Below are 55,688 nucleotides of genomic sequence, written 5' to 3'. Positions count from 1 at the left end.
CAGCAGGTTCAGTCGGGCGAGGGTGTCTTGCCGGTAAAACGCCTTCAGTTGTTCGTAGACTGCCGGGTAACTGTCGTGCAGCAGGTCGGGTGCGCTGAAGAAGTATTCGCTGGTCACGGCGAAAAACTCGGCAGGGTCTTCTGCAGCATAGGGATCGATAATGGTTTGCGCCTCAGGGTTCTCGTCGAGTTGCCGATTGAGGTCATCGAACGCGCGTTGCATGACCCTCGCCCATTCGGTCACCTGCATGTCGCCGTGCAGCGGCGGCAGCCCATTGGCGTCGCCGTTGAGCATGTCGAGCTTGTGCGCCAGTTCATGGATCACCAGGTTGTAGCCATCCCAGTCGCCGCTGCTCAACACGCCCGGCCAGGCCAGAATCACCGGGCCCTGCAGCCAGGCTTCGCCGCTGTGTTCGCCGTCCCACTCGTGCTCTACGCCACTGGCATCGCGGTGGCGCTGCGGGCTGACGAAGTCGTCGGGGTACAGCACGATCTCGTGAAAGCCCTGATACCAGTTCAGTTCGCCCAGATTCAGCAGAGGCAGTTGCGCCTGGGCGGCGAGAAACAATCGCTGCTCGTCATCCAGATCAACGCCTGGCAGGGCACTGAGGTGTTTGTCATTCAGAAACAGCACGCAGGCGTCACGCAATTGCGCATGCTGCCCGCTGCTCAGGCCATCGAGGATCGGCAGACGCTCGCGCACCTTCTGCCACAGCTCGTCAGCAACCGGGTGTCTGGCGAGCGTACGCTGCCTGCGCCAGTTGCTGAATGACCACATGATTCAGCGTGCGTCTGCCGGAGGCGCGCTACGGCTGCGAACCACACCAATGATCATCGGCACCAGCGACAGCAGGATGATTGCCAGTACCAGCAAGGTCAGGTTGTGCTTGATGAACGGCACGTTGCCGAAGAAGAAGCCCAGTGTCACCAGGCTGCCGACCCACATCACCGAGCCCAGTACGCTGAAACCCACGAAACGCGGATAGGACATTCTGCCTACACCGGCCACGAATGGCGCGAAGGTGCGGATAATCGGCAGGAAACGCGCCAGTGTTACGGTCTTGCCGCCGTGGCGCTCATAGAAATCCTGGGTGCGCAGCAGGTAGTCGCGGCGGAAGATGCGCGATTTTGGGTTGCTGAACAGTTTCTCGCCCGCAGTGCGGCCAATAACGTAGTTGGTGCTGTCGCCCAGAATCGCCGCCAGCATCAGCAGCCCGGCCAGCAGGACCGGGTCCATGCCGCCGCCGGCAGCCACGGCTCCGGCGATGAACAGCAGCGAGTCGCCCGGCAGGAAGGGCATGATCACCAGCCCGGTTTCGCAGAAAATCACCAGAAACAGAATCGCGTAGACCCACGTACCGTAGTTGGTCACCAACAGGTCAAGGTAGACGTCGAGATGCAGAATAAGGTCAAGCGGGTTGAAATCCATTAAGGCACCTGAGGCGAGAACCCTGTCCGGGGTCGCATGCGGAAGAAACGACTGTTCAGTATGCGCGGCATTATAGAAGCAGAATGCGCAGAAGGGGTTTGGGAATAAACGCTGGGTTTTTGATGTGTGACGACTGGAGCAGTATGTTGCGCGCTGACGCGGCTTGGCTTCCGATCAGCGCGAGCGGGTGATCAGTTCTGATTGATGGGCAGCACGTAGTTTTTGAACTGCGTATCTTCCTTGAAGCCGATGGATTCATAGACTTTTTGCGCCACCTCGTTATTGCTGCTGGTCGACACGCGCAGTCGCACCGCATGCGTTTCCTTGGCCATCTTTTTCGCCTGTTTCATCAAGTGATCGGCGACCAGTTGGCGGCGCGCGTCCTCGGCAACATAGATGTCGTTGAGAATCCATACCCGCTTGAGCGAAAGCGATGAGTAGCTGGGATACAGCTGGCAAAAGCCCAGCAGTTTGCTCTCGTCATCCTTGGCCAGCGCCAGATAGATCACTGACTCGTCACGACGCAGGCGTTTTTCGAGAAAGTCCCGTGAGGAGTCCGGGAACGGCGATTCACCGTAGAACTCGCGGTACTTGATGAACAATGGGCAGAGCAGGTCAAGGTGTTCGAGAGTCGCTTTGATGATCCGCATGGTTGGCCTCAACTTCCCTATGGGCTGATGCAGTGCGCCGGGATGATTACGCGATCCTGCCCGGCGACTTTAGAAAGCACAATCTAATGTGGCGCGGCCGGGCCGTCGAGCAGGAAATTGCCGATCGGCTTGTCTGAATGCTCGGCAGAGCCGTCTGACTCAAGGGTCTGCAGTTGCGCTTCGTCTTTAAGATTGACCCCCGATATCTGCCGCCTGCAGGCCTCGCGCATCAGGTACAGCAGCCGATGGGCTGCCATGCCATAGCTCAAGCCTTCCAGGCGCACGTTGGAAATACAGTTGCGGTGCGCATCATTCAGCCCGACCTTCGGCGCGTAGGTGAAATACAGCCCCAGACTGTCCGGTGAGCTTAGGCCCGGGCGCTCGCCAATAAGGATCACTACCATTTTCGCGCCAAGCAGTTCGCCCACCTCGTCAGCCACGGCGACGCGGCCCTGCTCGACCATTATCACTGGCGACAGGGACCAGCCCTCGGCGTTTGCCTGCTCCTCCAGGCGAGTGAGAAAAGGCACTGCATGTCGATGCACGGCCAGGGCTGACAGACCGTCGGCGACCACTACCGCCAGATCGAGACCGCCCGGATGAGCCGCCGCGTACTCGCGCAGTGCCTGCGCAGACTCTTCATTCAGGCGTCGGCCCAGGTCCGGGCGTTGCAGGTAGCTGTCGCGGTCGGCAGCAGCGCTGTGCAGCAAAATGGTTTCACGACCTTTCTCGGTCAGTTGCGCGCTGATCGCGGCATGATCGAAGGCCAGATGCACGGCATCGCGCGCCTGGGCATGCGCCGCTTGAAAGTCGAGCTGCGCGGAGGTGGGCAGGCTGGTGCCGGTTCGCCCCAGCGCGATGCGTGCGGAGGTCAGGCGGCGTAGCTCCAGCCAGGGATTGGCTGGTGCGGCGTTGTCTTGTATTTCGTTCATCGGCTGATCACTCATGCGAGGTGCGCCAGTGCCTGGCGGAACGCAGGCGGCAGGCTGTCACCGAAGCGGACGCGGCCGTCGGTCTGGGTGAAGATGCCCATTTTCTCCAGCCAGGCCTCGTACTCCGGTGCGGGACGCAGGCCCAGGCTTTGCCGGGCATACAGCGCGTCGTGGAACGAGGTGGTTTGATAATTGAGCATGATGTCGTCCGAGCCGGGAATACCCATGATGAAGTTGATCCCGGCGACCCCCAGCAGCGTCAGCAGGGTATCCATGTCGTCCTGATCGGCTTCTGCGTGGTTGGTGTAGCAGATGTCGCAGCCCATCGGCACACCCAGCAGCTTGCCGCAGAAGTGATCTTCCAGACCGGCGCGGATGATCTGCTTGCCGTTGTAGAGGTACTCGGGGCCGATGAAACCGACCACGGTGTTGACCAGGAACGGGTTGAAATGCCGGGCGACGGCATAGGCGCGGGTTTCGCAGGTCTGCTGGTCGACGCCGTGATGCGCGTTGGCCGACAGCGCGCTGCCTTGCCCGGTCTCGAAGTACATCAGGTTTTTTCCGAGGGTGCCGCGGTTCAGGCTCAGGCCCGCTTCGTAGCCTTCCTGCAACAGTTTGAGGCTGATGCCGAAGCTTGCGTTGGCGGCCTCGGTGCCGGTGATCGACTGGAACACCAGGTCCACCGGTACGCCACGGTTTATCACCTCGATAGATGTGGTGACGTGGGTCAGCACGCAGGATTGGGTCGGGATTTCATAGCGCTGGACGATGGCGTCGAGCATTTCCAGCAAGGCGACGATGGACGAGGTACTGTCGGTCGCCGGGTTGATACCGATCATGGCATCGCCATTGCCGTACAGCAGGCCGTCGAGCACGCTGGCGGCAATGCCGGACGGGTCATCGGTGGGGTGGTTGGGTTGCAGGCGTGTCGACAACCGCCCGCGCAGGCCCATGGTGTTGCGAAAGCGCGTCACCACCCGGATCTTCTGTGCCACCAGAACCAGGTCCTGCACGCGCATGATTTTCGACACGGCAGCGGCCATTTCCGGTGTCAGGCCGGGAGCCAAGGCGCGCAGGCTGGTTTCATCGGCCTGCTCGCTGAGCAGCCAGTCACGAAAGCCGCCGACCGTCAGATGGCTGACCGGGGCAAACGCCAGTTTGTCGTGGGTATCAATGATCAGCCGGGTGACTTCGTCCTGTTCGTACGGGATCAGGGCTTCTTCAAGAAAGTGCTTGAGCGGAATATTCGCCAGCGTCATCTGCGCTGCAACGCGCTCGCCGTCGCTTTGCGCCGCAACCTCGGCCAGATAATCACCGGAGCGCGCGGGGCTGGCCTTGGCCATTACTTCTTTGAGGCTGTCGAAGCGGTACGTCTGCGCACCGACAGAATGGGAAAAGCTCGCCATACAGATTCTCCATGACGTCGCGCTGTTTGCGTCGGACGTAGTCTTTCGGGTGAACCGGTGACGTCCCGGTTCAAACGACTGTGGGAAGCGATGCAAGCAATTAATACTCCATCCCGGCCGGGAGTGCGAGTTTGCAACCATGAACAGGGGATTCAGAGCAAAGATGCATCACGCCAAGGCGCGATGCCAAGGCGCGATGCACAGGGTTGGTGCGCGATGCTTTTTGAGACGGCTATGGTGCTGACCCCGCGCATTTGAGATTGGACGCAGAGCGTCCAGAAAGGCATTCCCACGCGGAGCATGGGAACGATGAACATCCTGAGACGACTATCGTGCCGATGCTCCGCGTCGGCATGCAGTTCGTGACGCTTTGCGTCACAAGCTCGTGCTGACCCCGCGTATTCAGGATTGGGCGCAGAGCGTCCAGAAAGGCATTCCCACGCGGAACATGGGAACGATGAACATCTTGAGGCGACTATCGTGCTGACCCCGTGCATTCAGGATCGGACGCAGAGCGTCCAGAACGGCGTTACCACGCTGGAGCGTGGTAACGATAGTCGGACAATCAACGGGCCTAGAAAAAACCCAACGGGTTGGTGTCGTAGCTCACCAGCAGGTTTTTGGTCTGTTGATAGTGCTCAAGCGCGATTTTGTGGGTTTCGCGGCCGACGCCGGACTTCTTGTAGCCACCGAATGCGGCGTGGGCCGGGTACAGGTGGTAGCAGTTGGTCCAGACTCGCCCGGCCTTGATCGCCCGGCCCACGCGGTAGGCGCGGTTGATGTCGCGGGTCCACAAGCCTGCGCCCAGGCCGAACTCGGTGTCGTTGGCGATGGCCACAGCCTCTGCTTCGTCCTTGAAGGTCGTGACGCTGACCACCGGGCCGAAGATTTCTTCCTGGAACACACGCATCTTGTTGTTGCCTTTGAGCAGCGTCGGCTGGATGTAGTAGCCGGTGGACAGGCTGCCTTCCAGCTTCTCGACCTTGCCGCCGGTCAGCAGCTCGGCGCCTTCGCCCTTGGCGATGTCCAGGTACGAAAGAATCTTGTCGAATTGTTGCTCGGATGCCTGAGCGCCGACCATTGTGTCGGTGTCCAGCGGGTCGCCGCGCTTGATCTTCTCGACCTTGCGCATCACCGCTTCCATGAACTGTGGATAGATCGACTCCTGCACCAGTGCGCGGGACGGGCATGTGCAGACTTCGCCCTGATTGAAGAACGCCAGCACCAGGCCTTCGGCAGCCTTGTCGATGAACTCTGGTTCGGCGCTCATGATGTCTTCGAAGAAAATGTTCGGCGACTTGCCGCCCAGTTCCACAGTGGACGGGATGATGTTATCCGCCGCCAGTTTCATGATGTGCGAGCCGACCGGGGTCGAGCCGGTGAAAGCGATTTTGGCGATGCGCTTGCTGCTGGCCAGCGCTTCGCCTGCCTCGCGACCATAACCCTGCACGATGTTCAGCACGCCGGGAGGCAGCAGATCGCCGATCAGTTCGATCAGCACGCTGATCCCCAGCGGGGTCTGCTCTGCAGGTTTGAGCACGATGCAGTTACCGGCAGCCAGCGCCGGTGCGAGTTTCCAGGCGGCCATCAGGAGCGGGAAGTTCCACGGGATGATCTGCCCGACCACGCCCAGCGGCTCATGAATGTGATAGGCAACAGTATTACCGTCGATTTCGGCAGCGCTGCCTTCCTGCGCACGCAGCACGCCAGCGAAGTAGCGGAAGTGATCGGCGGCCAGCGGAATATCAGCGTTGAGGGTTTCGCGGATCGCTTTGCCGTTGTCCCAGGTTTCGGTGATGGCCAGGACTTCGAGATTGGCTTCAATACGATCGGCAATCTTCAGCAGCACCAGCGAGCGGGCCTGTACTGAGGTCGAGCCCCAGGCTGCAGCGGCTGCGTGTGCAGCGTCGAGGGCCTTTTCGATGTCTTCGGCAGTGGAGCGCGGGAATTCGGCGATGGCCTTGCCGGTCACGGGTGAGGTGTTGGTGAAGTACTGGCCTTTGACCGGTGCGACGAACTCGCCGCCGATATAGTTACCGTAGCGTTCCTTGAAATTGACGATAGCGCCTTCGGTACCGGGATGAGCGTAACGCATGATATGTCTCCTGGTTCTTGTTGTGAGGGAGTCTGTGTCGATTCTGCTTTCGGGTATCTGGCAATAAGCGTTCAAGAATAGGCCAATTGCATCCGGCCGTGGCTAGGACTTTAGGCTTATCTGCCCGGCATTGAAATGGCTTGTGCAGGCAATGCAGCGGACAAACTCAGGGTGCCATTTCACCGTCCCTACGTTAACCTGCGCAGATGTTCTGAGAGGTTGGTCATGCATATTCATATCCTTGGTATCTGCGGCACGTTCATGGGTTCTCTGGCGGTGCTCGCCAAAGAGTCGGGGCACCGGGTCACCGGCTCCGACGCCAACGTCTATCCGCCGATGAGCACCCAACTGCAAGCCCAGGGCATCGAGCTGACCCAGGGTTACGATTCTGCGCAACTGGACCCGGCACCTGATCTTGTTGTGGTCGGCAATGCGCTGTCGCGTGGCAACCCGGCGGTTGAATACGTCCTGAATAAAGGCTTGCCGTATGTGTCCGGCCCGCAATGGCTGGCTGACCATGTGCTGCAAGACCGCTGGGTATTGGCGGTGGCCGGCACGCACGGCAAGACCACCACCAGCAGCATGCTGGCCTGGGTGCTGGAACATGCCGGCATGAGCCCTGGTTTCCTGATCGGCGGCATCCCGCAGAATTTCGCCGTGTCGGCGCGTCTGGGCGACACCCCGTTCTTCGTGGTCGAGGCCGATGAATACGACAGTGCGTTTTTCGACAAGCGCTCCAAGTTCGTTCATTACCGCCCGCGCACTGCGATCCTCAATAACCTTGAGTTCGATCATGCCGACATCTTCCCGGATCTACCGGCCATCGAACGCCAGTTCCACCATCTGGTGCGTACCATTCCGAGCGAAGGCCTGGTGATTCATCCGACCACCGAGCCTGCGTTGTCGCGGGTCATCGAGATGGGCTGCTGGACGCCGGTGCAAACCACTGGCGAAGGCGGTCAGTGGCAGGCGCGGCTGTTGAGTGAAGACGGTTCGCGTTTTGAAGTGCTGTTCGAAGGCGAGCTACAGGGCGCGGTCGAGTGGGACATGACCGGTCAGCACAACGTGGCCAATGCCCTGGCAACGCTGGCGGCTGCTCGCCACGTGGGCGTTGTGCCTTCGCTGGGCGTGCAGGCACTCAGCGCCTTCAAGAGCGTCAAGCGGCGCATGGAAAAGGTTGCCGAGGTGCGCGGCATCACTATTTATGATGACTTCGCTCACCACCCGACAGCCATTGCCACCACGCTGGATGGCCTGCGCAAGAAAATCGGTGATGCGCCGATCATTGCCGTTATCGAGCCGCGTTCCAATTCCATGAAGCTTGGCGCGCACCGCGACGGTCTGCCGGAAAGCGTGAGTCAGGCAGATCAGGTGGTCTGGTATGCCCCGCCCAATCTTGGCTGGGACCTGGCGGCTACGGTCGCAGGAGGCAGCGTACCCTCGACGGTATGTGATTCGCTTGAAGCAATCATCGCGCGAGTCCATAGCCAGGCGCAGCACGGCACGCATATCGTCATCATGAGCAACGGCGGCTTTGGCGGCCTGCACGGCAAACTGGCCGAGGCGCTGAAATGAGCGGCCCGGAGCGCGTTACGGTTGCGATGACCGGCGCTTCCGGCGCGCAATATGGCCTGCGCTTGCTGGATTGCCTGGTGCGTGAGGACCGGGAGGTGCACTTCCTGATTTCCAAGGCAGCACAGTTGGTGATGGCCACCGAGACTGATGTGCGTCTGCCACCCAAGGCGATGATGATGCAGGCGTTTCTGACTGAGTACACCGGCGCGTCTGCCGGTCAGATACGCGTTTATGGTCGTGACGACTGGATGTCGCCAGTGGCGTCAGGTTCTGGTTCGCCCAGCGCGATGGTGGTGGTGCCATGCTCCACCGGTTCGCTGTCGGCAATTGCCACCGGGGCCTGCAACAATTTGATCGAGCGCGCTGCCGACGTCACCTTGAAAGAGCGTCGGCAATTGATTCTGGTGCCCCGCGAGGCTCCGTATTCCAGCATTCATCTGGAGAACATGCTCAAGCTGTCGAACATGGGCGCGGTGATTCTGCCTGCATCTCCGGGCTTTTATCATCAGCCGCAGACCATCGACGACCTGGTGGACTTTGTCGTCGCGCGGATTCTCAATCTGCTGAATATCCCTCAGGACATGCTGCCGCGTTGGGGCGAGCACCACATTGGCGGCGATGAGTAAGCTGCTGCTGGTAGCGCTTGCGCTGACGCTGACCGGCTGCGCCACCGCGCGCACGCTCAATGCGGCCAAACCTGGCGCGCCGGTGGTGTATGCAGGCACGCGGTTGAATATGTATGCGCTGCAGGGTGGTTGCTGTGCTGCTGACCGTTTCGGTGCCGAAGCGCCGAGCTATCCGGGTCTCGATCTGCCGGGCAGTGCGCTGCTCGACACCCTGCTGCTGCCGCTGTCATTGCTGACGGCGGCCGGCTTCGGGGTTCAGGCTACGGGCGGGCTTTAGGGGGCCGGAGCGACACCTGGGCTATCGGGTAAGGCTCCCTTGGGTGACGCAGAGCGTCACGAACTGCATTCCCACGCGGAGCGCGGGAACGATCAGCGCTTGGCCCCGGCGACCATCATTTACTTGCCCAGCTTGCGCAGTTCATCCGACTCGACGATACGCTCGCCATTCTGCTCTTCCAGCGCCAGGCGCCACATGGCGCGGGCCAGTTGGCAGGCTTCGATAGCGCCATATTTACCGGGGATCAGTTTGGCGATGGGGGCTGCCAGTTGCTCGACCCAGCGGGTTTCGGTGCGGCTGCCTACCAGCAGGGAAGGGCGGGCGATAGTCAGTTGCGGCCAGTCCTGCGCGCGCAATGCCTGTTCCATCTCGCCTTTGATACGGTTGTAGAAGGTGCTGGACTTGGGGTCTGCACCAATCGCACTGATTACCAGCAAGTGGCGCGCACCCAGCTCTCGCGCACGTTTGGCGAACGCTGTGACCAGCTCCAGATCAACCGCCTTGAACGCATCCTGCGAGCCTGCCTGCTTGATCGTGGTGCCCAGGCAGCAGAACGCGATGTCTACACGGCCAGCCAGCGTTGGCAGCAGTGTGCTCAGCTCGCCAACCGGGTTTTCAAGGTGCGGGTGTTCTGCCAACGGCCTACGCGTTGGTGCCAGCACGCGGCTGACTGTCGGTTCGTTGAGCAGGCGGTCAAGCAAGTGCTCGCCCGTCAGGCCGGTGGCCCCTGCAAGCAGGATGTGTTGCGGCGTCAGATACATAATCGTTCTCCCTTCATACACTGATAGCCTAGTGGCTAGTCGAGGTCTTCGCTTCCGTGCGGTTCAACGCCGTATTCAAAGCGCGTTCGGCCTGGCTTTTGCGCAACTGCTGCCAGCGCGCCAGAACTCCTTTCGGTGCCCATATCTGCGGTTCGGAGGCGTCGAAATTGTCTTCGCTCTCACGTTGGGCAACATAGGCTTTTGCTTCGTTGAAAGCGTGTTGCAGGTCATCGGTTTCGACCAATGCCCTGGCGAATAGTGCATCGCCAAAGTAAGTGAAGTCAGCCTCTTCCGAGCAGCCGAATGAAACGCGGTCGGCGCGTGATGCGGTCATGATCAACGTGCGTTCATCTTTCAGGTCTGGAATGAAACCACCGGAATAGCAGGCCGAAATCACCACGATCTTGTCACGATTCTTCAGCGGCGCAAGGGCCGCGGCGAGGGCATCAGCGGGCAGGTCGGCCAGCGACAGGCGCGGCTGGTCCAGCACCAGTTCATGGTCCTGGGTGCCGTGGCTGGTCAGGTAAATGAAGATCAGGTCTTCCGGGCCGGTACGCTGCGCGAGTGTCTGGACTGCGCGGGAGATGGTCTCGCGGGTTGCCATTGGCCGGTCATCCATGTGGTCGCGATGATTGACCAGACTGACCTGCCCGACGGCTCCAAAGCGCGACTTCAGCAGGTTGCTGACATAGTCTGCCTCGCGCATGAACACGCTTTGCTTGCCGTCGCCGCCCACGACCAGGGTGTAAAGCTCGGTGGCGGGCGTTGACGCAGGGACTGCGGCCAGTGCTTTCTCCAGCAGGGTGCCTTGTACCAGCAGCCCTGCTTCAAGCGCGTCAGGCAGCAGTTTGCCTTTGGCGTCGCGCACCCGTTGGCCATTGGCCCAGATACCACGCTGCTCCTTACCGTCCGGGGAGATCAGCACGCCGTCGCCCTGATAGGTGTCATCGGCGAACTGGCCGACATAGCGGCTGCCGTCGGCCAGTTGCAGCTGGCCCTGACCCATGAAACGCCAGTTGTCGAAGTCGCCCTGATAACGGCTGCCGTCAGAACCGATCAATTCGCCTTTGCCGGTCAGCGCGCCTTCCTTGAAATCACCGCTCCAGACGTCGCCGTCGCTATTTTCATAGCGACCCTTGCCGTCGAGCTGGCTGTTGCGAAAGTTGCCGACGTATTGATCGCCATCAGCGCTGGTGAAGCTGCCGGTGCCCTGCAATTGACCGTCGACAAAATTACCGCTGTATTGATTACCGCTGGCGTCACTGCGCGAACCTTCGCCGTTGGCCTTGCCATTGGCGAACATGCCCTGGTGCTGGCTGCCGTCTTCCAGCTCAAGGCGACCGGGGCCGTCGTACAGGCCTGCCTTGAACTGACCGCGATAAAGCACGCCCTTGTCTTTCTGAGTGCCTTCGCCGTCGCGCAGCCCGAGTTTGAAGTTGCCGACATAACTTGCGCCATTGCGGGTCGTCAATCGACCCTGACCGTTGAACAGGCCTTGCTCGAAACCACCCTTGTAGACGTCGCCGTTGCTGGCGTGCCACTCACCCTGGCCTTGGCGCAGGCCGTTTTCGAACTGACCTGCGTACCAACTGCCGTTGGGGTAGTCGATACGCCCCTGGCCCTGTAATACGCCGTTGACCAGATCGCCGCGATAGCGCCCGCCATCGGACAGACGGCCGTCGGGTGGCAAAATTGATTCGCCATCACCGCAGCCTGCGATCAAGAGTGTCAAAGCCAGTGGAGCGAGCGCGCGCATGTGAGATCCCGGAAGAATGATTCAGGGGCGGGCCCGGCTCTGCTTGAGCAAATGTTATGGGGCACGACCGCAGGGGAGTATGCCGCAGCGAGTAAGCGGGATGAAACAGTCTGTTACGACTGTTTCATGTTTTAAACGTGTTACACGAAACACAGGGTTAAAGGTTCGGCCACAAAAGCGGGTTTTTCCTGACCTTCGATCTCCAGCGTGGCGGTTGCCTTGAGCAGCCATTGGCCCGGCTTTTTCTCGGTCACTTCAGTCAGCTGGACCTTGAGACGCACGCGAGAGTTGACCAGCACTGGCTGAACGAAGCGCACGCTGTCCATCCCGTAGTTGACCGCCATCTTCAAGCCTTCGGGCAGCACCATGATGCCCTCCATCAGCTTGGGAATCAGCGACAACGACAGGAAACCATGCGCAATAGTCGCGCCGAACGGGGTCTGCGCCGCTTTGACCGGGTCGACATGAATGAACTGGAAATCCCCTGTGGCTTCGGCGAACAGGTTGATGCGCTCCTGGTCGATGGTCAGCCAGTCTGAACATTCTGCTTCCTTGCCAATGTAATGCTTGAGCTCTGTGACGGGTACAGAAGGCATACCGCTCTCCTTGCCTGATGTGGTGTTGTGTTGAAGTGCCGCTGCCCGAATCAGCTAATGCCTGCGGGCGAATCACAAGATCAGCAGAGTGTTGCCGGTTGGTCAAGCAACTGCCTCAATACGAATACCCGCTCATGACCTGCAACGCGGCGTGTTTATAATGACGCCGATAATTCGCTGGATTCGTTTATTTGCCGGGGTCCTCATGTTGTTACGGGGTTTGACATGGCTGGTGCTGTTCCAATTGTTGGGAACCGCGCTCAACCATCTGTTTCTATCGATATTGCCGGGGCCGATCATCGGTCTTGTGCTGTTGATGGCCTATCTGGTGCTGCGCGGTGAAGTGAGCGAGCCGATCAGCATGGCCGCCAGCAGTCTGCTGCGTTATCTGCCGCTGCTGCTGGTGCCGCCTGCCGTTGGCGTGATGGTGTATGCGTCGGCCATCGCCAAGGACTTCTGGGCGATCTTCGGCACGCTGACCCTGTCGCTGATGATTTCCGTGACCTTTGTCGGCTGGCTGATGCAGGCACTCATCCGGCGTCAGGCCCGCCGCCAGGAGGGGCCATGAATATGGACTGGCACGGTGCATGGCTGTCGGTGATTCACCATCCGCTTTTTGGCATCGCGATCACCCTGGGCGCCTATCAGCTGGCGATGGCTGCGTACGAGCGAACCCGCTGGCTGTTTCTGCAGCCGGTGCTGGTTTCGATGGTGGTGGTAATCAGTGTTGTGCTGTTCTGCGATCTTGAATACACCGAGTACCGCAAAAGCACTGAAATTCTCAGCACGCTGCTGGGGCCTGCGACCGTGGCGCTGGCGGTGCCGCTTTACCTGAATATGCGGCGAATCCGCCAGTTGTTCTGGCCTGTCTTGACTACGCTGGTAGTCGGCGGGATGTTTGCCACCGGGTTGTGTGTCGGGTTTGGCGTGCTGTTCGGTGCCGACCATATGATTCTGATGACCATGGCACCCAAGTCGGTCACCTCGCCCATCGCCATGCTGGTTGCCGAGCAGATCGGCGGGGTCGCAGCCCTGGCGGCGGTTTTTGTGTTGATTACTGGCGTATTCGGTGCCATTTTCGGCCCCGGCCTGCTGTCGCTGGCCGGGGTCGACAACCCTGCGGCCCGCGGTATGGCACTGGGTCTTACGGCCCATGCGGTGGGGACTTCCGTGGCATTGCAGGAAGGAGAGGAATCGGGGGCTTTTGCTGCGTTGGCAATGAGTCTGATGGGCGTTGCAACGGCATTGTTCCTGCCGCTGGCAATGTCGCTGGCCATTTAAAGGAGGCTTTTCCATGACGTTGCCGTTGTTTCCGTTGAACGCTGTGCTGTTTCCAGGTTGCGTGCTTGATCTGCAGTTGTTTGAAGCGCGCTATCTGGACATGATCGGCCGCTGCATGAAGCAGGGTGAAGGGTTTGGTGTGGTGTGCATCACCGAAGGAAGTGAGGTGGGCAACGTGCCGGGCGGTTACTCGCCGATTGGCTGCGAAGCACTGGTCACGGATTTCCAGCAGCAGGACAACGGCTTGCTGGGCATCCGTGTCGTCGGTGGGCGGCGCTTCCGGGTGGTCGCCGCTGAAGTTCAGCGCGATCAACTGCTGGTGGCTGAGGTTGAATGGCTGCAAGAGCCTGTGGAGCGTCCGTTGCAGGAAGAAGACGCCGACCTCGTTGCACTGCTGGAAGCACTGGCCGAGCACCCGATGGTGGCGTCCTTGAACATGGGCGTGTCTGCCGGTGGGCAGTATTCATTGTCCAACCAGCTTGCCTATCTGCTGCCGTTCACCGAGAAGGACAAAGTGGAGCTGCTGGAAATCGACGATCCCGAGGAGCGCCTTGACGCGATTCAGGAACTGCTCGATGAAATGCAGGGCGATCTGCAGGCCTGAGCCTCGATCGCGCTGCTCATTGCGCAAGACAGCGTTGCGACTCGTCAGGCGGGGTTAGCGCGGCGGATACTGCTCCAGAATTTTTGCCACCGTGGTGCGGATGGCTTGCTCCCGTTCAGCCGGGCTGCCGGCGTTGTCGTTAAGGATGCGCTCGGTGCTGCCGCGCCAGACCAGTTTGCCGTCCTTACCGTCGAACATATCAATCTGCAAGGTGCCGACCTTGTAGTCCACGCTGCGGGTTTCGGTGTTCATCGGCCCGTTCCAGTAGCCGTAGCCACCCCAAGGGTTCCAGCCGCCGCCATAGTTGGTGCTGACCGTCTGCTGGCGATTTTCGACAATCAGCCAGGCCTGCACTTTCAAATCCGACCGGGTGCCCGCAGCGGCCATGCGCAGGCCGCGCTGGTCCAGTTGCTCGCTGATCGATTGGCGAATGCGCTGCTCGGTCAGGTCACTTTTGAGCCGTGGGTCATCATCCGGCTGATACTGAACGGCAGGCTCTTTCCAGCTCCAGTTGCGATAGCCGCCGAAATCACGCTGGGCATCGAAGTCGCGATTGATCGAATTGCTCTGACAGGCAGCCAGCAGCAAGGCACAGGACAGCAGGACGATACGGCGAAACATGGCAGTGCTCCGAATGGGTTACGAAGGAGGGTAGGCCGTCAGCGCCTGTTGCACGGCCTGACGTAATGCGCTGCTGCGGTCTGCCAGATTATTGCTGGCGCGTGCATCTGCGCTGGCGCTCCATACCGGTTGACCGGTGCGTGCGTCGATCAGATTGATCTGCACCACCATCACGTTTTCCTTATAAGTGCGCACCACCGGCACGCTGGCGTAGCCGCCGTAACCGGGCCGGTAACCATCGTAGCGGCCATAGCCCATGCCGCCTCCGTAATACGGATCGTAATCTTCGCGCACCTGACGCAGCCGGGTTTCCTGCCGGGTCGTGGCGCTGACGTAGAGGTCCGCAGCTTGATTACCGCGAGCCGGCCGCAAGCCGCGTTGGTCCAGACCGTTGCTGACTGCTTCAACCACCTGCGCCGAATCCACCCACGCCGTACCGGGCGGCAACTGGCCGTTGAGCCAGCCCCACGACCGATACCGGCCATAGTCGCGCGGCGGCGCAGGGTAGGCGCTCATGTCCAGTGTCTTCGCTGCCTGCGCAGGAGCAGGCGGCATGGGCAGAGAACTGGCCACATACGGGTTATCGCTCTGGCACGCGCTAATCCCGAGCAGGCCAGTCCCCAGAAGCAGGGCAAACAAGGCAGGACGGTGTTTCATGGTGGTCTCCGCAGTGATGTCAGACCGGACGGCACATCCAGTGCAGGTAACGGCCCAGCCCGGCAAAGGCTGGATGACGCCGATGCGCCAGCTCCATTTCCAGCAGGTCGGTCAGCTCGGCCCGAGCCTGGAATTCAACCGGCATGTAATCGTGAAACACCCGCACGCCGCTACGGGTTTCGACTTGCCACAGGCCTTCAAGTTGCGTCGCCAGTTCCCGAGGGTCGAGCGGTTGTTGTGGCGTCAGGCTCTGCTTTTCCCCGGCCATGTCATTTTTGCGCATCTTGCGGAAATGACCTTTCAACAAGTTGCGATAGATCAGCGCATCACGGTTGTAAAAAGCCAGTGACAGCCAGCCATCGTCGCGGGTCAAGCGGCGCAGTACCGGAAGGATGGCGTGCGGCTCGGCCAGCCATTCCAGCACGGCGTGGCACAGCACCAGATCGTAAGTGTCGCTCAGTAAACCGGGCAGCGCCTGCCACGGAGCCTGAATGAAGGTAGCCGTCTGTCCGGCCTCGACAAAGCGCTGACGTGCGCCTTCGAGCATGGGTTCGGCGGGCTCGGCCAGGGTCACTTCATGTCCTTGTTCTGCAAGCCACAGTGACATGTGGCCCAGCCCCGCGCCGATATCCAGTACGCGAAGCGGTCGTGCGGGCAGCGTCTCGGTCAAATCGGCCTGCAGCACCGCCAGCCGAATGGCCCCCTTGGCACCGCCGTAGATCTTTTCCGCAAAGCGGGTCGCCAGCTGGTCGAAATGCCGATCACTCACTTGGCAAATCTCCGCTCGCTGTCTGCCAGCTTGTTGCGCACCACGGTTTCCATGTCCAGCCCCAACTCGCTGCACAGCAACAATAGATAAAGAACAATATCGCCGACTTCCTGACCGGCGTGCTCCAGCTGGTCGGCGGGCAGCTCGCGGGACTGGTCTTCACGCAGCCACTGGAATATTTCCACCAGCTCGGCCATTTCCACGCTGGCAGCCATGGCCAGGTTTTTCGGGCTGTGAAATTGCTTCCAGTCATTCTGGTCGCGGATGCGGTGCAGGCGTTGGGTCAACTCGTCGAGGTTCATCGTGCTCTCCTGAAGGTGCATAGCTTCAGGGGGAACGGGTCGCCAGGCAAGTGGGCGTTGCGGTTTGTTCAGCTGTTGAAGGGAGATAGGCCCCCGTCAGAGGGCTTTATCAGGGGCATCACTCGGTTGCAGGCTGCCAGCTACCGATCATATGCACGATGCCCTCCTGGCCTTCGACGCGGAACTGACCATGAGAGCCGGCAGCGCTGGCCGAGAGTGTGACGTCGGCGGGCAGACGTACCGGCTTCTGGAACTGCACGCTGATCTCGACATTCGAGGCTGGCAAGTGCTCGCCAAGGGCCGCGAGCGTACGTGCCTTGAGCCACATGCCGTGGGCGATGGCACGCGGGAAGCCGAACAGCTTGGCGCTGGGTGCGCTGAGGTGAATCGGGTTGTAGTCGCCCGACACCTTTGCATACTCGCGCCCGATTTGTGCCGACGCACGCCAGTTGTCCAGCTCGATCAGGGGCAGCGGCGCAAGCTCGGGATGCTCTACAGGCGCGTCTTCCAGATGCACGGCGGTGCACAGCATGGTGCTTTCTTCTTCCCAAAGCAGGCCCATGCCATCCTCGGCCTGAGTCACCAGGGTGAAGGTCGCGCCTTTGGCGTGCGGGCGCAGGTCGGTGGCCTGAACGCTGATATACAGCTGGCTCACGCCGCCGAGCGGGCGATGAGTGCGAATGCGATTGGCAAGGTGAATAAGTCCCAGCAGCGGAAACGGAAACTCCTGAGAGGTCATCAGTTGCATTTGTAGAGGAAAGGCCAGCACATGCGGGTACGTCGGCGGCAGCAGGCTGCTTTCTTCGAATCCACAGACCTTGCTGTAAGCATCAAGCTTGTCGGTATCGACCGCGATCCAGCTTCGCAATCCCAGATCGGGTAACTCCGACCCTGTGACCTTGCGCCTGAGCGCGGCCTGGATGAACAGGTTGGACAGGGGCTGCAGAGAATTGAGGTAGCGCCAGTGAGCCGTCATCATCCATCTCCTTGAATTCGATGCTGGGGCTTATGCCCCGATCACGTTTTGACCACATACACGTAGAACCTGACCGCTCACCGCGCCGCTGCCCGGCTGGCTGAACCACGCCACGGCTTCGGCAACATCCTGTGGCGAACCGCCCTGACCAAGCGAACTCATGCGCCGTCCTGCCTCACGCAGGGTGAACGGCATGTGCGCGGTCATTTTCGTTTCGATGAAGCCCGGTGCGACGGCGTTGATACTGATGCCGCGTGACCTGAGCCCGGGGGCCATCGCCTTGGCAAAACCGATCAGACCGGCCTTGCTGGTGGTGTAGTTGGTTTGCCCGCGATTACCGGCAATGCCGCTGATCGAAGCCATGAGCACAATCCGCGCGTTATCCTTAAGCGCACCGGCGTCGAGAAGCACCTGAGTCAGCACTTGCGGAGCGTTGAGGTTGACCGCCAGTACCGAGTCCCAGAAGTCCTCCGGCATGTTGACCAGCGTCTTGTCACGCGTGATGCCAGCGTTATGCACCAGTATGTCGACGCCGTCCGGCAGGTGTTCAAGCAACTGGGCAGGAGCATCCGCCGCGCAGATATCCAGCGCCAGTGCCTGGCCGCCAAGCCGCGAGGCCAGTGCTTCCAGTTCGTTTTTGGTCTGTGGCACGTCCAGCAGAATGACCTGCGCGCCATCACGGGTCAGGGTCTCGGCAATCGACGCACCGATGCCGCGCGCCGCGCCAGTCACCACTGCCTTGCGTCCGGCCAGTGGGCGAGTCCAATCCTGCACTTTGCCCGGACAGGCGCTCAGGTGAACAAACTGACCGGAGATGAACGCAGCCTTGGGCGTCAGGAAGAAGCGCAAGGCGCCCTCCAGCTGATCCTGCGCGTCGTCATCCACTTGCAGCAGCTTGACCGTTGCGCCGTTGCGCACTTCCTTGGCCAGCGAGCGGCTGAAACCTACGATGGCCTGTTGAGTGCTGGCCGCCAGCGGATCAGCGAGTGTCTCGGGGGATTTGCCGAGGATCACCACATGCGCGCAGTGATCGAGATTGCGCAGCAGCGGCTGAAAGAAATCCCGCAACTGCCTGAGCTGCTCGGTGCGCAGAATCTGGCTGGCGTCGAACACCACTGCTTTCAGGCGAGGCCCCTGGTTGGACACCCAGGTGGTGGCGCCAGGCATGTCACTGCCGAAACTGTACAGCGAGTCGGTCAGACGACTGGCGAACTGACGGACCTGATCACCCAGCGGCCCGGCACTGATCAGCAGTGTGCCTTCTACAGGACGAAGCCGGCCGGCCTGCCAGCGCTCCAGGTGGGTGGGGGCGGGCAGACCGACGGCATTCACCAGGCGCCGACCCATGTCGGAATTGGCGAAATCAATATAGCGATCTGACGGCATGGAACACTCTCCTGAAGTCGGGGTTCAAAGGAATGGACCACGGTGGCATGACGTTTGTTCTTGCGATCGACACGGCTCATCCATTCGCTTGAAGAAAGGGAGTTTTCCATGACGCATCCTCGTCGGGTCGCCATCGTTGGCGGTAACCGCATTCCGTTCGCCCGCTCCAATGGCCCTTACGCCACTGCCAGCAATCAGGACATGCTCACTGCCGCTCTGGAGGGGCTGATCGAGCGCTTCAATTTGCACGGGTTGCGCATGGGCGAGGTAGTGACAGGCGCGGTGCTCAAGCACTCCAGAGACTTCAACCTGACCCGCGAATGCGTGCTGGGCTCGCGACTGTCGGCGCAGACCCCGGCGTATGACATTCAGCAAGCCTGCGGCACGGGGCTGGAAGCCGCGTTGCTGGTAGCCAACAAAATCGCGCTGGGGCAGATCGAGTGCGGCATTGCCGGGGGCGTGGACACCACGTCGGATGCGCCGATAGGTGTCAATGAAGGGCTGCGCAAGATTCTGTTACAGGTTAACCGCAGCAAGACGCCGGGTGACAAGATCAAGGCCCTGATGCAGTTGCGTCCACACCACCTCAAACCGGAGCTGCCCCGTAACGGCGAGCCACGTACGCGGTTGTCGATGGGCCAGCATTGCGAGCTGATGGCGCAGAACTGGGGCATAGAGCGCGGGGCGCAGGATCAACTGGCGCTTGAGAGCCATCTGAAAATGGCCGCAGCCTACGCCGAGGGCTGGCAGGATGACTTGATGACGCCGTATCTGGGGCTAATCCGTGACAACAACCTGCGCCCGGACCTGACCCTCGAAAAGCTGGCTGGCCTCAAGCCCGCATTCGAGCGAAGTGCCAAGGGCACGCTGTCGGCCGGCAACTCGACGCCGCTGACCGACGGCGCGTCGGTGGTATTGCTGGCCAGTGAAGAGTGGGCTCGCGAGCGCGGCCTGCCGGTGCTGGCCTACTGGCGGGATGGCGAGGCCGCAGCGGTGGATTTCGTCAACGGTGCAGAAGGGCTGCTGATGGCCCCGGCCTATGCCGTTCCGCGCCTGCTGGCGCGCAATGGCCTGACCCTTCAGGATTTTGATTACTACGAAATCCACGAAGCCTTTGCCGCGCAGGTGCTGTGCACGCTCAAAGCCTGGGAGGACGCTGATTACTGCCAGACCCGTCTGGGACTGGACGCGCCATTGGGGGCTATTGACCGCAGCAAACTGAACGTCAAAGGCAGCTCGCTGGCAGCCGGGCATCCGTTTGCCGCAACCGGAGGCCGTATAGTCGCCAACCTGGCCAAACTGCTCGATGCAGCAGGCAGCGGGCGTGGATTGATTTCGATCTGCGCAGCAGGCGGCCAGGGTGTGACGGCGATTCTGGAGCGTTAGGCAAATACTGGAGGCATGGGCATAATCCAGAGCGGAAAAGGACGGTACGTCTGAAGAGATATGACGCAGAGCGTCATGAACGGCATGCCAACGCGGAGCATTGGCACGATAAGGCTCTTCTGGACACCTCTCGTTCCTCACGCTCCAGCGTGGGAATACATTTCGTGACGCTCCGCGTCACACCCGTGCGCGGGATGAACAGTCAGCACTATTGGCCTGTAACGTCGAGGTAAAACATGGGGCTCATCATTGGGGTATCGGTGCTTCTGATTCTGATTCTGATCGGCACGGTGCTCTATCTGTTCGACAAAGGCGCGCGGACCCGCTGGCTGAGGCCCTATATCGGCCTGGCGCTGATTGGGTTGCTGATCGGCGGGATGGGCTTGCTGGTGGGGCTGGTTTCCGATGAAATCGAAAGTTATTTCATGCTGGTTGCCAAATGGGTGATCGCTGTGACCGGTATCATGTTTTGCCTGCGGCTGATCATACTGATCGCCAGGCGCTTCATCGTCAGAAATTGAGCGTGCAATCCGCCCATGTGTGACAGGACAACGTGGAAAATCACTTCAAGTTTCTGACCTTGCCCAAGACATCGGGCGAGGTCGCCAACGTCTTCATTCACGGCTATTCGTCAGGGCATGATCTGGACGACCGGCGCATGCTGGCCAACAGTATTCCTGGTGCCTTGCGCCAAAGCGTGAATATTCTGGCGTTCTGGCCATCCAGCCATTTCACCCAGATGGACAACCGTTCCCGTGGCCTGTTGATGGCCGCCGCCCGAGTGCATCCGTTGGCGGGCGCAGCCGCGCTGGCGGGAGACCGCGTCGTTCATTTTGCGCGCATCCGCAACCGGGCTCGCGATATGGGCAAAGTGTTGCTGGCACAACTGGACCGCTATCTGTTCGAACATCATCCGGACGTAAAACAGGTCAACCTGATCGGCCATTCACTGGGCGGACGACTATTGGTCAGCGCGCTCAAGAACCTGCAACAGACGCCCGAACACGGGCTGGTGGTGGGCGATGTGTTGCTGATGGCTGCTGCGGTGCGCATTGAGGCGGCCGAGGCCGAAGTGTTGAAGCAGAAAATCAGCGGACGACTGATCAACGCCTACTCCAGCGAAGACCACGTGCTGTTGCTGAATCTGGGCGAGAAGAGCCTGGGACGCACACCGGTCGAGCATTTCGAGAATGTGCGGATGCCGGGTTATCGCCATCACCATTACTGGAGACGCTTGCAGGAAGTGCTGATCGCAACTCGCTTCAGCGGCTGTGAAGGACTGGAAACCGGCGTTGCCGTTTTACCGACAGTCACCCGCGACCCGGTCTTGCAGGACATCTGGCTGCACAGCGTTCTGGCCCGCTCCCCAGACTACGTGCTGGAGGCGGCCATCAAGCATTTGTGCAGCAGTCGATGGACGCGCCTCAAGGCCACCGAAGCGGATCGCACCTACGCATTTGTGCGCGAATTCCAGCTGGTCGCCGGACACTTTCTGATCAATGCCGCCCGGCGTCGAGGCGTGCCCTATACGCGAGTGCTGGGCATGCTGGCGCGGCAGTACGGCCTGAGTGATTCGCTGCACCAGTGTGCGACGGTGGTTGAAGTGGAGGAACTGCTGCTCAGAACGTTCTTTCGCCATGCGTTCAACAGCGCGCACCCGCTGGTGCAGATGCCACGCGCCAGTGTCAGCGCGATGAGCTGGGAGGTGTATGCCGCACATGTCGATGCACTGGCCGAGCGTTTGACCGTAGCTGCATTCTTCAAGCCCGCGCAGGCCGAGAAAGCTCCCGGCACGATCAAAGGGTTGCTGGGCGCAATTCGCCAGGCACCGGTGCAGCGCCTGCTGACGCACTTTGGCACGGCGCTCAGGCCGGGTTATTCAGCGTTGATCCCGACAGTGGCAATCGTCTTTTACGCGCGCGTCACGCTGGGCGATGACGCGCTTATGTAACGGCGGTCAGGCGGCCTGGGCTTCTTCCAGCGCGGCCTGTGAAAGCTGCTGGCGATGACGACTGGCGTAGCTCTCGGCGATGATCGAACAGACGATCAACTGCATCGGGTGGTAGATCATGATTGGCAACAGGATCAGGCCCAGCCCCGGATTACTGCCGAAGATCAACGCTGCCATCGGCGCCCCCGCAGCAAGCGACTTCTTGGTGGCGCAGAACACCGCCGCGACCTTGTCGGCATGATCGAACTTGAGCGCCCGCGCGGTGCGCGTGGTCATCAACAGGATCACCGCCAGCAGCAGCGCGGTACCGATGAATGCGGTCAGGATCACACTGTTGCCCTGGCTCTGCCACATGCCGGAAATCATCGAGTTGCAGAACGCCGCGTACACCAGCAGCAGAATCACCAGCTTGTCGATCAGGTTGGTGTACTTCTTGTGACGGGCGAAAAACTTGCCCAGCAACGGCCGCATTAGCTGGCCAAGCACCAGTGGCAGCAGGAGCATGGCGCACAGGTCGAGCAGTGTATCGCCCAGATCGATCCCGCCAGCGCCGGTGCCGACCACCAGGCTGACCAGCCACGGGGTGATGAAAATCCCGATGACGCTGGACATGCTGGCGTTGAGAATCGCTGCCGGAACATTGCCGCCTGCACTGCCGGTCAGCGCCACCGAGGACGAAATGGTCGAGGGCAGGGCACACAGGTAGAAAAAGCCCAGCATCAGCAGCGCAGGCACATGCGAGCCCAGCAGCTTTTGGCACGCCAGCCAGATCAGCGGGAACACCACGAAGGTGAAGACCTGGATCATCACGTGCAGGCGCCAGTTGGTCAGGCCTTTCTTGATCTGCTCGCTGGACAGGTTTACCCCATGCAGAAAGAACACCACGAACACGCCGACCTTGATGACATATTCAGCGTGCATGCTGCCGCCGGTAGCGCCGAAACGCGGGAAGAAGTAGGCGAGCACCGTCGCCAGAACCATGCCCCAGAGGAACCAGTCGGTAGCGACGCGTTTGAAGTGTTTGAGTGATTGCATGAGGGGTCCGTAGAACGTTTGTACACAGAGATGCGTGCAGGCTACTCTGTTGCGCCATAGCCGTCTTGCGACATAAGGCCATAAGATGCCGAGTAACGGACAGATCAATCAGCGGCAGCCTACGGGCGAGCGGCAGATACCGGCACTGTCCGGTCTGCCGCGCCCACTGTATGCCCGCGCTGAAAGCCTCAGCGCCGGTTCGTGGACGCCGCCCCATCGTCACGACTGGGTGCAGTTTTCCTACGCGATCAGCGGGGTACTGGGTGTGCACACCGCCGAGGGCAGTTTTTTTGCACCGCCACAGTGGGGCGTCTGGGTGCCTGCGGGGCTTGAGCACGAGGTCGTGACCTCCATGCGCGCCGAAATGCGCAGCCTTTACATTCGCACGGCTGATTCGGGCTGGGCACCACAGCGTTGCCGGGTGCTGGAAGTCACGCCGCTGGCCCGCGAACTGATCAAGAGCTTCTGTCTGTTGCCCGTGGACTATCCCGAGCAGGACAGCCATGAGGCGCGGCTGGTGCAGGTCCTGCTGGATCAACTGGCGCAGTTGCCCGAAGTCGGCTTTTCACTGCCGTTGCCGCGTCATCCGCGTTTGCTGGGGCTGTGCAACGAGTTGATCGAGGAGCCGGGTCGGTTGATTACCCTGCACGACTGGGCCGCCCGTCTCGGGACCTCCGAGAAAACCCTGATGCGCCTGTTTCAGCGGGAAACCGGGTTGAGCTTTCGTGGCTGGCGTCAGCGGGCACGATTGCTGTCTTCACTTTCTGCACTGGAAGAGGGCGCCAGTGTGACCCATACCGCGCTGGCCTGTGGTTATGACTCGACGTCGGCTTTCATCGCTGCGTTCAAGGGCTTGTTCGGCTATACGCCCGGTGATTTGTTCAAGTAACGCCGGGTTGTATTGCGCACTAACGAGTGCATTTAATGAAGATTTTTCGGGCTTTACACGTTTTGTCCCGGAATATCTTTTATCGCCTGTACGGCACGAAAGGTGCTTTAAACCGGGGGATTGCGTGGTTTTTGCTTAAAAAACCTTTCAATCCAAAGGCCACTACCCCTACTCGCTGGCGGAGGATTGCCGTATAACGGCAACAATCGCGTATCTGGCAACAAAGGACCCACAATAAAAGCTGATGAAAACTCCTAAACGCATTGAACCCCTGATCGAAGACGGTCTGGTCGACGAGGTGCTGCGCCCGCTCATGAGTGGTAAAGAGGCAGCTGTTTATGTGGTGCGCTGTGGCAATGAGCTGCGGTGTGCCAAGGTTTACAAGGAGGCTAACAAACGCAGTTTCCGTCAGGCGGCCGAGTATCAGGAAGGTCGCAAGGTACGCAACAGTCGCCAGGCCCGCGCTATGGCGAAAGGCTCGAAGTTCGGGCGCAAGGAAACCGAAGACGCCTGGCAGAACGCCGAAGTGGCTGCACTGTTTCGTCTGGCCAGCGCGGGTGTCCGGGTGCCCAAGCCGTACGACTTCCTGGAAGGCGTACTGCTCATGGAACTGGTGGCCGACGAATATGGTGACGCCGCGCCGCGCCTGAACGACGTGGTGCTGGAGCCGGATCAGGCGCGCGAGTATCACGCGTTCCTGATCGAACAGATCGTGCTGATGCTGTGTTCCGGTCTGGTGCACGGTGACCTTTCCGAGTTCAACGTGCTGCTGGCACCGTCCGGCCCGGTCATCATCGACTTGCCACAAGCGGTCGATGCAGCGGGCAACAACCACGCGTTCAGCATGCTGGAGCGTGACGTTGGCAACATGGCGCTGTACTTCGGCCGCTTCGCGCCGGAACTCAGAAAGACCAAGTACGCCAAGGAAATGTGGTCGTACTACGAGGCTGGCACTTTGTCGCCCGCCACGGTGTTGACCGGTGAATTCGACGAGCCGGAGGACGAAGCCGATGTGGGCGGCGTACTGCGCGAAATCGAAGCGGCCCGTCTCGACGAGGCTCGCCGTCAGGCAGCTCGCGCGGCAGACGACGCGCCACCGAGCAAATCCACCGAAGAACCACCACCGCCGTGGATGCAGTAAAGCTTTTGTGGGAGCGAGCCGGGCGACGCTTCGCTTGCTCGCGAAGACGATGGATCAGGCGCGCTGTTTTCGGAGCTTGTACCGGCCCTTTCGCGAGCAAGCTCGCTCCCACGGGAGTGCGTGTGCAGGCGCACCACTGAGTGATGCAGTAAGACCCCTGTGGGAGCGAGCCGGGCGTGTTGGACTAGCTCTAACGTAGGTGGTGGCTAGCAACCCACTCCTGACGCCAGGTCCTTGAGGATCGGGCAGTCGGGGCGGTCGTCGCCGTGGCAGTGTTCTACCAGTTCCTGAAGCGTATCGCGCAGGCTCGCCAGTTCGTCGATCTTCTGATTCAACTGCACGATGTGCTGACGGGCCAGCGCCTTGACGTCGGCGCTGGCGCGTTGGCGGTCTTGCCAGAGGGTCAGCAGTTTGCCGACTTCCTCCAGCGAGAACCCCAGGTCTCTCGAGCGTTTGATGAACGCCAGCGTGTGTAAATCGTCGGCGCTGTACAGGCGATAGCCACTGTCGCTGCGATGTGCCGCTTGCAGCAGCCCGATGGATTCGTAGTAGCGGATCATCTTCGCGCTCAAGCCACTGCTTTTCGCCGCCTGACCGATGTTCATGGCGTGTCCTCCAGATCACGGGGTTTCCAGGTTTTCAGCAGCAGCGCATTGCTCACCACGCTGACACTGGACAGCGCCATGGCCGCGCCAGCCAGTACCGGGTTGAGGTAGCCCAGCGCCGCGAGGGGAATGCCGATCAGGTTGTAGACAAATGCCCAGAACAGGTTCTGGCGGATCTTTGCGTAGGTTCGCCGGCTGATGTCCAGCGCCGCCGGAACCAGTCGCGGGTCGCCGCGCATCAAGGTGATGCCCGCTGCATGCATCGCGACGTCCGTTCCGCCGCCCATCGCAATACCCACATCCGCAGCCGCCAGCGCCGGTGCATCGTTGATGCCGTCACCGACCATGGCAACCACATGATGGTTTTTCAGCTGGGTGACGGTGGCTGCCTTGTCGGCAGGCAGCACTTCGGCATGTACATCGTGTATCCCCAAGGCCTTGGCGACTACTTGAGCGCTGCCACGGTTATCGCCGGTCAGCAGATGGCTGGTAATGCCGCGCGCGTTCAGCGCCCTGATCGCCTGATCCGTTCCGGGCTTGAGTGTGTCACCAAAGGCAAACATGCCGATGACCTTCGGCTCCGGAGCCTGCTCGATCAGCCAGGACAGCGTTCGCCCTTCGGCTTCCCAGATACGCGCGGATTCGGCCAGTTCGCCGATGGGCAGGCTGCTTTCATCCAGCAGGCGTCGATTGCCCAGCGCCAGTTCACGGCCCTGAACGGTGCCCGCTATGCCCCGGCCGCTCAGGGCATGGCTGTTTTCGGCTGCATCTAGCTTGAGTTGCCATTCATGACACACATCGAGCACCGCCCGGGCCAACGGGTGTTCACTGCCGCGTTGCAGTGCGCCCGCCAGTTGCAACAGGTGTTCTTCATTGCCCGACACCGCACTCATGTTGGTGATGCGCGGCGTGCCCGCGGTCAGCGTTCCGGTCTTGTCGAATACCACGGCATCCACAGCGTGGGCGCGCTCCAGTGCCTCTGCATCCTTGATCAGAATGCCGTAGCGCGCCGCCACGCCGGTTCCGGCCATGATCGCTGTAGGTGTCGCAAGGCCCAGAGAGCAGGGGCAGGCAATCACCAATACGGCGACCGCATTGATCAGCGCCACTTCAAGCGAGGCCCCAGCCAGCAGCCAGCCTGCCAGCGTGAAAAAGGCAATCCCCAGTACAGTGGGCACAAACACCTGGCTGACCTTATCCACCAGTTTCTGGATCGGGGCCTTGCCCGCCTGGGCGTCTTCGACCAGACGAATGATGCGCGCCAGAACTGTTTCCGCGCCCAGCGCTGTAGTCCTCACCAGCAACTGGCCTTCGCCGTTGATGGCACCCCCCGTGACCTTGTCACCCGCCTGCTTGGCCACCGGCAGGCTTTCACCGGTAATCAGCGCTTCGTCGGCATGGCTGCGGCCTTCGACCACTTCGCCGTCCACCGGAAACCGTTCGCCTGGTTTGACCAGCACCTGATCGCCAAGCTGCAGTGAGCTGATCTCTATGTCCTGTTCAAGGCCGTCGACCACGCGCAGCGCGCGTTCCGGGCGTAGAGCCTCAAGGGCACGAATGGCGCTGGCCGTCTGACGCTTGGCGCGGCTTTCCAGGTATTTACCCAATAGCACCAGCGCGATGACCACCGCCGATGCTTCGAAATACAGATGCGGCGTTGTGCCGGGTGCAGCACTCAGCCATTGATAGACGCTCAAGCCGTAGCCCGCGCTGGTGCCGATGGCGACCAGCAGGTCCATATTGCCTGCGCCGGCGCGCACGGCCTTCCAGGTGGCCAGATAAAAACGCGCGCCCAGAACGAATTGCACCGGTGTCGCCAGCGCGAATTGCGCCCAGGCGGGCAGCATCCAGTGCACGCCCAGCGGCGTCAGTAACATTGGCGCGATCAACGGCAGTGCCAGCGCGATGGCCAACAGCAGGGCCCATCGTTCGTTGTGCAGGTGGCGTGCTTTCTGGTCAGCTTCGGCGTGGCGATCCTCAACCAGCGTTGCGCTGTAACCGGCACGGCTGACGGCGTCGATCAGGGTTTGCGGATCGGTCTGGGCTGCGGTGTCTACATGGGCGCGTTCATTGGCCAGGTTGACCGTCGCGCTGTTGACCCCCGGCACTTTGGCCAGAGCACGCTCGACCCGACCCGCGCAACTGGCGCAGGTCATGCCGCTGATCGGCAGGTCGAAGGTGGTGGTTTGCTGCATGTGAATCACTCCCTGAGGCTGGATACCTGCAAGGATCAACCTTGCCACATGGGCAAGGTCAAGCGCGAATCAATAGTTGAGGTCGGCTTTCTTGAGGTACATGCCGTTCAGGTCCGCGGCGATACGGTATTTGAGGATATCGCCCGAGCGTAGCTGGATCTTGGTACTGCGCGGCGCTTCCATTCCCGGTTCGCAGCCCACCACGGTGCCACGCAGGGTGCTCAGTCTTATCGACACTTCACCGGGAGGCAGGTTGAAAGATACCGAGTCCTCCTGAAAAAGTCTCCCGGCCAGACGGTCCTGCACATAGATGCCGATCTCACAGGAGGTCGCGACTTCCAGGCGCTCTCGGGAAATGATCAGGATGCCGTAATCCTGATCGGCCTGAGTGGCGGGTGCGATAGCCAAGAAACCGAGAATGCTGAAGAGGCTCACTGCTGACCAGCGCATCGCTGATACTCCTGATGTAGACGTTGATGAGTCAGCTTGGCTCACGATCTGCCTGAATACCAGCCCGGCAGCGATAACAGAAACTTGACCTTGCCATCATGACAAGGTTGAAGATGCTCGCTATCCATCAATAAGGGAGTGACACCATGCAGTTATTCAATGTTCAAGGCATGACCTGCGGGCACTGTGTTCGTGCGGTGATTCAGGCGATCAAGAATGACGACCCAGGCGCTGATGTTCAGGTTGAACTGGCCAGCAAGCAGGTGAAGGTGCAAAGCAGTCTGTCACCCGAGCAAATCGTCAGGTTGATCAGCGAAGAGGGTTATCAGGCGCAGCCGGCATGACGCGGGTCAGGGAGACCGGAGCGGTCTCCCTGTCTGTAAACTTTGAAAAATTTTGAATTAATTACCGTGTCCTTCGTTCTCTGCAAGGTAAGCCGGTTAGACTAACCCGTTGCCCTGCACCCGTTAATGGACACCCGATGAATCTACGCACAATCCTTATTCTTGGCTCATTGAGTGCCTTCGGCCCTCTGGCCATCGACTTCTATCTTCCTGGCTTTCCGGCCATGGCCTCGTATTTCGGGACCGACGAAAAACATATTCAGTTGACCCTCGCGGCTTACTTTCTTGGGCTTTCCCTGGGACAACTGGCCTATGGTCCGGTGGCTGACCGATTCGGTCGGCGCATTCCGCTGCTGTTCGGCGTGACCTTGTTCATGCTCGCATCGATAGCCTGCGCCTTTGCGCCGAGCCTTGAATGGCTGATTGGTGCGCGCTTCGTGCAGGCGCTGGGTGGCTGTGCCGGAATGGTCTTGTCGCGCGCCATCGTTAGCGACAAGTGCAACGCTGTCGAGTCGGCCAAGGTCTTCTCGCAACTGATGCTGGTCATGGGCCTGGCACCGATTCTGGCACCCATGCTTGGCGGAGTACTGGTCAGCACCTTTGGCTGGCAATCGATCTTTGTCAGCCTGGCGCTTTTCAGTGGTGCCTGCCTGGCGGCGGTTGCACTGGGGCTGCCGGAAAGCATGCCCGCCAGCACGCCTCGTCAGCCGTTGAGTGGCGCATTTCGCCAATACGTCAACCTGCTGCAGGACCGCGTCTTCATCGGCCATGCCCTGACGGGCGGCATTGCCATGGCCGGAATGTTCGCTTACGTCGCCGGGTCGCCGTTCGTGTTCATCAAGCTGTACGGCGTACCAGCCGAGCATTACGGCTGGCTGTTCGGGATGAACGCGGCGGGTTTCATTCTGGTCGCGCAGATCAATGCGCGTCTGCTGCGCAAGACGGGGCCGGCATTTTTGCTGTCACGCACGGTCTGGATCTATCTGACCGCGGCGCTGGTGTTGCTGGCGATCAGCTTGCTGCGCACCGAAGCGCTTTGGCCGCTGCTGGTGCCATTGTTCATTTGCGTGGCAAGCCTTGGGTGCATCATCCCCAATGCGTCAGCCTGCGCCATGAGCGGCCAGTGGGCGCGTGCGGGCAGTGCCTCGGCGCTGCTGGGTTGTCTGCAATTCAGTGTTGCCGCCATCGCCGCCAGCCTGGTGGGCTTGTTGCATGACGGCACGGCCACACCCATGGCGCTGGTTATCAGCCTGTGCGGTGTGCTGACGGTCGGCCTTTCGGTACTGACACGCCGTGCGCAAGGCACGCGGGATGCGCAGGCGAAGCCGGTCTGATTCGGCGCAATGGTTGTGTCAGTCACGCTATGCGCTGACACAACCGTATCGCGTTCAGAACCCTTCCAGTACGACCTTGCCCTTGGCCTTGCCACTTTCCAGCAGAGCATGAGCGCGGCGCAGATTCTCTGCGTTGATGCTGCCAAAGTGCTCACCAAAAGTGGTTTTCAGCGTTCCGGCGTCGATCAGCTCGGCTACGCGGTTGAGCAGGTTGTGCTGTTCGATCATGTCCTCGGTTTCAAACATCGACCGCGTGTACATGAACTCCCAGTGCAGCGACAGGCTCTTGCGCTTGAGCTTCGACACATCCAGTGACTTGGGATCGTCGATCAGCGCCAGTTTGCCTTGTGGCTTGAGCGCTTCGACCAACTGGTCCAGATGCTGTTCGGTCTGGGTCAGGCTGGCCACATGGGTCACCTGATTCAGGCCGACGCGTTTCAGTTCTTCGCTCAACGGTTTGCTGTGGTCCAGCACCTCGTGTGCGCCCAGTTCGCGTACCCAGCTTTCGGTCTCGGGCCGGGAAGCGGTGCCGATGACTTTCAGGGAAGTCAGCTGACGTGCCAACTGGGTAAGGATCGAACCTACACCGCCCGCTGCACCGACGATCAGCAGGCTGTGCGAGCCTTCGCCTTTTTGCTGAGCGATCTGCAGGCGCTCGAACAACAGCTCCCAGGCAGTGATCGCCGTCAACGGCAACGCCGCCGCATGGGCAAAGCTCAGGGTTTTCGGCATATGCCCGACAATACGCTCGTCGACCACATGCAGTTCGCTGTTGCCACCCGGCCGGGTCAGGGAGCCGGCATAGAACACTTTGTCACCCGGCTTGAACAGCGTGACCTGGCTACCCACCGCTTTCACGACGCCTGCCACATCCCAGCCCAGTACCTTCGGAGCGCCGTCCTCGGGCTGGACGTTCTGGCGGATTTTGGTGTCCACCGGGTTGACGGAGATGGCCTTGACCTCGACCAGCAGATCACGAGCGCCAGCCACCGGTTCAGGCAGTTCGATGTCCTGCAATGACAGTGCTTCGCTGATCGGCAGCGAGTGGTAATACGCGATTGCTTTCATGACGGGCCTCTTCAGGAAAAATGATGAAGAGATCATTGGCTATTTCCAGTAAAGATAAAACCCGCTAAAACGGCAGGCTCTTTCAATTTTATTTTGATAATACGAGGCATTGATGTTGCGTTTTGACGACTTGCAGTTGTTCGTCCGTGCAGCGGACCTGGGCAGTCTTTCTGCTGCGGCGCGGGTGATGGACATGTCTGCGGCGGTTGCCAGCGCGGCGCTCAAACGCATTGAACGGCAATTGGGTGCGCGCTTGCTGGCACGTTCGACCCGTAGCCTGCGTCTGACCGCCGAAGGCGAGGGGTTTCTGGAGTATGCCCGCGCCGCACTGGGCAGTCTGGAAGAGGGGCGGCGACTGCTGGCCAGCAGCCAGGACCGTTGTGAGGGCGTGTTGCAACTCTCGGCACCGTCGGATCTGGGACGTAACGTGCTGTTGCCCTGGCTCGACGAATTTCAGCAGCAACACCCGCAACTGACCGTGCGCCTATTGTTGGGTGATCGTATTGCCGACCTGTTCCGCCAGCCGGTCGATGTGGCGCTGCGTTACGGCGAGCCGGAGGATTCAAGCCTGGTCGCATTGCCGGTGTTGCCTGACAACCGGCGGGTGTTGTGTGCCGCGCCGAGTTATCTGCAACGTCATGGCGAACCGCAGCAGGTTGAGCAACTGGCGCAGCATAATTGCCTGTTGTTCATGCTCGGGGACCGCGTGCATGACCGCTGGACGCTGAATGACGGCAAGCGCGAAATCAGCCTGACGGTCAGCGGCAACCGGTTCAGTGACGACGCAGATGTAGTGCGCCGCTGGGCAGTAGCGGGCGAAGGTGTGGCGTACAAATCCTGGCTGGACGTCGCCGCAGATGTACGGGCCGGGCACCTGAAAGTATTGATGCCAGATTTGATCGGCGAGCGAGCGCCGCTGAACCTGTTATGCGCGCACCGGGCGCAGCTCAGCAAGCCGGTCATTCTGTTGCTGGAAATGCTCAGGTCACGTTGTAAGCAACAGGCTGTAGGTCCGTCACCCGTTGGTTTGTTTTAATAGCCACGCCCGGGTAGGAAATAGCCTTCGGAAGTGTCGGAAAATATAATATTTTAAAGTGTTTCAACGGTGCAAAGTTTCAACTCTCAGGCGAAGTTGAAACTGACTGTTGTTGAGTGGTTTTGGCGTTTTTGTCATGGGTATTACGCTTGTTTTTTCAATGTCTTTTTGAAGTAATGGTTGAAACCCCTTTGCTAGAGGGGGTTCGCCGTTAAGGCAGGAAGATCTTCCTGCCGATGGGGCGAGAAAGAAACGTTCGATTTTTCGAGATGTTGTACAACAACAGTTTGTACGAATCGTTTTTCGCCCACTGGGGCCGAAGGGCATAGAGTTTATACTTGTCATTTCATATAAGAACCACGTTCAACTCTACCGAGGCGTGATTGCTTTCACCCAGTCATCACGATAGATGAATGTTTCAACAGGGAGTGAACACATGGAATACGGACCTTGCATCAGCCAGATCGCAACACTGCTGGCCGACCCCAAGCGCAGCGCAATGATCTGGGCACTGATGGATGGTACTGCTCGTCCTGCCGATGAGTTGGCGATTTTGGCGGGACTCTCGACCTCTTCTGCCGGCGCGCACCTGGCGCGTCTGACCAGCGGCGGTCTGTTGAAACAGGAGGCGCGGGGTCGCAAGCGTTTCTTTCGCCTCGCCGCTCCGGAAGTGGGGGCCGCTGTCGAAGCTCTGGCCTGTGCTTCGCTGGCCAGCGCCGAGCAGATCAGCCGCAGGTTTGCTCAGCCTATGCCGCCGCTGCCGCTGCGCCGTGCAAGAATCTGCTCCGATCATCTGGGCGGTGAAATGGCCGCTGAGCTTTATCAGCGCCTTCTGGAAGCGGGCTGGATAGAACAGCAAGAGAAGCGCGTCGAGGTCACGAGCAAGGGCGTGGCCAGTTTTGCCGAGCGGGGTATTTACATACCGGCGCTGGCACAGCGCAAGCGTGAAACGGTATGTGCCTGCCCGAAATGGAATGATCGCAACCCGCACCTTGGCGGCGCGCTGGGGGCAGGGCTGCTGCAGCTATTCTTCCAAATGGGCTGGCTGCGCACCACCGACGAGCCCAGCACCTTGCAGGTCTCCTCCAGTGGGCAGCGGGAAATCAGCAAGATCGCGGCGGCGGCCTGACGGGAACCACAGGTGTGGCTCGCTCTGCCACTATCGTGCCACCGCTCCGCGTTGGCATGCAGTTCCGGACGCTCTGCGTCCTCTTGCGACGCCGAGCGTCGCGAAAGGCATTCCCACGCGGAGCGTGAGGAACGATGGAGGCGCCTGCCCCACCACTATCGTGCCAATGCTCCGCGTTGGTATGCAGTTCCGGACGCTCTGCGTCCTCTGCGACGCAGAGCATGAGCAGCGATGGATGTAACTCGCTCAACCCCTCTTTAGGGCTTGACCAGGCGTGCATCCAGGCTGTTTTGTGCCAGACGTTTTGCCTGATCTTCGGTCATGCCCAGATGCGTGTACAGCGCATGGAAGTTCTCGGTCACGTAGCCACCGAAGTAGGCCGGGTCGTCCGAGTTGACGGTGACTTTCACGCCGCGCTCGAGCATGTCGAGGATGTTGTGCTGGGCCATGTCGTCGAACACGCAGAGCTTGGTGTTGGACAGCGGGCAGACGGTCAGCGGGATTTGTTCGTCGATGATGCGCTGCATCAGTCGTTCGTCTTCGATGGCGCGTACACCGTGGTCGATGCGCTGGATTTTCAGCAGGTCCAGTGCTTCCCAGATGTATTCCGGCGGGCCTTCTTCCCCGGCGTGGGCGACGGTCAGGAAGCCCTCGCTGCGGGCGCGATCAAATACGCGCTGGAACTTGCTCGGCGGGTGGCCCATCTCGGAGCTGTCGAGGCCCACGGCGACGAACGCATCACGGAACGGCAGCGCCTGATCGAGGGTTTTTTCGGCGTCTTCCTGGGACAGGTGACGCAGGAAACTCAGGATCAGGCCGCTGTCGACACCCAGCTTCGACTTGCCGTCTTTCAGCGCACCGGTAATCCCGGCCAGCACCACTTCAAACGGGATACCACGGTCGGTGTGGGTTTGCGGATCGAAGAACGGTTCGGTGTGGATAACGTTCTGTTCCTTGCAGCGCAGCAGGTATGCCCAGGTCAGGTCGTAGAAGTCCTGCTCTGTACGCAAAACGTCCGCACCGCGGTAATACAGATCAAGGAATTCCTGCAGGTTGTTGAAGGCATAGGCCTTGCGCAGGGTTTCGACGTCATTCCACGGCAGGGCAATTTTGTTGCGCTCTGCCAGGGCGAACAGCAACTCGGGTTCCAGCGAACCTTCGAGGTGCAAGTGCAGTTCTGCCTTGGGCAGGGCGTTCAACCAGTCGTACATATTCTTTTCTCATCAGGTGCAGATCGCGGGCATTCTACAGATGCACGTCGCTGCGCAGGGTAAAACCTGACCGAACATTCAACTTGCCTCCTGATCGCGGCGGTAAGCATAGGTATCAGCAAAGCGCGACAGCAGAAACTCGGCGCAGGTGGTAACAGGATAGCGCGCTGGCTGGCTTTCGCTCTGGCAACCGGGCAGGCATTCAATACGCGTGTCGGGATGCGGTTCGGCGAAAAACGGCATCGAATAGCGGTCGACGCCAAGCGGGCTGATAACCCGGTGCGGCGTGGACAGATAACGGTCGTTGCTCCAGCGCGCCATCATGTCGCCGAGGTTGACCACGAACGTACCGTCAATCGGCGGTGCGTCGATCCATTGGCCCCGCACGTCGCGCACCTGCAAGCCGCCCGCCGTGTCCTGATACAACAGGGTGATGCAGCCATAATCGGTATGCGCGCCTGCGCCTTGTTGCTCGGCAGAGGTCGCCGTGTCGCGCGGTGGGTAATGAATCATGCGCAGCACGCTGACCGGGTCCTTGAAGCGCTGATCGAAGAAATCGCGTTCGATGCCCAGCGCCAGGGTCATGGCGCGCAGCAGGGTTTGCGCCAATGCCTGCATGTCCAGGTAATGCTGTTCCATGAGGCTTTCCCAGCCGGGAATGTCCGGGTGCCGATTGGGCCCGCGCAATGGTTTGCCAGCCAGTACGTCGGGATGGCCTGAATCCAGATGCAGGCCCATGTCGAAGGTTTCCTTCAGGTCGCTCGGCAGGCTGGGGTCCAGTTGCTCTGTAGCGATGGCACCGTAGCCGCGATGATGGGTGCTTTGCGTGATGTCGATGATGAGCTTTTCGGCTGCCGGACGAGCGAAAAAGTCTTTGGCTGCCGATTGCACCTGCTCGATGCGTTGCGCGCTGATCGGGTGGCCCTTGATATAAAAGAAACCCCATTGTCGGCAGGCACTGTCGATCTGCCGGGCGACATCCTGCCAGGCCTCAAGGTCGGTGCCGTAGAGCGGGGCTATGTCGATGACGGGAAGCTGGTCCATTAACGGTCCTGGAAATCATGTAGTGTTCGCTGTCGATGAGCGTGCCCGCCGAAGCAGGCACGAGACGCCAGGCGGTTATTTAGGCAGTTCGGCCTTGATCCCTTCGACGTAATAGTTCATCGACGCCAGCTCAGCGTTGGTTGCAACCACGCCGTCAGCAATTTTCACGGTACCGTTCTGGTCCTTGATCGGCCCGGTGAACGGATGGAATTCGCCGCTTTCGATGCTGGCGATGATCTTCTGCGCCTCAGCCTTTACATCAGCAGGCACCACGTCGCTGATCGGCAAATCGACCGTACCCTCTTTCAGGCCGCCCCAGTAATCCTGTGGTTTCCAGGTGCCTGCGATTGCGCCTTCGGCGGCCTGAATGTAATGCGGGCCCCAGTTGTTGACGATGGAGGTCAGCACTGCTTTCGGTCCAAAGTGAGCCATGTCCGAGGCATAACCGACGGCATACACGCCACGACGCTCGGCGGTCTGGATCGGCGCAGGGCTGTCGGTGTGCTGGAAGACCACGTCAACGCCCTGATCGATGAGTGCGTTGGCAGCATCGGCTTCCTTGCCCGGATCGAACCAGGAGTTGACCCACACCACTTTGATCTCGGTGCCCGGATTGTATTTGTTCAGCGCCAGCTGGATGGCGTCGATGTCACGCAGCACTTCAGGGATCGGGAATGAGGCGACATACCCGATTTTCTTGGTCTTGGTCATTTTCGCGGCGATGTAACCGCTCACGTAGCGACCCTCATAGGTACGGGCCAGATAAGTGCCCATGTTCTTGTCCTGCTTGTAGCCGGTCGCGTGCTCGAACTTCACCTTGGGGAACTGCTTGGCGACTTTCAGCGTGGGGTTCATGTAGCCGAACGAGGTACTGAAGATCAGGTCATAGCCGCCCTTGGCCATGTTGCGGATAACCCGTTCGGCGTCCGCGCCTTCAGGCACGTTTTCCACGTAGCTGCTGGTGACCTTGTCACCCAGCGCCTTGACCATCGCCTGGCGGCCCTGTTCATGCTGATAGGTCCAGCCGTGGTCGCCAATGGGGCCGATGTAGACGAATCCGACCTTCAGCGGATCGGCTGCCGAGGCGAGCAGGCTGGAGCCAATGCCGACAACGGCGGCCATGGCACACAGCAGTTTTTTCAGAGGACGACGTGGGTTGGTCAGGTGCATCGGGTCTAGCTCCTTGCGGTCTTGTTGGAGTGCATACCCCGACAATGCAAATAACTGACCAACAGGACAACTTACGATGCTGGCGCGCTTTGCCGCTTGCCTGCCTGTTTCACCATGCAGCGGGAAGGTGCAGACGCGGCAGGCTACGCCGCTAACTGGTGCAGCGCGTGCTGCGCTCGACGATGCACATCGGCGTACCGGCCACGGGTTCGCGCATGATCTGCACCTGCACATCGAACACCTGGCAGACCAGCTCGGCTGTCAGCACCTCGCCCGGCGCGCCGCAGGTCACCAGACGTCCACCCTGCATGACCGCCAGATGGTCGGCATAGCGACAGGCCTGATTGATGTCGTGCAGCACGGTAATCACGGTTTTGCCTTCGGCGCTGAGTTCGCGCATCAGGTCCAGCAGTTCGACCTGATGGCTGATGTCCAGATACGTGGTGGGCTCGTCGAGCAGGACGATGGCGGCGTCCTGCGCGAGGATCATCGCCAGCCACGCTCGCTGGCGCTGCCCGCCGGAAAGGTCGGACAACGGCCGTTCGGCCAGGGTTTGCAATTCCATGCGTTGCAGGGCCTGCTCGACACTGTGCTGATCGGCGCCGCTCAAGCGTCCCCACATGCTGTTGTGCGGGCTGCGACCGTAAGCCACCAGTTGACGCACACTGACGCCTTCCGGAATGGGCAGCACTTGCGGCAAAAAAGCCACCTTGCGGGCCAGCTCTTTGGCGGAGAGCTGGCTGTAGGCTTTGCCGTCGAGACTCAGGCTGCCCGATTGCGGGGTGAGAATCCGTGCAAACGCCTTGAGCAGTGTGGATTTGCCGCAACCGTTGGGGCCGATCAGCGCGGTGACCTGGGCTGGCGGCGGGCTGAATGACAGGTCTTGCACGATCCGCGTTGCGCCGTAGCCGATGTCGAGTTGCTGCGCCTTCAGAATACTCATGGGATCAACCTTTGAATCGGGCCAGCAGCCAGAGGAAATACGGAGCGCCGATCACCGCCGTGAGAATACCGGCGGGGATCTCGCTGGGGGCGATCAATGTGCGCCCCAGCGTATCGGCCAGCACCAGCAATAACGCGCCCAATACCATGGAGGCGGGCAGCAGGTATTGATGATGACCACCGACCAGACGGCGGGCCATGTGTGGCGCGACCAGCCCGACAAAACTCACCGGTCCGATGATGCCCACGCCCAGGCTGGTCAACAGCACGGCACTGCCCATCGCCAGCCAGCGCGTACGTTTGAGGCCGGTGCCCAGGCTTTGTGCGGCTTCATCGCCCAGGCCGATCAGGTTCAGCGGTTTGGCCAGCAGCAAGCTGAGCGGGATCAACAGCAGAAGCGGCGAGGCCAGCCACACATGGTGCCAGTTACGGCTCCACAAACTGCCGGTCAGGGCCAGCAGGGCGGTATTGATATCCAGCGGGTTGGACAGAATCAGGAATTCGGTGATGCTCGACAGCGTCACCGCAATCGCCACTCCGGAGAGCGCGAAACGCACCCCGGAAAACTGCACGCCGGTGTTGTACAACGCCAGCAGCAATGCCCCCGCCGCACCGCCCAGACACGCCACAAACGGCAGCGCGGACACCGGCAATTGCGGCAGGCCGATAATCGCGATGGTCAACGCCAGCCCTGCGCCCTGGGTCACGCCAAGAATTTCCGGCGAGGCCAGCGGGTTGCGGATCACGCCTTGCACGATGGCGCCCGCCAGGCCGAAGGCGCAGCCGGTCATGATTGCGATCAAACCGCGTGGCAGACGGTGATTCCAGACCTCGAAGTCCTTGCTGTCGTGGGCGATCAGATGATCAAGCACCGCGCCGGGCGTCAGCCAGACGGTGCCCGCGCTGAGGCTCAACAGCAGGGCCAGTACCAGCAACACAATCAGCAACAACAGCCGTGAGCGGGACTGGTTCATAGCGCGCGCCTCGCCAGAAACAGAAAGAACGGCGCGCCAATCAACGCCGTGACCACGCCGGCCGGCGTTTCCACGGGGAATGCCACGGCGCGGCTGATCAGGTCGGAAGCCAGCACGATAGCCGCACCCAGTCCGGCGCTGATCGGGATCAACCAGCGGTAGTCATTGCCCAGCCATTGGCGAGCAATGTTCGGCGCGATCAGGCCGACAAACGCTATCGGCCCCACCGCACAGACGCTGGCACCGACCAGCAGCAGGCTGACCACGAACACCAGCAGGCGCAAGGCACCGATGCGTACACCCAGTGACCGGGCAGCGTCTTCGCCGAGGTTGATCAGGTTCAAGCGCGGCGCACAGGCAATCGCCAGCACCACGCCGATCAGCGTGCACGGCCAGAGCAATTGCAATTGCGCCGCGCCGACATTGGCCAGCGATCCGGCCAGCCAGTTGAGGACACTTTGCGCCTGCGCTTCGACAAGAATTACAGTGAGGCGGGTCAAGGCGGCGCACAACGCGGCGACGGCTACACCCGCCAGTACCAGTCGCCCCTGAGCGGTGGCAGGCGACCATGCGCCGCCAAGACTGAACACTGTGATCCATGCCAACGCACCACCGAGGCAGGTCATCAGCAGCGCGCCGCCGGGGAGGGGCAGGGCGACCAGCCCGGTGGAAAACAGCGCCAGCCCCAGCGCCGCGCCCGCCGTAACGCCAAACAATGAGGGGGAGGCCAGACGGTTGCGCGTGATGCCCTGCATCAAGGCCCCGGCCACGCCGAGGCAGGCACCGACCAGCGCCGCGCACAAGGCGCGTGGCACGCGCAATTGCGCAACGATATAAGCGATGTTGCCGCCCTCGCGACCCTGCGTGAACAGTCCGTTCCAGGCATCCACCTGACGAATGCTGAACGAAGACAGGGCGAACAGCGACACCCAGAACAGTCCCAGGCAGGTCGCGGTGATCACGCCCGCCATCAGCCAGCGGCGCATTTACGGGTTCAGCACGGCCTTGCCGCCCTTGAGTACGGCAAGCGCATCGTCGGCGATCTGCTCGGACGCCATGATCCCGCGATTGCGCGCCCAGCTGTCGCCATCCACTTCAGCTACCTGCTTGTTACGTACTGCGCCAAGCACCTGCCACAGCGGCTGCTTGCTCCAGCTGTCGACGATGCTCGGGCGACGATAATGACCGACCAGCAACCAGTTCGGGTCCAATGCCAGCAACTGCTCCAGGCTGACGAATTCGGTGGGCGCGGCGTCTTTGCGTACTTCCGGGACCTTCAGACCGATCGCCTGCAACACGCTGCCCGCGTACGAGTGCGGGCCATGTACCGAGAAGCTGTCTTCGCGGGCGACGCCGAACAGCACGTTGGTGTTGGCCGGAATCTGCTCGGCGACAGTCTTCAGGTGCTGGCGGTTCTCCGCGATCCGCGCCTGCATCTCTGGGCCTTTGCCCAGCGCCACGCCGATCAGCTCGGCAGATTTCAGGCTGCCCTGATAATCCTCGCCGCGCGACGGCAGCATCAATGTCGGTGCCAGGCTGGCCAGATCGTTGTAAAGCGCCTGATGGCGGCCGAGGTCGGCAATGATCAGGTCCGGCTTGAGCCGCGCGATCACTTCTATATTGGGTTGCGAGCGCAGTCCCACGGACTGCCATTCGCCTACGGCGTTGCGCACTTTGGGCAGTACCCGGTTGGCATCGCCATCGTCCGCGGCACCGACGGGCGTTACGCCGACCGACGCCAGACCGTCGAGAAACGAGAACTCCAGCACCACTACGCGTTTGGGGGCGTTGGGCAGGTGGACTTTGTGTTGACCGTCATCGATATCGATAGGCGCGGCCTGGGCTGCGCTGGCCATCAGGGTCAGCAGGCCGCAAGCCAGCATATGCGGAAGTCGAAAAGCACGCATGGCGAAGGTCCTTTCTAACAAAGCGGAATCATGAAAACAGGCGCGCCCTGAAGGCCGCGAAGAAAACGGCGGGCACTATTGTTGAAAACGGCGGGCACTATTTCACATCGTGACGACGGGATCAAAAGTCATTTACGTGTGGGTGCAGTTCTCATTCGGGTCATTTGTTGAAACCTTTTGTCACACACCGCACTCTGAACGGCTTCAATGACAGACACGTTCATGACTATCCGCGGCGATCTGTCGCAAGGGTTTGGAGAAAGTAATGGGCGCTTTGCTCAAGCAAGAAAAGTTTCTACTGCTGGCAATCATTGCCATGTTTGTCGCCTATCCGCTGGAGCATGTACTGCTGGGCAACGGACAGGTCGTCGCACTGGTTTCCGGGTTGGCGCTGGTCGGCTTCATCGTCTGCGCCTCGATGCGCGTCGCGCATCACGCCGAGATGCTCGCGGAAAAGGTCGGTGATCCCTACGGGACGATGATCCTCACGCTCTCGGCGGTGCTGGTCGAAGTGGTGATTCTGGCGATCATGATGAGCAACGAACCATCGCCGACGCTGGTGCGAGACACCATTTACTCGGCGGTCATGCTCGACATCAACGGCATCCTTGGCCTGGCCGCGCTGATGGGCGGTATCAAGCACGGCGAGCAGTCCTATAACGATGACTCGGCGCGCACCTATAGCGTGATGATCCTCACCGCGATGGGCGTGTCGATGGTGGTGCCCGAGTTCATCCCCAAAGGCGACTGGAAGATCTATTCGGCGTTCACCATTGGCGCGATGATTCTGCTCTACACGCTGTTCCTGCGCATGCAGGTCGGCCCGCACAGCTACTTTTTCAGCTACAGCTACCCGGAAAAGAAAAAACGCCAGGGCTCGGATCAGGCTGAGCAGCATGCAGAACCGGTCAACCTGACCCGCTCGATTGCCACACTGGTCACCGGCGTGGTGGTGATCGGTGCGCTCGCTGAAGTGATGTCCAAGACGGTCGACCTGGGTCTTGAAGGGACGGGTGCACCGCCAGTGATGACCGCCATTCTGGTGGCCGCCATTTCCGCAGCGCCGGAGATTCTGACCGCTCTGCGTGCGGCACTCGCCAACCGCATGCAGTCGGTGGTCAACATCGCTTTGGGCGCATCGTTGTCCACCGTGATCCTGACCGTTCCGGTCATGGAAGCCATGGCGCTTTACAGTGGCCAGCCTTTCCAGATGGCCATGACGCCGGTGCAGACCGTGATGATCTTCATCACCCTGCTGGTGTCCGCCATCAACCTCAACGACGGCGAAACCAACGCCATCGAAGGCATGACCCACTTCGTGCTGTTCGCGACGTTCATCATGCTGTCGTGCCTGGGGCTTTAGGGCTCCCACGCTCTGCGTCACGAGAGGACGCAGAGCGTCGCACGATAGTTGAGATTATCGCTGCGCACGTTCAGCCCTGAATCAACTCTCGCGCTGCCTGGCTGTGATCGGCAATCAGCTGCTTGATATCCAGGCCTTCAACCTGCCCGTCAATCACTCGCCACCGACCGCCAACCATCACTCGGTCGGCACGGTCGGCGCCGCACAGCAACAGCGCCGAGAGCGGATCATGGCTGCCGGAAAAGCGCAGTTCGTCCAGCTTGAACAGCGCCAGATCGGCCTGTTTACCCACCGCCAGCTCACCGATATCGGTACGTCCCAGTAATTGCGCTGACCCCTTGGTGGCCCAGCCCAGCACAAGTTGCGGGGTGATTTTCTCGGCGCCGTAGCGCAGGCGCTGCAGGTAAAGCGCCTGGCGGGTTTCGAGGATCATGTTCGATGCATCGTTGGACGCCGAACCATCGACCCCGAGTCCCAGCGGCGCGCCGGCAGCGATCAGCTCCAGCGTCGGGCAGATGCCAGAAGCCAGGCGCATGTTCGAGCTTGGGCAGTGACAGACGCCGGTGCCCGCAGCGCCGAGGCGGGCAATCTCGTCGGGGTTGAAATGAATGCCGTGGGCCAGCCAGGTGCGCGGGCCGAGCCAGCCGACGCTGTCCAGATAATCCACGGTGCGCAAGCCGAAGCGCTGCAGGCAGAAGTCCTCTTCGTCGAGGGTTTCAGCCAGATGCGTGTGCAGGCGCACGTCGAGTTTTTCTGCCATGGCCGAACTCTCGGACATGATCTGCGGCGTGACCGAAAACGGCGAGCAGGGTGCCAGCGCGATCTGGATCTGCGCACCATCGCCGCGCTCGTGATAGGTCTCGATCAGGCGCTGACTGTCGGCCAGAATCACCTCGCCCTGCTGCACGGTTTGCTGTGGCGGCAAACCCCCATCCGCCTCACCAAGGCTCATCGAACCACGCGTCAGCATCGCGCGCATACCCAACTCGCGGACGCTTTGTACCTGAACATCGATGGCGTGTTCCAGCCCGTCGGGAAACAGATAGTGGTGGTCGGCAGCCGTTGTGCAACCCGACAGCAGCAATTCAGCCAGCGCAACCTTGCTGGCGACTGCGAGCTTCTCCGGCGTCAGGCGCGCCCACACCGGGTACAGGGTTTTCAGCCAAGGGAACAACGGCTGATTGACCACTGGTGCCCAGGCCCGCGTGAGGGTTTGGTAGAAGTGATGATGCGTGTTGATCAGCCCCGGCAGCAGCACATGCTCGCGGGCATCGAATGTTTGTGTGCAGGGCTTTGACGGGAGCTGCCCGACGGCCAGCACTTCAGTGATGATGCCGCCTTCGATCACCAGACCGCCACGGGCGTCCAGGTCATTGGCAGTGAACACGGCAAGGGGATTTTTCAACCAGATACGGATCGCAGGCATGGGCCGGCTCCTCTGAAAGACAGGTTCAGGTTAGCCAGCTCAGTGTTGCCCTGTCTGCTGATCCAGGGTCGCCGGGGTCAGGTGCGCCCCAGCGAAGGACGGCGATTCTAGTCGAGCAGCCGATTACCAGGCAATCGTCTTGCCCTGGTAGTCGATGAAGTGATGGCCGCCCTTGCCTGCGTAGGCATTGAGCTGTTCGACAAGCCCGGTGGTGCTGGTCATGACGTCGATGGCGGCATTTTCGCCGCCCATGTCGGTCTTCACCCAACCCGGATGCATCGACAGCACGGTAGGACGGTTCTCGCCCAGCTCGGTGACAAAGGTATTGGTCATCGAATTGAGTGCAGCCTTGCTGGCCTTGTACAGCGCAAGGTTTGCGCCGTCCGGGCAAGTGACGCTGCCCAGCCACGAACTCATGAACGCCAGGACGCCCGTGCCGGGACGGATTTGCTCAACGAAGCGCTCGGCCAGACGAATCGGCGCTACAGCGTTGGTCAGGAACAACTGCCCAAGCTCGGCGGCGGTCGACTTTGCCGCGCTCTGGTGTTGCGCACCGGTAATCCCGGCATTGACGAACAGCACGTCGAACACCTCGCCACGCAGCTTCTGGACCAGCACTTCCAGCGAAGCAGGTTCGTCCAGATCCACCGCTTCGATGCGCACGCCTTCTACCGCTTTGAGGTTTTCGGCGTTCTGCGGATCACGTACCGTGGCGGTGACCTGCCAGCCCTGTTCGGTCAGGCGCTGCACCAGCCCGAGCCCGAGGCCACGCGAAGCACCGATGATGAGGGCGGTTTTCTTGGTAGTGGTCATGAATGATTCCTTGGCAAATTGAGAGACAGACTCCATGGCAGCGCCAGCAGGGCCTCTCGAAAGTTTCGACCCCGCAGCGTACTACTGCCTATGCAGTGTTGGAATCTCCATGAGCCGGAAACGTTCAAGGTAGATGTCTGACGCTGAGCATTGGCGCGATAGTCGGGATTATCGTTCCGCACGCTCCAGCGTGGGAATGCCGTTCATGACGCTCTGCGTCAACCATCTGCGCCGCTAGCTCCTCAATGACCCGCCCGCCATGGCTGGCCCAGCGATACCGGCGCATACAGCCGGGTGCGCAGGGCGTCGCGGGAGAGCAGGACGAGGACGATGATGGTGGCGAGGTAGGGCAGCATCGCCAGCAGGTTGGACGGGATGGCCAGGCCGATGCCTTGCGCGACCAGATGCAGGATGCTGGCGAGGCCGAACAGATAGGCACCGAGCAGCAGACGCCACACGCGCCAGCTGGCGAATACCACCAGCGCCAGGGCTATCCAGCCGCGTCCGGCGCTCATGTTTTCCGCCCACATCGGCGTATAGGCCAGCGACAGGTAAGCCCCGGCCAGCCCAGCCATTGCGCCGCCGAACAGCACCGCAAGGGTGCGCACGCGCAACACCGGCAAGCCCATGGCGCTGGCCGCATCGGGGTTTTCGCCGACCGCCTGAATAATCAGCCCGACCCTGCTTTTCAGCAGCGCCCAGGCGACCAAAGCGAACAAGGCGAAGGACAGGTAGACCAGCAGGTCCTGGGCAAACAGCATGCGGCCGATCAGCGGAATGTCACTCAGCAGCGGGATGGCCACCGGTTCGAAACCGCTCAATGGCTTGCCGACCCAGGCGGCGCCGACGAAGCTGGAGAGGCCGACACCGAAGATGGTCAGCGCCAGCCCGGTCGCGACCTGATTGGCGTTGAACACCAGCGCCACCAGCGCAAACAGTGCCGACAGCAGCATGCCCGCGAGCATCGCCAGCAGCACGCCCAGCCATAAGTTGCCGGTACTCAGGGCGATGATGAAACCGATCACCGCGCCAAACAGCATCATGCCTTCCTGACCCAGGTTGATGACGCCGCTTTTTTCGCAGATCAGTTCGCCCAGCGCCACCAGCAGCAAGGGCGTTCCGCAGCGGACCATGGCATAGAAAATGTTGCTCAGCAGGTCGATATCCATCATGCGGCTCCTGTGACGGCTGTCATCTGGCGCTTGGCCCAGTGCAGTTTCAAACGTGGGCGATAGAGAATCAGCACATCACAGGCCAGCAGGAAGAACAGCATCATCCCCTGAAACAATTGCGTGATTGCCAAGGGCAGGTTCAAGGTCATTTGTGCGCTTTCACCGCCCAGGTACAGCAAGGCGATCAGCAGGCTGGAGAACAGAATGCCGATGGGGTTGAGGCGTCCGAGAAAAGCCACGGTGATCGCGGCATAGCCGTAACCCGGCGAGACCTGCGGCACCAGTTGGCCGATCGGCCCGGTCACTTCCGACACACCCGCCAGACCGGCCAGTGCGCCACTGATCAACAGCGCCAGCCATACCAGTCGCTTCTCGCGAAAGCCGACGAAACCGGCAGCACGCTTGTCGAGCCCGAGTACCTTGATCTGGAAACCGACAAAGCTGCGCTGCAGCAATACCCAGACTGCGACCAGTGCCAGCAGCGCGAAGTACACGCCAATGTGCGCGCGGCCATCTTCCATCAGCAGCGGCAGACGGCTGGCGTCGCCAAAAGTCGCAGACTCCGGGAAGTTCATGCCGGCCGGGTCTTTGAGCGGCCCGTGCACGAAGTACAGCAACAAGTTGAGGGCGATGTAGTTGAGCATGATGCTGGTGAGGATTTCATTGGCATTGAAGTGCGTGCGCAGCCAGGCGGTCACGCCCGCCCAGGCCGCGCCTGCCAGGGTGCCGGCCAGCAGCACCATGACCAAGGCCCAGCGACTTTCCATCTCGATGATATTCACCGCCACGGCACTGCCTGCCAGCGCGCCGAGCAGCAACTGGCCTTCCGCGCCGATGTTCCAGATACGCGCTTGATACGCGACCGCCAGGCCCAGCGCGCAGAGCAGAATAGGTAAGGTTTTGACCATCAATTCCGACACGCCATACCAGTCGCTGACCGGTGCGATCAGCAAGGTGTGCAGCGTCACCCAGGGGTTGAGCCCCAGGCCGATGAACAGCAGCGAGCCGCAGACCAGGGTCAGCACCGCAGCCAGTAAAGGGGAACACCACAACATGGCGCGCGATTGCTGGCCGCGCGGTTCCAGAGAAAGCAGCATCTTTTGCTCCGTTAACCCGCCGTATGGGCCTGGGTGTGAGAATGATCGAACTGTCCCGCCATCCAGCCGCCGATTTGCACGGTGCTGGTCTGTTCAGTGGGGATCAGGTCGGAAAGCTGGCCGCCGCTCAGGGCGGCGAGTCGGTCGCTGATCTGGAACAACTCGTCCAGGTCTTCGGAAATCACCAGAATGGCCGCCCCCGCGTCACGCAAGGCAATCAATGCCCGGTGAATCGCTGCGGCAGCACCGACATCCACGCCCCAGGTCGGGTGCGCGGCAATCAGCAGTTTGGGGTTTTGCAGTATTTCCCGACCAAGGATGAATTTCTGCAGGTTGCCACCCGACAGGCTGCGCGCCGCGGCCTGTGCATCCGGCGTCTTGACCGCAAAGCGACGGATAATTTCGTCGGCCAGTGCGCGCACCTTGCTGCGCTGGATCAGGCCATTGTTCACCAGCCCTTGCTGAAAGGCGGTAAGCAGCGCGTTGTCGGCAAGACTGAGTTCCGGCACTGCGCCATGCCCCAGGCGCTCGGCCGGGACGAATGCCAGCCCGTGTTTGCGGCGGGCGTCGGGGCGCAGGTCGCCGACCGGGGTGTCTTTGAAGCGCAGGGTCGCCGCCTGGGCATGAGGCAAAGTCTGTTCGCCACTCAGCAGCGCCAGCAATTCATCCTGACCATTGCCGGCCACGCCCGCGATGCCGACGATTTCGCCGCTGCGTACTTCCAGGCTCAGGTCTTTCAGTGAGCAGCCGAACGGGTCCGGATTGTGCCAGGACAGCTTGTCGACGCGCAGAAAGGCTTCGCTGCCGCTGACTTTGTCGTAGTGCGCGGTCAACCCTTCGGCATCACCGACCATCAAGCGCGCCAGCTCCAGATCGGAGCATTCAGCCGGGATACAGTGCCCGGATACCTTACCGTTGCGCAGGACGGTTGCGCTGTGACACAGGGCACGAACCTCGCCCAGCTTGTGACTGATAAACAGAATGCTGCAGCCCTCTGCGGCCAGATGCCTGAGGGTCACGAACAGCTCTTCCGCTTCCTGGGGGGTGAGCACTGACGTGGGCTCGTCGAGGATCAAAAGACGAATGTCCTGCATCAGGCAGCGAATGATTTCGACTTTCTGCCGCTCGCCAATCGACAGGCTGTGGACCAGGCGCTGGGGCTCCACTGCCATGCCGTAGCGTTGCGAAACTTCGCGAATGCGCGGTTCCAGTTGCTTGGGCGTGCCTGCCGCCGCGCCCATCGCCAGGGCGATGTTTTGCGCGACACTGAGGGTTTCGAACAGCGAGAAATGCTGGAACACCATGCCGATCCCCAGGCTTCTGGCCTGTGCCGGATTGCGCATGGTCTGCGCCTGGCCTTGCCAGATGATCGACCCTGCGTCGGGTTGCGTCACGCCATAGATGATCTTCATCAGCGTGCTTTTACCGGCGCCGTTCTCTCCCAGCAGGGCATGAATTTCGCCGGGCTGAATCGTCAGGTCGACAGCGTCGTTGGCCAGGCAGCCGGGATACCGTTTAGTGATGTGGCGCAGTTGTAGACGCGCAGGTATCGCGTGGTTTGACATGAAAGGCTCGAAGGCAGAAGTGGGTCGCGTGTGGATAAAGCAAAATCCTGGCCAAGGAGTCAGGATTCCGGCCCTGTGCGTTCATTCAAGGCTGAGTAAGGCGTTTTCGCTATTCATGACCGTGCAGTGACAACCTAACGCGATCATTTCGGCACCAGTTCGGGGCGCGCTGACGGAGCAAGGGGCAAATGTGGCTCTTTGATTTGAGTAAAAAATGTACAGCAGGCGTCAAGCGAGGAGCGTTATGTGGATGCGCGACCCTTGCACCTGTTATCCACAGGTTCTTCCACAGATAATGTGCGCAAGCGGGCAAGGAGAGAATAATACGCCGGTGGTTAGCGTCCAAAGGTGCTAAGGAGCGCTAACAGACTGTTTTTGCATCGTTTATGGATCCACGACAGGCGATTGCTCAAAAAATGATCATTCGTCTGAAACGCAAGCCCGGCAAGGCCCGCATTGGAGTGTACTCAGCTTATCCACAGCCGGATGCACAGTAGATGTGGGCAATTGCTGTCGCGTTGCCTACTCCGTCGTGGTCTTGTGCAAAACGATTCTGCCGCGGCTCAGATCGGCCAGTTGCCGTTGCAGCGTGTCGGCATGCTCGGGGCCTATCGCGATTGCCATCTGCACGCCAGTGGCAGTGAAGTTTTCACTCTCCAGCAGGCCGTTGACTTCCGCGAGACGCAACTTGACCAGCGCCAGTTCACTGAAGCTGCATTCGAGATGGAATGACGAACGCTGAATCAGCGGCAGACGCTCGGCTTGCTGCAGGCACTTGTTGGCACCACCGCCATAGGCGCGAGCCAGGCCGCCAGTGCCCAGTTGGATGCCGCCGTACCAGCGGATCACCAGCACCACGACTTGATCGAACTCCTGCGCCTCGATGGCTGCCAGGATCGGCCTGCCCGCAGTGCCGCCAGGCTCCCCGTCATCGTTGCTGCGATACTGCCCACCCAGCTTCCAGGCCCAGCAATTGTGAGTGGCGTTGAGGTCACTGTGCTGCTCGATGAACGCCTGGGCGTCGGCCGGGCTGGCGATGGGGGCGGCGAGGGTGATGAAGCGGCTCTTGCGGATTTCTTCACGAAACTCGCAAGGGCCGACCAGGGTAAAAGGCATGCGTGTGTCCAGCTGACGTCAAGGCGCCGATTCTACAAGGCTGGCGGGGTGAGCCCACAACCTTTGAGGATGATCCGGATCAGATTGTTGCTGGCCTGATCCATGTCTTGCCGGGTCAGGCGGGAGCGACCGGTGACGCGGCAGATCTGCGAGGCGAAATCGGCGTAGTGCTGGGTGCTGCCCCACAGCAGGAAAATCAGGTGTACCGGGTCGACCGGGTCCATCTTGCCGGCATCGATCCAGGCTTGAAAAACCGCTGCCCGGCCCTGGAACCACAGGCGGTAGTCCTGGCTGAAATACTCGCTCATGCATTCGCCACCGCTGATGATCTCCATGGCGAAAATCCGCGAAGCCTGTGGCTGGCGGCGCGAAAACTCCATCTTGGCGCGAATGTAGCGGGCCAGTGCCTCTGCTGGATCATCGTCGACGCTCAGGTGGTTGAACGTGCTGTCCCACAAATCAATGATGTTGCTCAGTACCGCGACATACAGGCCCAGCTTGTTGGTGAAGTAGTAATGCAGGTTGGCTTTGGGCAGCCCGGCTTTCAGCGCAATGGTGTTCATGCTGGTGCCCTTGAAGCCGTGGCGGGCAAATTCATCTTCGGCTGCCTGGATGATCGCTTCTTCGTTCTTTTGACGAATACGGCTTGCGGGCTTGGTGACGTGAGCGCTGTGTGCAGGGACTTCAAGGGTCATGGGCAATTCCGGACAGGTCGTAGGGCACAACTAATGAACAGATAACGCACCGGCGACTATCTCGCAAGCACCGGCGCACGTGCGGCTATGGAAACCTATCGTGGTTGTTCAAGGGGGTTGGGTTCCGTTGTAGCATCACTTTGGGGAGCGGCGACTTTTCCTTCCGGAATCAGCAGGCACATGACAATGGCCGTGATGCCGCCGCTGGTGATGGCCGAATCGAACAGGTTCTGTACCAGTTTGGGCATCTGATGCAGCAGCGCAGGCTGCGCTGCGATACCCAGGCCGACACCCAGTGACGTGGCGATGATCAGCATGCTGCGTCGGTCCAGCGGAGACTGGGCCAGAATGCGCACACCGGCTGCCGCGACGCTGCCGAACATCACCAGCGTTGCGCCGCCGAGCACCGGCTTGGGGATCTGCTGGACGATGGCACCAATGTGCGGAAATAGCCCGAGCACGAACAGCACCGCGCCGATGTACAGCCCGACATAGCGACTGGCAACGCCGGTCAGCTGAATCACACCGTTGTTCTGCGCAAAGGTGGTGTTGGGGAATGCACTGAGCGTTGCGGCAATCATGCAGCTCACGCCGTCACCCAGCACGCCACCCTTGAGACGCGCCACGTAGCTTGGGCCGCTGATGGGCTGGCGGGCGAGCATGCAATTGGCCGTCAGGTCGCCGACCGTTTCGATACTGCTGATCAGATAAATCAGCGCGACCGGCAGGAAAGCGGTCCAGTCAAAGCTGAAACCAAAGCGGAACGGCACCGGCACGCTGATCAAGGGCAGGTCGTGGATCGGCTGTGGAATCAGCTTGCCGCTGAACCAGGCGGCGAGACTGCCGACCGCCAGGCCGATGATGATCGCCGACAAGCGCACCCAGGGCGTATTCGAACGATTAAGTACGATGATCACTGCCAGAACGAAGGCGCCCAGCGCCAGGTTCAACGGCGCGCCAAAGTCAGGTGCGTTGAAGCCTCCGCCCAGGTCTGTCACACCTACCTTGATCAGGCTTATGCCAATCAGCGTGATGACAATGCCGGTCACCAGCGGCGTGATGACACGTCGCAACTGGCCAATACAGCGACTGAGCACGATCTGCACCAGCGCGCCGAAAAAGCACACGCCGAAGATCATCGCCATGATGTCCTCCGGGCTGCCGCCGCGCTGCTTGACCAGAAAACCCGCGGACAACACCGCGCCCAGGAAGGCAAAGCTGGTGCCTTGCAGGCAGATCATGCCTGCGCCGATACCAAACGGGCGGCGCGCCTGAATGAAAGTACCTGTGCCCGACACCATCAGGGCCATGCTGATCAGATACGTCAGGTATTGGGTCAGGCCGAGCGTCGATCCGATGATCAACGGCGGGGTGATGATCCCGACGAAGCTGGCGAGGACATGCTGGAACGCTGCCAATATGGCCGTTAAAGGTCTTGGGCGATCATTCAGGCCGTAAATCAGGTCATCGTTATCGAGTGTTTCAGGCTGCATGGCAAGGTCTCGGACGGGGAACTGCCATGTACTGGCGTGTCGTTGTCGGGGATTACTGCAAAAAACTGTCCAGTTGCTCAGGTTATTTTTATTTGAGTCCAACTATTTCAATAAATATCAGCCTGATAGCGTTTTCGAGGCGCTGTGCGGCGCTGGCTGACTGGAAGAGCCCCTGGCAGGAATGTGTCATCGGGTAGCGGCCAGTGTTTCCAGAAAGCTCTCCAGCACCAAATGAGGGCGTCGGCCTTTTCGGGTAACGGTCACCAGGTTGAGGTCGTAGAACTTCGAATCCGGTTTCAGCGCGCGCAGTCGACCTTCCTGCACCCAGGCGTTGGCGTAATGATCTGGCAGATAGCCAATGTAGCGTCCAGTCAGAATCAGGAACGCGATGCCCTCGCGGTCTGAAGCACTGGCGGTGCAAGTCAGTGCCTGATAATGCTCCTGAATATCGTTGGGCAGGCGAAAGGTCGGGGCAATGGCTTCCTGCTGGGCGAGGCGTTCATCATCCAGCGTTGAGTTGTCTGCGTAGAAGAGCGGGTGGCCCACCGCGCAATAAAGCAGCGAGCGCTCACTGTACAACGGGTGATATTCAAGGCCGGGCAGGGCGCTGGCCTGTGGCACGACACCGACGTGCAGACCGCCGTCCAGTACGCCTCGCTCGACTTCGGCGGGGGCAATCATGCGGATATTGATGTGCACGCCCGGGCCACGTTCTTTCAGGCGGGCCAGTGCATGGGTAATGCGCATGTGGGGGAGGGTGACCAGGTTGTCGGTCAGGCCGATGTTCAGCTCGCCGCGCAGGTTCTGGTGCAGGCCGTTGACCTCTGTCCTGAAACTTTCCAGCGCGCTGAGCAGTTGCAATGACGATTGATAAACCTCACGCCCTTCGTCAGTCAGCGAAAAACCGGCCCGCCCTCGCTGGCAAAGCCGCAAGCCGAGACGCTGTTCCAGATCGCTCATTTGCTGGCTGATCGCCGACCGGCCAATGCCGAGCACGCTTTCAGCCGCAGAAAAACCGCCTGCCTCAACGACACTTTTGAAAATACGCAGCAGGCGGATATCAAAATCGCTCACCTGCGACAGCGGATCGGGGCGACGGACACTCATTGTTTAGTCTCTACCAAACCAAAGATCATGAAAATCGGGTTTTATGAACTTTAGCCGCGTGACACCTTGGCTGCAATGACCGTTCGTTTAGCGCCTGCGAGGCTTGCCCCCATGAATATGTTCGAAGCGTCTGATGTGTCTGTAACCAGTCAGTTGAAGCTTGATGCCCACTGGATGCCTTACACCGCAAATCGAAATTTCCAGCGTGATCCGCGCATGGTCGTGGCTGCGCATGGCAGCTATCTGACAGACGACAAGGGCCGCAAGATCTACGATGGGCTTTCCGGGCTATGGACATGCGGGGCCGGGCATACTCGCAAGGAAATTCAGGAAGCCGTTTCCCGGCAACTGGGCATTCTGGATTACTCGCCGGGCTTTCAGTTCGGGCATCCGCTGTCGTTCCAGTTGGCGGAAAAGATTACCGAACTGACGCCGGGCAATCTCAATCACGTCTTTTATACCAACTCCGGTTCCGAATGCGCGGACACGGCAGTGAAGATGGTGCGCGCCTACTGGCGGCTGAAAGGGCAGGCAACCAAGACCAAGATGATCGGGCGCGCGCGTGGCTATCACGGCGTGAACGTGGCAGGCACCAGCCTGGGCGGGGTGAATGGCAACCGCAAGATGTTCGGCCAGTTGATGGATGTCGACCATCTGCCGCACACGCTGCTGGCCAGCAACGCCTATTCGAAGGGGATGCCCGAAGCAGGCGGTATTGCGCTGGCCGACGAGATGCTCAAGCTGATCGAACTGCACGATGCGTCGAACATCGCGGCGGTAATCGTCGAACCCATGGCGGGCTCTGCCGGCGTGATCGTTCCGCCGCAAGGCTATCTCAAGCGTCTGCGCGAGATTTGTGATCAGCACAATATCCTGCTGATATTCGACGAAGTCATTACCGGCTTCGGCCGTACAGGCTCGATGTTCGGCGCGGACAGTTTCGGTGTCACGCCTGATCTGATGTGTATCGCCAAGCAGATCACCAATGGCGCGATCCCCATGGGTGCAGTGATCGCCAGCAGCGAGATCTATCAGACCTTCATGAATCAGCCAACGCCGGAATACGCCGTCGAATTCCCCCACGGCTACACCTATTCGGCACATCCGGTGGCTTGCGCGGCCGGGCTCGCGGCGCTGGAGTTGTTGCAACGTGAAAACCTGGTACAGCAGGCAGCAGAAATCGCTCCGCATTTTGAAAGCGTGCTGCACGGAATTAAGGGCGCGAAAAACGTGGTGGACATCCGCAACTACGGCCTGGCAGGCGCCATCCAGATCGCACCTCGTGACGGCGATGCCATCGTGCGGCCTTTCGAGGCAGGCATGAAACTGTGGAAAGCCGGGTTCTATGTGCGTTTTGGCGGTGACACCTTGCAGTTCGGCCCGACTTTCAACAGTCAGGCGCAGGACCTGGACCGGTTGTTCGATGCCGTTGGCGAAACGCTGAACCTGATCGACTGATCACGCTGACAGGCTCTCTTCTTATACAGGTACTTTTACACAGGTGCTTTTGTCGCATGGGCCGCGAAGTCATTCGCGCCCGATGCAATTATCCGGAGTTTTCCATGAGCAGCATTCAACACCTGATCCACGGCGAGTTCATTTCTGAAGATGGCCGCACCGCAGATGTGTTCAACCCGTCGACCGGCCAGGTTATCCACACGGTAGCGCTTGCCACTCGGGACACGGTCCAGAAGGCGATCGATTCGGCCAAGGCTGCGTTTCCGGCCTGGCGTAATACACCGCCAGCCAAGCGCGCTCAGGTGATGTTCCGCTTCAAGCAATTGCTGGAGCAGAACGAAGCGCGCATTGCTCAGTTGATCAGTGAAGAGCACGGCAAGACCCTGGAAGATGCGGCGGGCGAGCTGAAGCGCGGTATTGAAAACGTGGAGTACGCCTGCGCTGCGCCTGAAGTGCTCAAGGGTGAATACAGCCGCAACGTCGGGCCGAACATCGATGCGTGGTCTGACTTTCAGCCGCTGGGTATCGTTGCCGGTATCACCCCGTTCAACTTCCCGGCCATGGTGCCGCTGTGGATGTACCCGCTGGCCATTGCGTGTGGCAACTGCTTCATCCTCAAACCCTCCGAACGTGATCCCAGCTCCACGCTGTTGATAGCCGAGCTGCTGCACGAAGCCGGGCTGCCGAAGGGTGTGCTCAATGTGGTTCACGGTGACAAGGTTGCCGTCGATGCGCTGATCGAAGCGCCTGAGGTCAAGGCGCTGAGCTTTGTCGGTTCCACACCGATTGCCGAGTACATCTATAAAGAGGGCGCAGCGCGTGGCAAGCGGGTTCAGGCTCTTGGTGGCGCGAAGAATCATGCGGTACTGATGCCGGATGCCGACCTGGACAACGCAGTGAGTGCCTTGATGGGCGCTGCCTACGGATCCTGCGGCGAGCGTTGCATGGCTATTTCGGTTGCGGTGTGCGTCGGGGATCAGATCGCCGATGCGTTGGTGGCCAAACTGGTTCCGCAAATTCAGAGCCTGAAAATCGGCGCAGGTACGACTTGCGGCCTGGATATGGGGCCACTGGTTACCGGTCAGCATCGCGACAAGGTCGGCGGCTATATAGAGGATGGTGTGCAGTCGGGCGCTACCCTGGTGGTGGACGGTCGCAATCTCCAGGTTGCCGGGCATGAACAGGGCTTCTTCATGGGTGGCTGTCTGTTTGATCGTGTCACGCCGCAAATGCGCATCTATAAAGAAGAGATCTTCGGGCCGGTGCTGTGCATCGTGCGTGTGGATAGCCTTGAGCAAGCCATGCAACTGATCAACGACCACGAATACGGCAACGGCACCTGCATCTTTACCCGTGATGGCGAAGCTGCGCGGTTGTTCTGCGATGAGATTGAAGTGGGAATGGTCGGGGTCAACGTTCCGCTGCCGGTCCCGGTTGCCTATCACAGCTTTGGTGGCTGGAAGCGTTCCCTGTTCGGCGACTTGCATGCGTACGGTCCTGATGGTGTGCGCTTCTACACACGTCGCAAGGCGATTACCCAGCGCTGGCCGCAACGTGCGAGCCATGAAGCGTCGCAATTCGCATTTCCCAGCTTGTAAATTCCCGTGGCGGGAGATCGTCTTTAAAGAGGATCTCCCGTGTTTATTGGGGCTCAGCAGTCGAATTGCAGATTTTTGAAATTAACGGTTGACGCCCTCTGTGATCTGTCTATAATTCGCCCCACTTCCGGCGCAGACGGAAACAAAAAAGCCTTGTAGATCAATAGTTTACAAGGGTTTGGAGTGAAGAGTCAGCGAGGGGGTGGGTCGGGTCAGCAGTGATCGACAGCGGTGAGAAAAAAGAGTTTGACACGCGGTTGTAACGCTGTAGAATTC

Annotated in this window: 54 protein-coding genes (1 of these 54 running past the window's edge); 18 read left to right on the top strand and 36 right to left on the bottom strand. The window is 60.4% G+C overall.

Annotation, left to right across the window (positions count from 1 at the left end; all coding sequences use genetic code 11):
- The 6 genes from AO068_RS05410 to exaC all read right to left on the bottom strand — a co-directional run.
- On the bottom strand, positions 1-777 hold the 5' portion of the coding sequence (locus tag AO068_RS05410; protein ID WP_058407846.1) for a zinc-dependent peptidase. 33 nt of this gene lie to the left of the window's left edge; 777 of the gene's 810 nt are visible here — the first part of the coding sequence; the start codon lies at positions 775-777; the stop codon falls past the left edge of the window.
- 3 nt (positions 778-780) lie between these two features.
- Positions 781-1,428: a DedA family protein gene (locus AO068_RS05405; protein ID WP_058407845.1), complete on the bottom strand. Its 648-nt coding sequence runs from the start codon at positions 1,426-1,428 to the stop codon at positions 781-783.
- A 191-nt stretch (positions 1,429-1,619) separates the two neighbouring features.
- Positions 1,620-2,078, bottom strand: coding sequence for a GNAT family N-acetyltransferase (locus tag AO068_RS05400; protein ID WP_058407844.1), 459 nt, complete (start codon positions 2,076-2,078; stop codon positions 1,620-1,622).
- A gap of 83 nt (positions 2,079-2,161) precedes the next feature.
- Positions 2,162-3,025: an ethanolamine ammonia-lyase subunit EutC gene (eutC, locus tag AO068_RS05395; RefSeq protein WP_058407843.1), complete on the bottom strand. Its 864-nt coding sequence runs from the start codon at positions 3,023-3,025 to the stop codon at positions 2,162-2,164.
- Entirely contained in the window at positions 3,022-4,416 is a 1,395-nt protein-coding gene (locus tag AO068_RS05390) for an ethanolamine ammonia-lyase subunit EutB (RefSeq protein WP_002551875.1), read from the bottom strand. Before AO068_RS05390 ends, eutC begins: the two co-directional genes overlap by 4 nt.
- A 574-nt stretch (positions 4,417-4,990) precedes the next feature.
- Positions 4,991-6,511 carry an acetaldehyde dehydrogenase ExaC gene (gene exaC / locus AO068_RS05385; protein ID WP_004666377.1) on the bottom strand — a complete coding sequence of 507 codons (1,521 nt, stop codon included), beginning with the start codon at positions 6,509-6,511 and terminating at the stop codon, positions 4,991-4,993.
- Between the two features lie 225 nt (positions 6,512-6,736).
- Here exaC and mpl point away from each other — a divergent pair, with 225 nt between their 5' ends.
- Genes mpl through AO068_RS05370 form a run of 3 tightly spaced genes read left to right on the top strand, consistent with a single transcriptional unit; the run spans position 6,737 to position 8,989 of the window.
- Positions 6,737-8,086 carry a UDP-N-acetylmuramate:L-alanyl-gamma-D-glutamyl-meso-diaminopimelate ligase gene (mpl, locus tag AO068_RS05380; protein WP_058407842.1) on the top strand — a complete coding sequence of 450 codons (1,350 nt, stop codon included), beginning with the start codon at positions 6,737-6,739 and terminating at the stop codon, positions 8,084-8,086.
- Positions 8,083-8,712, top strand: a complete 630-nt coding sequence (ubiX, locus tag AO068_RS05375; protein WP_058400875.1) for a flavin prenyltransferase UbiX — start codon at positions 8,083-8,085, stop codon at positions 8,710-8,712. Before mpl ends, ubiX begins: the two co-directional genes overlap by 4 nt.
- Complete coding sequence (locus AO068_RS05370; protein WP_058407841.1) at positions 8,705-8,989, top strand: YceK/YidQ family lipoprotein; 285 nt, start codon at positions 8,705-8,707, stop codon at positions 8,987-8,989. Before ubiX ends, AO068_RS05370 begins: the two co-directional genes overlap by 8 nt.
- A 119-nt stretch (positions 8,990-9,108) precedes the next feature.
- On the opposite strand, the gene AO068_RS05365 is transcribed toward AO068_RS05370, so the two are convergent.
- The 3 genes from AO068_RS05365 to AO068_RS05355 form a co-directional block, all read right to left on the bottom strand.
- Positions 9,109-9,750, bottom strand: a complete 642-nt coding sequence (locus tag AO068_RS05365) for an oxidoreductase (protein ID WP_058400873.1) — start codon at positions 9,748-9,750, stop codon at positions 9,109-9,111.
- A gap of 28 nt (positions 9,751-9,778) precedes the next feature.
- Positions 9,779-11,506 carry a C13 family peptidase gene (locus tag AO068_RS05360; RefSeq protein ID WP_058400872.1) on the bottom strand — a complete coding sequence of 576 codons (1,728 nt, stop codon included), beginning with the start codon at positions 11,504-11,506 and terminating at the stop codon, positions 9,779-9,781.
- 140 nt (positions 11,507-11,646) lie between these two features.
- Complete coding sequence (locus AO068_RS05355; protein WP_058407840.1) at positions 11,647-12,102, bottom strand: MaoC family dehydratase; 456 nt, start codon at positions 12,100-12,102, stop codon at positions 11,647-11,649.
- A 205-nt stretch (positions 12,103-12,307) separates the two neighbouring features.
- Between AO068_RS05355 and AO068_RS05350 the strand changes: the two genes are divergently transcribed.
- Genes AO068_RS05350 through AO068_RS05340 form a run of 3 tightly spaced genes read left to right on the top strand, consistent with a single transcriptional unit; the run spans position 12,308 to position 13,987 of the window.
- Entirely contained in the window at positions 12,308-12,670 is a 363-nt protein-coding gene (locus tag AO068_RS05350; protein WP_029240830.1) for a CidA/LrgA family protein, read from the top strand.
- Positions 12,671-12,672: 2 nt separating this feature from the next.
- Positions 12,673-13,383: an LrgB family protein gene (locus AO068_RS05345; protein WP_161936575.1), complete on the top strand. Its 711-nt coding sequence runs from the start codon at positions 12,673-12,675 to the stop codon at positions 13,381-13,383.
- 13 nt (positions 13,384-13,396) lie between these two features.
- A complete protein-coding gene (locus AO068_RS05340; RefSeq protein WP_058400869.1) occupies positions 13,397-13,987 on the top strand; it encodes an LON peptidase substrate-binding domain-containing protein in 591 nt (196 codons plus the stop codon).
- Between the two features lie 54 nt (positions 13,988-14,041).
- Here the strand turns inward: AO068_RS05340 and AO068_RS05335 are convergent, their stop codons facing one another.
- From AO068_RS05335 to AO068_RS05310, 6 genes are all read right to left on the bottom strand, one after another.
- A complete protein-coding gene (locus AO068_RS05335) occupies positions 14,042-14,608 on the bottom strand; it encodes a DUF4136 domain-containing protein (protein ID WP_058407838.1) in 567 nt (188 codons plus the stop codon).
- 18 nt (positions 14,609-14,626) lie between these two features.
- Entirely contained in the window at positions 14,627-15,265 is a 639-nt protein-coding gene (locus AO068_RS05330; RefSeq protein WP_058400867.1) for a DUF4136 domain-containing protein, read from the bottom strand.
- A gap of 19 nt (positions 15,266-15,284) precedes the next feature.
- Entirely contained in the window at positions 15,285-16,034 is a 750-nt protein-coding gene (locus tag AO068_RS05325) for a methyltransferase domain-containing protein (RefSeq protein ID WP_011169666.1), read from the bottom strand.
- Positions 16,031-16,336 (bottom strand): MazG-like family protein, encoded by a 306-nt coding sequence (locus tag AO068_RS05320; protein ID WP_002555541.1) that lies wholly within the window; start codon positions 16,334-16,336, stop codon positions 16,031-16,033. Before AO068_RS05320 ends, AO068_RS05325 begins: the two co-directional genes overlap by 4 nt.
- Before the next feature lie 118 nt (positions 16,337-16,454).
- Positions 16,455-17,312, bottom strand: coding sequence for a MaoC family dehydratase (locus AO068_RS05315; RefSeq protein WP_058407837.1), 858 nt, complete (start codon positions 17,310-17,312; stop codon positions 16,455-16,457).
- Between the two features lie 30 nt (positions 17,313-17,342).
- Positions 17,343-18,698, bottom strand: a complete 1,356-nt coding sequence (locus AO068_RS05310; RefSeq protein WP_005742938.1) for a 3-oxoacyl-ACP reductase — start codon at positions 18,696-18,698, stop codon at positions 17,343-17,345.
- A 108-nt stretch (positions 18,699-18,806) separates the two neighbouring features.
- On the opposite strand from AO068_RS05310, the gene AO068_RS05305 reads away from it, so the two are divergent.
- The 3 genes from AO068_RS05305 (at position 18,807) to AO068_RS05295 (ending at position 22,035) form a co-directional block, all read left to right on the top strand.
- Complete coding sequence (locus AO068_RS05305) at positions 18,807-20,084, top strand: acetyl-CoA C-acetyltransferase (RefSeq protein WP_010193497.1); 1,278 nt, start codon at positions 18,807-18,809, stop codon at positions 20,082-20,084.
- Positions 20,085-20,320: 236 nt separating this feature from the next.
- Positions 20,321-20,605 (top strand): hypothetical protein, encoded by a 285-nt coding sequence (locus AO068_RS05300; RefSeq protein ID WP_058407836.1) that lies wholly within the window; start codon positions 20,321-20,323, stop codon positions 20,603-20,605.
- Between the two features lie 32 nt (positions 20,606-20,637).
- Entirely contained in the window at positions 20,638-22,035 is a 1,398-nt protein-coding gene (locus AO068_RS05295) for a DUF726 domain-containing protein (RefSeq protein WP_058407835.1), read from the top strand.
- 6 nt (positions 22,036-22,041) lie between these two features.
- On the opposite strand, the gene AO068_RS05290 is transcribed toward AO068_RS05295, so the two are convergent.
- Positions 22,042-23,070 carry a bile acid:sodium symporter family protein gene (locus AO068_RS05290; protein ID WP_058407834.1) on the bottom strand — a complete coding sequence of 343 codons (1,029 nt, stop codon included), beginning with the start codon at positions 23,068-23,070 and terminating at the stop codon, positions 22,042-22,044.
- Between the two features lie 85 nt (positions 23,071-23,155).
- On the opposite strand from AO068_RS05290, the gene AO068_RS05285 reads away from it, so the two are divergent.
- Positions 23,156-23,959 (top strand): AraC family transcriptional regulator, encoded by an 804-nt coding sequence (locus AO068_RS05285; RefSeq protein WP_058407833.1) that lies wholly within the window; start codon positions 23,156-23,158, stop codon positions 23,957-23,959.
- Between the two features lie 244 nt (positions 23,960-24,203).
- Complete coding sequence (locus AO068_RS05280; RefSeq protein ID WP_002555533.1) at positions 24,204-25,100, top strand: PA4780 family RIO1-like protein kinase; 897 nt, start codon at positions 24,204-24,206, stop codon at positions 25,098-25,100.
- A gap of 206 nt (positions 25,101-25,306) precedes the next feature.
- On the opposite strand, the gene cueR is transcribed toward AO068_RS05280, so the two are convergent.
- From cueR to AO068_RS05265, 3 genes are all read right to left on the bottom strand, one after another.
- The gene (cueR, locus tag AO068_RS05275) at positions 25,307-25,705 is read right to left on the bottom strand and encodes a Cu(I)-responsive transcriptional regulator (protein ID WP_058400860.1); all 399 of its coding nucleotides are present in this window, start codon (positions 25,703-25,705) and stop codon (positions 25,307-25,309) included.
- Positions 25,702-27,900 carry a heavy metal translocating P-type ATPase gene (locus tag AO068_RS05270; RefSeq protein WP_058407832.1) on the bottom strand — a complete coding sequence of 733 codons (2,199 nt, stop codon included), beginning with the start codon at positions 27,898-27,900 and terminating at the stop codon, positions 25,702-25,704. The genes cueR and AO068_RS05270 overlap by 4 nt, the downstream gene beginning before the upstream one ends.
- 69 nt (positions 27,901-27,969) lie before the next feature.
- Positions 27,970-28,350 carry a hypothetical protein gene (locus AO068_RS05265; RefSeq protein WP_002555530.1) on the bottom strand — a complete coding sequence of 127 codons (381 nt, stop codon included), beginning with the start codon at positions 28,348-28,350 and terminating at the stop codon, positions 27,970-27,972.
- A 146-nt stretch (positions 28,351-28,496) separates the two neighbouring features.
- On the opposite strand from AO068_RS05265, the gene AO068_RS05260 reads away from it, so the two are divergent.
- Positions 28,497-28,694 (top strand): heavy-metal-associated domain-containing protein, encoded by a 198-nt coding sequence (locus AO068_RS05260; RefSeq protein WP_058407831.1) that lies wholly within the window; start codon positions 28,497-28,499, stop codon positions 28,692-28,694.
- Between the two features lie 137 nt (positions 28,695-28,831).
- Positions 28,832-30,028: a multidrug effflux MFS transporter gene (locus AO068_RS05255; RefSeq protein WP_005742926.1), complete on the top strand. Its 1,197-nt coding sequence runs from the start codon at positions 28,832-28,834 to the stop codon at positions 30,026-30,028.
- A 54-nt stretch (positions 30,029-30,082) separates the two neighbouring features.
- Here AO068_RS05255 and AO068_RS05250 read toward each other — a convergent pair whose 3' ends face one another.
- Entirely contained in the window at positions 30,083-31,096 is a 1,014-nt protein-coding gene (locus tag AO068_RS05250; RefSeq protein ID WP_058407830.1) for a zinc-binding alcohol dehydrogenase family protein, read from the bottom strand.
- Between the two features lie 112 nt (positions 31,097-31,208).
- On the opposite strand from AO068_RS05250, the gene AO068_RS05245 reads away from it, so the two are divergent.
- Together AO068_RS05245 and AO068_RS05240 are read left to right on the top strand one after the other, a co-directional pair.
- Positions 31,209-32,132, top strand: a complete 924-nt coding sequence (locus AO068_RS05245; protein ID WP_002555526.1) for a LysR family transcriptional regulator — start codon at positions 31,209-31,211, stop codon at positions 32,130-32,132.
- A 436-nt stretch (positions 32,133-32,568) separates the two neighbouring features.
- Positions 32,569-33,261 (top strand): ArsR/SmtB family transcription factor, encoded by a 693-nt coding sequence (locus AO068_RS05240; protein WP_011169654.1) that lies wholly within the window; start codon positions 32,569-32,571, stop codon positions 33,259-33,261.
- Between the two features lie 257 nt (positions 33,262-33,518).
- On the opposite strand, the gene AO068_RS05235 is transcribed toward AO068_RS05240, so the two are convergent.
- The 7 genes from AO068_RS05235 to AO068_RS05205 all read right to left on the bottom strand — a co-directional run bounded on the left by AO068_RS05235 (position 33,519) and on the right by AO068_RS05205 (position 40,509).
- On the bottom strand, positions 33,519-34,472 hold the full coding sequence (locus AO068_RS05235) for an adenosine deaminase (protein WP_058400856.1): 954 nt from the start codon (positions 34,470-34,472) through the stop codon (positions 33,519-33,521).
- Between the two features lie 78 nt (positions 34,473-34,550).
- A complete protein-coding gene (locus AO068_RS05230) occupies positions 34,551-35,516 on the bottom strand; it encodes a 2-oxoglutarate and iron-dependent oxygenase domain-containing protein (RefSeq protein ID WP_057402424.1) in 966 nt (321 codons plus the stop codon).
- Positions 35,517-35,591: 75 nt separating this feature from the next.
- The gene (locus tag AO068_RS05225; protein ID WP_058407829.1) at positions 35,592-36,686 is read right to left on the bottom strand and encodes a BMP family ABC transporter substrate-binding protein; all 1,095 of its coding nucleotides are present in this window, start codon (positions 36,684-36,686) and stop codon (positions 35,592-35,594) included.
- 151 nt (positions 36,687-36,837) lie between these two features.
- Entirely contained in the window at positions 36,838-37,629 is a 792-nt protein-coding gene (fecE, locus tag AO068_RS05220) for a Fe(3+) dicitrate ABC transporter ATP-binding protein FecE (RefSeq protein WP_058407828.1), read from the bottom strand.
- A 4-nt stretch (positions 37,630-37,633) separates the two neighbouring features.
- Positions 37,634-38,602: a FecCD family ABC transporter permease gene (locus AO068_RS05215; protein WP_058407827.1), complete on the bottom strand. Its 969-nt coding sequence runs from the start codon at positions 38,600-38,602 to the stop codon at positions 37,634-37,636.
- Entirely contained in the window at positions 38,599-39,588 is a 990-nt protein-coding gene (gene fecC / locus AO068_RS05210) for an iron-dicitrate ABC transporter permease FecC (protein WP_058407826.1), read from the bottom strand. Before fecC ends, AO068_RS05215 begins: the two co-directional genes overlap by 4 nt.
- A complete protein-coding gene (locus AO068_RS05205) occupies positions 39,589-40,509 on the bottom strand; it encodes a Fe(3+) dicitrate ABC transporter substrate-binding protein FecB (protein ID WP_058407825.1) in 921 nt (306 codons plus the stop codon).
- A 265-nt stretch (positions 40,510-40,774) separates the two neighbouring features.
- Here AO068_RS05205 and AO068_RS05200 point away from each other — a divergent pair, with 265 nt between their 5' ends.
- On the top strand, positions 40,775-41,872 hold the full coding sequence (locus AO068_RS05200) for a calcium:proton antiporter (RefSeq protein ID WP_057402426.1): 1,098 nt from the start codon (positions 40,775-40,777) through the stop codon (positions 41,870-41,872).
- Between the two features lie 70 nt (positions 41,873-41,942).
- On the opposite strand, the gene AO068_RS05195 is transcribed toward AO068_RS05200, so the two are convergent.
- The 9 genes from AO068_RS05195 to AO068_RS05155 form a co-directional block, all read right to left on the bottom strand.
- Positions 41,943-43,298 (bottom strand): 8-oxoguanine deaminase, encoded by a 1,356-nt coding sequence (locus AO068_RS05195; RefSeq protein ID WP_058407824.1) that lies wholly within the window; start codon positions 43,296-43,298, stop codon positions 41,943-41,945.
- Positions 43,299-43,421: 123 nt separating this feature from the next.
- Positions 43,422-44,111, bottom strand: a complete 690-nt coding sequence (locus AO068_RS05190; RefSeq protein ID WP_005742916.1) for an SDR family oxidoreductase — start codon at positions 44,109-44,111, stop codon at positions 43,422-43,424.
- 242 nt (positions 44,112-44,353) lie between these two features.
- Complete coding sequence (locus AO068_RS05185; RefSeq protein WP_004666363.1) at positions 44,354-45,280, bottom strand: ABC transporter permease; 927 nt, start codon at positions 45,278-45,280, stop codon at positions 44,354-44,356.
- A complete protein-coding gene (locus AO068_RS05180; RefSeq protein ID WP_058407823.1) occupies positions 45,280-46,380 on the bottom strand; it encodes an ABC transporter permease in 1,101 nt (366 codons plus the stop codon). The genes AO068_RS05185 and AO068_RS05180 overlap by 1 nt, the downstream gene beginning before the upstream one ends.
- An 11-nt stretch (positions 46,381-46,391) precedes the next feature.
- Entirely contained in the window at positions 46,392-47,945 is a 1,554-nt protein-coding gene (locus tag AO068_RS05175) for an ABC transporter ATP-binding protein (RefSeq protein WP_058407822.1), read from the bottom strand.
- 522 nt (positions 47,946-48,467) lie between these two features.
- Positions 48,468-49,061 carry an IMPACT family protein gene (locus AO068_RS05170; RefSeq protein WP_011169640.1) on the bottom strand — a complete coding sequence of 198 codons (594 nt, stop codon included), beginning with the start codon at positions 49,059-49,061 and terminating at the stop codon, positions 48,468-48,470.
- A 32-nt stretch (positions 49,062-49,093) separates the two neighbouring features.
- A complete protein-coding gene (locus tag AO068_RS05165; RefSeq protein WP_058400845.1) occupies positions 49,094-49,756 on the bottom strand; it encodes a TetR/AcrR family transcriptional regulator in 663 nt (220 codons plus the stop codon).
- A gap of 95 nt (positions 49,757-49,851) precedes the next feature.
- Positions 49,852-51,249 carry a uracil-xanthine permease family protein gene (locus AO068_RS05160; RefSeq protein WP_058407821.1) on the bottom strand — a complete coding sequence of 466 codons (1,398 nt, stop codon included), beginning with the start codon at positions 51,247-51,249 and terminating at the stop codon, positions 49,852-49,854.
- Between the two features lie 186 nt (positions 51,250-51,435).
- Positions 51,436-52,356 (bottom strand): LysR family transcriptional regulator, encoded by a 921-nt coding sequence (locus AO068_RS05155; protein ID WP_002555508.1) that lies wholly within the window; start codon positions 52,354-52,356, stop codon positions 51,436-51,438.
- A 111-nt stretch (positions 52,357-52,467) separates the two neighbouring features.
- On the opposite strand from AO068_RS05155, the gene AO068_RS05150 reads away from it, so the two are divergent.
- Positions 52,468-53,814 (top strand): aspartate aminotransferase family protein, encoded by a 1,347-nt coding sequence (locus tag AO068_RS05150; protein WP_057402433.1) that lies wholly within the window; start codon positions 52,468-52,470, stop codon positions 53,812-53,814.
- A gap of 104 nt (positions 53,815-53,918) precedes the next feature.
- A complete protein-coding gene (locus AO068_RS05145) occupies positions 53,919-55,412 on the top strand; it encodes a CoA-acylating methylmalonate-semialdehyde dehydrogenase (RefSeq protein WP_058407872.1) in 1,494 nt (497 codons plus the stop codon).
- The last annotated feature ends 276 nt before the right edge of the window (positions 55,413-55,688 follow it).

Source organism: Pseudomonas sp. ICMP 3272, from assembly GCF_001466905.1.
Lineage (GTDB): Bacteria > Pseudomonadota > Gammaproteobacteria > Pseudomonadales > Pseudomonadaceae > Aquipseudomonas > Aquipseudomonas amygdali.
This window is presented reverse-complemented; position numbering and strand designations above follow the sequence as displayed.

What these genes read in the sequence shown, in the direction of transcription:
- AO068_RS05250 (WP_058407830.1), bottom strand. Translation starts at nt 31,096, where the DNA reads ATGAAAGCAATCGCGTATTACCACTCGCTGCCGATCAGCGAAGCACTG.
- fecC (WP_058407826.1), bottom strand. Translation starts at nt 39,588, where the DNA reads ATGCGCCGCTGGCTGATGGCGGGCGTGATCACCGCGACCTGCCTGGGA.
- AO068_RS05255 (WP_005742926.1), top strand. Translation starts at nt 28,832, where the DNA reads ATGAATCTACGCACAATCCTTATTCTTGGCTCATTGAGTGCCTTCGGC.
- AO068_RS05330 (WP_058400867.1), bottom strand. Translation starts at nt 15,265, where the DNA reads ATGAAACACCGTCCTGCCTTGTTTGCCCTGCTTCTGGGGACTGGCCTG.
- AO068_RS05205 (WP_058407825.1), bottom strand. Translation starts at nt 40,509, where the DNA reads ATGCGTGCTTTTCGACTTCCGCATATGCTGGCTTGCGGCCTGCTGACC.
- AO068_RS05285 (WP_058407833.1), top strand. Translation starts at nt 23,156, where the DNA reads ATGCCGAGTAACGGACAGATCAATCAGCGGCAGCCTACGGGCGAGCGG.
- AO068_RS05195 (WP_058407824.1), bottom strand. Translation starts at nt 43,298, where the DNA reads ATGCCTGCGATCCGTATCTGGTTGAAAAATCCCCTTGCCGTGTTCACT.
- AO068_RS05160 (WP_058407821.1), bottom strand. Translation starts at nt 51,249, where the DNA reads ATGCAGCCTGAAACACTCGATAACGATGACCTGATTTACGGCCTGAAT.
- exaC (WP_004666377.1), bottom strand. Translation starts at nt 6,511, where the DNA reads ATGCGTTACGCTCATCCCGGTACCGAAGGCGCTATCGTCAATTTCAAG.
- AO068_RS05310 (WP_005742938.1), bottom strand. Translation starts at nt 18,698, where the DNA reads ATGCCGTCAGATCGCTATATTGATTTCGCCAATTCCGACATGGGTCGG.
- AO068_RS05340 (WP_058400869.1), top strand. Translation starts at nt 13,397, where the DNA reads ATGACGTTGCCGTTGTTTCCGTTGAACGCTGTGCTGTTTCCAGGTTGC.
- AO068_RS05200 (WP_057402426.1), top strand. Translation starts at nt 40,775, where the DNA reads ATGGGCGCTTTGCTCAAGCAAGAAAAGTTTCTACTGCTGGCAATCATT.
- AO068_RS05230 (WP_057402424.1), bottom strand. Translation starts at nt 35,516, where the DNA reads ATGGACCAGCTTCCCGTCATCGACATAGCCCCGCTCTACGGCACCGAC.
- AO068_RS05270 (WP_058407832.1), bottom strand. Translation starts at nt 27,900, where the DNA reads ATGCAGCAAACCACCACCTTCGACCTGCCGATCAGCGGCATGACCTGC.
- AO068_RS05235 (WP_058400856.1), bottom strand. Translation starts at nt 34,472, where the DNA reads ATGTACGACTGGTTGAACGCCCTGCCCAAGGCAGAACTGCACTTGCAC.
- AO068_RS05225 (WP_058407829.1), bottom strand. Translation starts at nt 36,686, where the DNA reads ATGCACCTGACCAACCCACGTCGTCCTCTGAAAAAACTGCTGTGTGCC.
- AO068_RS05390 (WP_002551875.1), bottom strand. Translation starts at nt 4,416, where the DNA reads ATGGCGAGCTTTTCCCATTCTGTCGGTGCGCAGACGTACCGCTTCGAC.
- AO068_RS05305 (WP_010193497.1), top strand. Translation starts at nt 18,807, where the DNA reads ATGACGCATCCTCGTCGGGTCGCCATCGTTGGCGGTAACCGCATTCCG.
- AO068_RS05175 (WP_058407822.1), bottom strand. Translation starts at nt 47,945, where the DNA reads ATGTCAAACCACGCGATACCTGCGCGTCTACAACTGCGCCACATCACT.
- AO068_RS05190 (WP_005742916.1), bottom strand. Translation starts at nt 44,111, where the DNA reads ATGACCACTACCAAGAAAACCGCCCTCATCATCGGTGCTTCGCGTGGC.
- fecE (WP_058407828.1), bottom strand. Translation starts at nt 37,629, where the DNA reads ATGAGTATTCTGAAGGCGCAGCAACTCGACATCGGCTACGGCGCAACG.
- AO068_RS05260 (WP_058407831.1), top strand. Translation starts at nt 28,497, where the DNA reads ATGCAGTTATTCAATGTTCAAGGCATGACCTGCGGGCACTGTGTTCGT.
- AO068_RS05370 (WP_058407841.1), top strand. Translation starts at nt 8,705, where the DNA reads ATGAGTAAGCTGCTGCTGGTAGCGCTTGCGCTGACGCTGACCGGCTGC.
- AO068_RS05280 (WP_002555533.1), top strand. Translation starts at nt 24,204, where the DNA reads ATGAAAACTCCTAAACGCATTGAACCCCTGATCGAAGACGGTCTGGTC.
- AO068_RS05405 (WP_058407845.1), bottom strand. Translation starts at nt 1,428, where the DNA reads ATGGATTTCAACCCGCTTGACCTTATTCTGCATCTCGACGTCTACCTT.
- AO068_RS05320 (WP_002555541.1), bottom strand. Translation starts at nt 16,336, where the DNA reads ATGAACCTCGACGAGTTGACCCAACGCCTGCACCGCATCCGCGACCAG.
- AO068_RS05240 (WP_011169654.1), top strand. Translation starts at nt 32,569, where the DNA reads ATGGAATACGGACCTTGCATCAGCCAGATCGCAACACTGCTGGCCGAC.
- AO068_RS05170 (WP_011169640.1), bottom strand. Translation starts at nt 49,061, where the DNA reads ATGCCTTTTACCCTGGTCGGCCCTTGCGAGTTTCGTGAAGAAATCCGC.
- AO068_RS05245 (WP_002555526.1), top strand. Translation starts at nt 31,209, where the DNA reads ATGTTGCGTTTTGACGACTTGCAGTTGTTCGTCCGTGCAGCGGACCTG.
- AO068_RS05185 (WP_004666363.1), bottom strand. Translation starts at nt 45,280, where the DNA reads ATGGATATCGACCTGCTGAGCAACATTTTCTATGCCATGGTCCGCTGC.
- AO068_RS05345 (WP_161936575.1), top strand. Translation starts at nt 12,673, where the DNA reads ATGGACTGGCACGGTGCATGGCTGTCGGTGATTCACCATCCGCTTTTT.
- AO068_RS05180 (WP_058407823.1), bottom strand. Translation starts at nt 46,380, where the DNA reads ATGCTGCTTTCTCTGGAACCGCGCGGCCAGCAATCGCGCGCCATGTTG.
- AO068_RS05290 (WP_058407834.1), bottom strand. Translation starts at nt 23,070, where the DNA reads ATGCAATCACTCAAACACTTCAAACGCGTCGCTACCGACTGGTTCCTC.
- AO068_RS05355 (WP_058407840.1), bottom strand. Translation starts at nt 12,102, where the DNA reads ATGCCTTCTGTACCCGTCACAGAGCTCAAGCATTACATTGGCAAGGAA.
- AO068_RS05315 (WP_058407837.1), bottom strand. Translation starts at nt 17,312, where the DNA reads ATGACGGCTCACTGGCGCTACCTCAATTCTCTGCAGCCCCTGTCCAAC.
- ubiX (WP_058400875.1), top strand. Translation starts at nt 8,083, where the DNA reads ATGAGCGGCCCGGAGCGCGTTACGGTTGCGATGACCGGCGCTTCCGGC.
- AO068_RS05350 (WP_029240830.1), top strand. Translation starts at nt 12,308, where the DNA reads ATGTTGTTACGGGGTTTGACATGGCTGGTGCTGTTCCAATTGTTGGGA.
- AO068_RS05335 (WP_058407838.1), bottom strand. Translation starts at nt 14,608, where the DNA reads ATGTTTCGCCGTATCGTCCTGCTGTCCTGTGCCTTGCTGCTGGCTGCC.
- AO068_RS05165 (WP_058400845.1), bottom strand. Translation starts at nt 49,756, where the DNA reads ATGACCCTTGAAGTCCCTGCACACAGCGCTCACGTCACCAAGCCCGCA.
- mpl (WP_058407842.1), top strand. Translation starts at nt 6,737, where the DNA reads ATGCATATTCATATCCTTGGTATCTGCGGCACGTTCATGGGTTCTCTG.
- AO068_RS05300 (WP_058407836.1), top strand. Translation starts at nt 20,321, where the DNA reads ATGGGGCTCATCATTGGGGTATCGGTGCTTCTGATTCTGATTCTGATC.
- AO068_RS05155 (WP_002555508.1), bottom strand. Translation starts at nt 52,356, where the DNA reads ATGAGTGTCCGTCGCCCCGATCCGCTGTCGCAGGTGAGCGATTTTGAT.
- AO068_RS05145 (WP_058407872.1), top strand. Translation starts at nt 53,919, where the DNA reads ATGAGCAGCATTCAACACCTGATCCACGGCGAGTTCATTTCTGAAGAT.
- AO068_RS05360 (WP_058400872.1), bottom strand. Translation starts at nt 11,506, where the DNA reads ATGCGCGCGCTCGCTCCACTGGCTTTGACACTCTTGATCGCAGGCTGC.
- AO068_RS05400 (WP_058407844.1), bottom strand. Translation starts at nt 2,078, where the DNA reads ATGCGGATCATCAAAGCGACTCTCGAACACCTTGACCTGCTCTGCCCA.
- eutC (WP_058407843.1), bottom strand. Translation starts at nt 3,025, where the DNA reads ATGAGTGATCAGCCGATGAACGAAATACAAGACAACGCCGCACCAGCC.
- AO068_RS05150 (WP_057402433.1), top strand. Translation starts at nt 52,468, where the DNA reads ATGAATATGTTCGAAGCGTCTGATGTGTCTGTAACCAGTCAGTTGAAG.
- AO068_RS05265 (WP_002555530.1), bottom strand. Translation starts at nt 28,350, where the DNA reads ATGCGCTGGTCAGCAGTGAGCCTCTTCAGCATTCTCGGTTTCTTGGCT.
- AO068_RS05365 (WP_058400873.1), bottom strand. Translation starts at nt 9,750, where the DNA reads ATGTATCTGACGCCGCAACACATCCTGCTTGCAGGGGCCACCGGCCTG.
- AO068_RS05215 (WP_058407827.1), bottom strand. Translation starts at nt 38,602, where the DNA reads ATGAACCAGTCCCGCTCACGGCTGTTGTTGCTGATTGTGTTGCTGGTA.
- cueR (WP_058400860.1), bottom strand. Translation starts at nt 25,705, where the DNA reads ATGAACATCGGTCAGGCGGCGAAAAGCAGTGGCTTGAGCGCGAAGATG.